This window comes from Methanosarcina sp., assembly GCF_028693135.1.
Lineage (GTDB): Archaea > Halobacteriota > Methanosarcinia > Methanosarcinales > Methanosarcinaceae > Methanosarcina.
In genome coordinates, this window is record NZ_JAQUVZ010000007.1 from 1 (window position 1) to 56843 (window position 56843).

Annotated in this window: 57 protein-coding genes and 2 tRNA genes; 31 read left to right on the forward strand and 28 right to left on the reverse strand. The window is 44.0% G+C overall.

What is annotated here, in order from left to right; genetic code table 11:
* The first annotated feature begins 334 nt into the window (after positions 1-334).
* Positions 335-583 (forward strand): MASE3 domain-containing protein, encoded by a 249-nt coding sequence (locus PHF18_RS04880; protein WP_300099129.1) that lies wholly within the window; start codon positions 335-337, stop codon positions 581-583.
* Between the two features lie 69 nt (positions 584-652).
* Positions 653-817, forward strand: coding sequence for a hypothetical protein (locus PHF18_RS04885; protein ID WP_300099131.1), 165 nt, complete (start codon positions 653-655; stop codon positions 815-817).
* 148 nt (positions 818-965) lie between these two features.
* Here the strand turns inward: PHF18_RS04885 and PHF18_RS04890 are convergent, their stop codons facing one another.
* Both PHF18_RS04890 and PHF18_RS04895 read right to left on the reverse strand, forming a co-directional pair.
* Positions 966-1109 carry a hypothetical protein gene (locus PHF18_RS04890; protein WP_300099134.1) on the reverse strand — a complete coding sequence of 48 codons (144 nt, stop codon included), beginning with the start codon at positions 1107-1109 and terminating at the stop codon, positions 966-968.
* On the reverse strand, positions 1093-2148 hold the full coding sequence (locus PHF18_RS04895; RefSeq protein ID WP_300099137.1) for a hypothetical protein: 1056 nt from the start codon (positions 2146-2148) through the stop codon (positions 1093-1095). Before PHF18_RS04895 ends, PHF18_RS04890 begins: the two co-directional genes overlap by 17 nt.
* A gap of 630 nt (positions 2149-2778) precedes the next feature.
* On the opposite strand from PHF18_RS04895, the gene PHF18_RS04900 reads away from it, so the two are divergent.
* Both PHF18_RS04900 and PHF18_RS04905 read left to right on the forward strand, forming a co-directional pair.
* Positions 2779-3588: a winged helix-turn-helix domain-containing protein gene (locus PHF18_RS04900; RefSeq protein ID WP_300099140.1), complete on the forward strand. Its 810-nt coding sequence runs from the start codon at positions 2779-2781 to the stop codon at positions 3586-3588.
* 157 nt (positions 3589-3745) lie between these two features.
* Positions 3746-4408 carry a hypothetical protein gene (locus PHF18_RS04905; protein WP_300099143.1) on the forward strand — a complete coding sequence of 221 codons (663 nt, stop codon included), beginning with the start codon at positions 3746-3748 and terminating at the stop codon, positions 4406-4408.
* Positions 4409-4505: 97 nt separating this feature from the next.
* Here the strand turns inward: PHF18_RS04905 and PHF18_RS04910 are convergent, their stop codons facing one another.
* The 3 genes from PHF18_RS04910 to PHF18_RS04920 all read right to left on the reverse strand — a co-directional run bounded on the left by PHF18_RS04910 (position 4506) and on the right by PHF18_RS04920 (position 6559).
* Positions 4506-4718, reverse strand: coding sequence for a transcriptional regulator (locus PHF18_RS04910; protein WP_300099146.1), 213 nt, complete (start codon positions 4716-4718; stop codon positions 4506-4508).
* A gap of 149 nt (positions 4719-4867) precedes the next feature.
* Complete coding sequence (locus tag PHF18_RS04915) at positions 4868-6007, reverse strand: DUF362 domain-containing protein (RefSeq protein ID WP_300099150.1); 1140 nt, start codon at positions 6005-6007, stop codon at positions 4868-4870.
* 144 nt (positions 6008-6151) lie between these two features.
* The gene (locus tag PHF18_RS04920; RefSeq protein WP_300099153.1) at positions 6152-6559 is read right to left on the reverse strand and encodes a helix-turn-helix domain-containing protein; all 408 of its coding nucleotides are present in this window, start codon (positions 6557-6559) and stop codon (positions 6152-6154) included.
* Between the two features lie 259 nt (positions 6560-6818).
* Here PHF18_RS04920 and groES point away from each other — a divergent pair, with 259 nt between their 5' ends.
* The 6 genes from groES (at position 6819) to PHF18_RS04950 (ending at position 13101) form a co-directional block, all read left to right on the forward strand.
* Positions 6819-7097, forward strand: a complete 279-nt coding sequence (gene groES, locus PHF18_RS04925) for a co-chaperone GroES (RefSeq protein ID WP_300099156.1) — start codon at positions 6819-6821, stop codon at positions 7095-7097.
* Between the two features lie 125 nt (positions 7098-7222).
* Positions 7223-8833 (forward strand): chaperonin GroEL, encoded by a 1611-nt coding sequence (gene groL, locus PHF18_RS04930; RefSeq protein WP_300099159.1) that lies wholly within the window; start codon positions 7223-7225, stop codon positions 8831-8833.
* 334 nt (positions 8834-9167) lie between these two features.
* A complete protein-coding gene (locus PHF18_RS04935) occupies positions 9168-9995 on the forward strand; it encodes a hypothetical protein (protein WP_300099162.1) in 828 nt (275 codons plus the stop codon).
* Between the two features lie 159 nt (positions 9996-10154).
* Positions 10155-10838 (forward strand): queuosine precursor transporter, encoded by a 684-nt coding sequence (locus tag PHF18_RS04940; RefSeq protein WP_300099165.1) that lies wholly within the window; start codon positions 10155-10157, stop codon positions 10836-10838.
* A gap of 138 nt (positions 10839-10976) precedes the next feature.
* Positions 10977-11621 carry a hypothetical protein gene (locus PHF18_RS04945; protein ID WP_300099168.1) on the forward strand — a complete coding sequence of 215 codons (645 nt, stop codon included), beginning with the start codon at positions 10977-10979 and terminating at the stop codon, positions 11619-11621.
* A 292-nt stretch (positions 11622-11913) separates the two neighbouring features.
* Positions 11914-13101 carry a pyridoxal phosphate-dependent aminotransferase gene (locus PHF18_RS04950; protein WP_300099171.1) on the forward strand — a complete coding sequence of 396 codons (1188 nt, stop codon included), beginning with the start codon at positions 11914-11916 and terminating at the stop codon, positions 13099-13101.
* Positions 13102-13624: 523 nt separating this feature from the next.
* Here the strand turns inward: PHF18_RS04950 and PHF18_RS04955 are convergent.
* The 12 genes from PHF18_RS04955 to priS all read right to left on the reverse strand — a co-directional run bounded on the left by PHF18_RS04955 (position 13625) and on the right by priS (position 21782).
* A tRNA-Trp gene (locus PHF18_RS04955) sits at positions 13625-13817 on the reverse strand.
* A 107-nt stretch (positions 13818-13924) separates the two neighbouring features.
* Positions 13925-14074 (reverse strand): hypothetical protein, encoded by a 150-nt coding sequence (locus PHF18_RS04960; protein ID WP_300099174.1) that lies wholly within the window; start codon positions 14072-14074, stop codon positions 13925-13927.
* Positions 14075-14396: 322 nt separating this feature from the next.
* Entirely contained in the window at positions 14397-14888 is a 492-nt protein-coding gene (locus PHF18_RS04965) for a rubrerythrin family protein (RefSeq protein ID WP_300099177.1), read from the reverse strand.
* A gap of 359 nt (positions 14889-15247) precedes the next feature.
* Positions 15248-15331 (reverse strand) — tRNA-Ser (locus PHF18_RS04970).
* Between the two features lie 243 nt (positions 15332-15574).
* Positions 15575-16978 (reverse strand): TIGR00375 family protein, encoded by a 1404-nt coding sequence (locus PHF18_RS04975; RefSeq protein ID WP_300099180.1) that lies wholly within the window; start codon positions 16976-16978, stop codon positions 15575-15577.
* A 148-nt stretch (positions 16979-17126) separates the two neighbouring features.
* A complete protein-coding gene (locus PHF18_RS04980; protein WP_300099183.1) occupies positions 17127-17897 on the reverse strand; it encodes a proteasome assembly chaperone family protein in 771 nt (256 codons plus the stop codon).
* 10 nt (positions 17898-17907) lie between these two features.
* Positions 17908-18063 (reverse strand): RNA-protein complex protein Nop10, encoded by a 156-nt coding sequence (locus tag PHF18_RS04985; protein ID WP_082098461.1) that lies wholly within the window; start codon positions 18061-18063, stop codon positions 17908-17910.
* Positions 18064-18069: 6 nt separating this feature from the next.
* Positions 18070-18882, reverse strand: a complete 813-nt coding sequence (locus tag PHF18_RS04990) for a translation initiation factor IF-2 subunit alpha (RefSeq protein WP_300099189.1) — start codon at positions 18880-18882, stop codon at positions 18070-18072.
* Between the two features lie 72 nt (positions 18883-18954).
* Positions 18955-19143 (reverse strand): 30S ribosomal protein S27e, encoded by a 189-nt coding sequence (locus PHF18_RS04995; RefSeq protein ID WP_048124561.1) that lies wholly within the window; start codon positions 19141-19143, stop codon positions 18955-18957.
* Positions 19144-19149: 6 nt separating this feature from the next.
* Complete coding sequence (locus tag PHF18_RS05000) at positions 19150-19428, reverse strand: 50S ribosomal protein L44e (RefSeq protein ID WP_229390108.1); 279 nt, start codon at positions 19426-19428, stop codon at positions 19150-19152.
* 418 nt (positions 19429-19846) lie between these two features.
* Positions 19847-20572, reverse strand: coding sequence for a DNA replication complex GINS family protein (locus PHF18_RS05005; RefSeq protein WP_300099203.1), 726 nt, complete (start codon positions 20570-20572; stop codon positions 19847-19849).
* On the reverse strand, positions 20538-21782 hold the full coding sequence (gene priS, locus PHF18_RS05010) for a DNA primase catalytic subunit PriS (RefSeq protein ID WP_300099206.1): 1245 nt from the start codon (positions 21780-21782) through the stop codon (positions 20538-20540). Before priS ends, PHF18_RS05005 begins: the two co-directional genes overlap by 35 nt.
* A gap of 404 nt (positions 21783-22186) precedes the next feature.
* On the opposite strand from priS, the gene PHF18_RS05015 reads away from it, so the two are divergent.
* Positions 22187-23002 (forward strand): formylglycine-generating enzyme family protein, encoded by an 816-nt coding sequence (locus PHF18_RS05015; protein WP_300099209.1) that lies wholly within the window; start codon positions 22187-22189, stop codon positions 23000-23002.
* Between the two features lie 102 nt (positions 23003-23104).
* Here the strand turns inward: PHF18_RS05015 and PHF18_RS05020 are convergent, their stop codons facing one another.
* Positions 23105-23389, reverse strand: coding sequence for a hypothetical protein (locus PHF18_RS05020; RefSeq protein WP_300099211.1), 285 nt, complete (start codon positions 23387-23389; stop codon positions 23105-23107).
* Positions 23390-23425: 36 nt separating this feature from the next.
* On the opposite strand from PHF18_RS05020, the gene rqcH reads away from it, so the two are divergent.
* The 3 genes from rqcH to PHF18_RS05035 all read left to right on the forward strand — a co-directional run bounded on the left by rqcH (position 23426) and on the right by PHF18_RS05035 (position 29573).
* Positions 23426-25945 carry a ribosome rescue protein RqcH gene (rqcH, locus tag PHF18_RS05025; RefSeq protein ID WP_300099214.1) on the forward strand — a complete coding sequence of 840 codons (2520 nt, stop codon included), beginning with the start codon at positions 23426-23428 and terminating at the stop codon, positions 25943-25945.
* Entirely contained in the window at positions 25942-26994 is a 1053-nt protein-coding gene (locus PHF18_RS05030) for an mRNA surveillance protein pelota (RefSeq protein ID WP_300099216.1), read from the forward strand. The genes rqcH and PHF18_RS05030 overlap by 4 nt, the downstream gene beginning before the upstream one ends.
* A gap of 338 nt (positions 26995-27332) precedes the next feature.
* On the forward strand, positions 27333-29573 hold the full coding sequence (locus PHF18_RS05035; protein WP_300099221.1) for an S-layer protein domain-containing protein: 2241 nt from the start codon (positions 27333-27335) through the stop codon (positions 29571-29573).
* A 378-nt stretch (positions 29574-29951) separates the two neighbouring features.
* Here the strand turns inward: PHF18_RS05035 and PHF18_RS05040 are convergent, their stop codons facing one another.
* On the reverse strand, positions 29952-30671 hold the full coding sequence (locus PHF18_RS05040) for a DUF1614 domain-containing protein (protein WP_300099224.1): 720 nt from the start codon (positions 30669-30671) through the stop codon (positions 29952-29954).
* Between the two features lie 149 nt (positions 30672-30820).
* Positions 30821-31696 carry a diadenylate cyclase gene (locus PHF18_RS05045; protein WP_300099482.1) on the reverse strand — a complete coding sequence of 292 codons (876 nt, stop codon included), beginning with the start codon at positions 31694-31696 and terminating at the stop codon, positions 30821-30823.
* Between the two features lie 435 nt (positions 31697-32131).
* Here PHF18_RS05045 and thpR point away from each other — a divergent pair, with 435 nt between their 5' ends.
* Entirely contained in the window at positions 32132-32677 is a 546-nt protein-coding gene (thpR, locus tag PHF18_RS05050; RefSeq protein WP_300099485.1) for an RNA 2',3'-cyclic phosphodiesterase, read from the forward strand.
* A 92-nt stretch (positions 32678-32769) separates the two neighbouring features.
* Here thpR and PHF18_RS05055 read toward each other — a convergent pair whose 3' ends face one another.
* Positions 32770-33795, reverse strand: coding sequence for an FAD:protein FMN transferase (locus PHF18_RS05055; protein WP_300099227.1), 1026 nt, complete (start codon positions 33793-33795; stop codon positions 32770-32772).
* Positions 33796-35149: 1354 nt separating this feature from the next.
* Here PHF18_RS05055 and mmcA point away from each other — a divergent pair.
* The 8 genes from mmcA to PHF18_RS05095 are packed head-to-tail and all read left to right on the forward strand — an operon-like array spanning position 35150 to position 41811.
* Positions 35150-36649: a methanogenesis multiheme c-type cytochrome gene (mmcA, locus tag PHF18_RS05060; RefSeq protein ID WP_300099230.1), complete on the forward strand. Its 1500-nt coding sequence runs from the start codon at positions 35150-35152 to the stop codon at positions 36647-36649.
* A gap of 14 nt (positions 36650-36663) precedes the next feature.
* Positions 36664-37977, forward strand: a complete 1314-nt coding sequence (rnfC, locus tag PHF18_RS05065; RefSeq protein ID WP_300099233.1) for an Rnf electron transport complex subunit RnfC — start codon at positions 36664-36666, stop codon at positions 37975-37977.
* Positions 37978-38835, forward strand: a complete 858-nt coding sequence (gene rnfD / locus PHF18_RS05070; protein WP_300099236.1) for an Rnf electron transport complex subunit RnfD — start codon at positions 37978-37980, stop codon at positions 38833-38835. It begins immediately after the preceding gene.
* Positions 38832-39392 (forward strand): Rnf electron transport complex subunit RnfG, encoded by a 561-nt coding sequence (gene rnfG, locus PHF18_RS05075; protein ID WP_300099239.1) that lies wholly within the window; start codon positions 38832-38834, stop codon positions 39390-39392. The genes rnfD and rnfG overlap by 4 nt, the downstream gene beginning before the upstream one ends.
* A 5-nt stretch (positions 39393-39397) precedes the next feature.
* Positions 39398-40033 carry an RnfABCDGE type electron transport complex subunit E gene (locus PHF18_RS05080; protein WP_300099242.1) on the forward strand — a complete coding sequence of 212 codons (636 nt, stop codon included), beginning with the start codon at positions 39398-39400 and terminating at the stop codon, positions 40031-40033.
* A gap of 1 nt (position 40034) precedes the next feature.
* On the forward strand, positions 40035-40625 hold the full coding sequence (gene rnfA, locus PHF18_RS05085; RefSeq protein WP_300099245.1) for an Rnf electron transport complex subunit RnfA: 591 nt from the start codon (positions 40035-40037) through the stop codon (positions 40623-40625).
* On the forward strand, positions 40622-41425 hold the full coding sequence (locus PHF18_RS05090) for a Fe-S cluster domain-containing protein (RefSeq protein WP_300099248.1): 804 nt from the start codon (positions 40622-40624) through the stop codon (positions 41423-41425). The genes rnfA and PHF18_RS05090 overlap by 4 nt, the downstream gene beginning before the upstream one ends.
* Before the next feature lie 50 nt (positions 41426-41475).
* Positions 41476-41811, forward strand: coding sequence for a DUF4870 domain-containing protein (locus PHF18_RS05095; protein WP_300099251.1), 336 nt, complete (start codon positions 41476-41478; stop codon positions 41809-41811).
* Positions 41812-42062: 251 nt separating this feature from the next.
* Here the strand turns inward: PHF18_RS05095 and PHF18_RS05100 are convergent, their stop codons facing one another.
* From PHF18_RS05100 to PHF18_RS05110, 3 genes are all read right to left on the reverse strand, one after another.
* Positions 42063-43115: an epoxyqueuosine reductase gene (locus PHF18_RS05100; protein WP_300099253.1), complete on the reverse strand. Its 1053-nt coding sequence runs from the start codon at positions 43113-43115 to the stop codon at positions 42063-42065.
* A gap of 230 nt (positions 43116-43345) precedes the next feature.
* A complete protein-coding gene (locus PHF18_RS05105; RefSeq protein WP_300099256.1) occupies positions 43346-44191 on the reverse strand; it encodes a hypothetical protein in 846 nt (281 codons plus the stop codon).
* Positions 44192-44198: 7 nt separating this feature from the next.
* A complete protein-coding gene (locus PHF18_RS05110) occupies positions 44199-44390 on the reverse strand; it encodes a hypothetical protein (RefSeq protein ID WP_300099259.1) in 192 nt (63 codons plus the stop codon).
* A gap of 65 nt (positions 44391-44455) precedes the next feature.
* Between PHF18_RS05110 and PHF18_RS05115 the strand changes: the two genes are divergently transcribed.
* The 3 genes from PHF18_RS05115 to PHF18_RS05125 all read left to right on the forward strand — a co-directional run bounded on the left by PHF18_RS05115 (position 44456) and on the right by PHF18_RS05125 (position 46540).
* Positions 44456-45460, forward strand: a complete 1005-nt coding sequence (locus PHF18_RS05115; RefSeq protein ID WP_300099262.1) for a replication factor C small subunit — start codon at positions 44456-44458, stop codon at positions 45458-45460.
* 131 nt (positions 45461-45591) lie between these two features.
* Positions 45592-46104, forward strand: a complete 513-nt coding sequence (locus PHF18_RS05120; RefSeq protein WP_300099265.1) for a small multi-drug export protein — start codon at positions 45592-45594, stop codon at positions 46102-46104.
* Between the two features lie 172 nt (positions 46105-46276).
* On the forward strand, positions 46277-46540 hold the full coding sequence (locus tag PHF18_RS05125; RefSeq protein WP_300099268.1) for a 4Fe-4S binding protein: 264 nt from the start codon (positions 46277-46279) through the stop codon (positions 46538-46540).
* A 263-nt stretch (positions 46541-46803) separates the two neighbouring features.
* Here the strand turns inward: PHF18_RS05125 and PHF18_RS05130 are convergent, their stop codons facing one another.
* Positions 46804-47013 carry a histone family protein gene (locus PHF18_RS05130; protein ID WP_300099270.1) on the reverse strand — a complete coding sequence of 70 codons (210 nt, stop codon included), beginning with the start codon at positions 47011-47013 and terminating at the stop codon, positions 46804-46806.
* A gap of 237 nt (positions 47014-47250) precedes the next feature.
* Between PHF18_RS05130 and PHF18_RS05135 the strand changes: the two genes are divergently transcribed.
* Positions 47251-48222 (forward strand): class I SAM-dependent methyltransferase, encoded by a 972-nt coding sequence (locus PHF18_RS05135; protein WP_300099271.1) that lies wholly within the window; start codon positions 47251-47253, stop codon positions 48220-48222.
* A gap of 98 nt (positions 48223-48320) precedes the next feature.
* On the opposite strand, the gene PHF18_RS05140 is transcribed toward PHF18_RS05135, so the two are convergent.
* Positions 48321-49556, reverse strand: coding sequence for a transposase (locus tag PHF18_RS05140; RefSeq protein ID WP_300099272.1), 1236 nt, complete (start codon positions 49554-49556; stop codon positions 48321-48323).
* A 498-nt stretch (positions 49557-50054) separates the two neighbouring features.
* Between PHF18_RS05140 and oadA the strand changes: the two genes are divergently transcribed.
* The 4 genes from oadA (at position 50055) to PHF18_RS05160 (ending at position 54984) form a co-directional block, all read left to right on the forward strand.
* Positions 50055-51767, forward strand: coding sequence for a sodium-extruding oxaloacetate decarboxylase subunit alpha (gene oadA / locus PHF18_RS05145; protein WP_300099273.1), 1713 nt, complete (start codon positions 50055-50057; stop codon positions 51765-51767).
* 22 nt (positions 51768-51789) lie between these two features.
* Positions 51790-53271, forward strand: a complete 1482-nt coding sequence (locus PHF18_RS05150; RefSeq protein WP_300099274.1) for an acetyl-CoA carboxylase biotin carboxylase subunit — start codon at positions 51790-51792, stop codon at positions 53269-53271.
* Positions 53272-53387: 116 nt separating this feature from the next.
* Complete coding sequence (locus tag PHF18_RS05155; RefSeq protein WP_300099276.1) at positions 53388-54365, forward strand: biotin--[acetyl-CoA-carboxylase] ligase; 978 nt, start codon at positions 53388-53390, stop codon at positions 54363-54365.
* Positions 54349-54984 (forward strand): S-layer protein domain-containing protein, encoded by a 636-nt coding sequence (locus PHF18_RS05160; protein WP_300099278.1) that lies wholly within the window; start codon positions 54349-54351, stop codon positions 54982-54984. The genes PHF18_RS05155 and PHF18_RS05160 overlap by 17 nt, the downstream gene beginning before the upstream one ends.
* Positions 54985-55203: 219 nt before the next feature.
* On the opposite strand, the gene PHF18_RS05165 is transcribed toward PHF18_RS05160, so the two are convergent.
* Positions 55204-56166: a coiled-coil protein gene (locus PHF18_RS05165; protein ID WP_300099280.1), complete on the reverse strand. Its 963-nt coding sequence runs from the start codon at positions 56164-56166 to the stop codon at positions 55204-55206.
* A gap of 31 nt (positions 56167-56197) precedes the next feature.
* Complete coding sequence (locus PHF18_RS05170; RefSeq protein ID WP_300099282.1) at positions 56198-56821, reverse strand: hypothetical protein; 624 nt, start codon at positions 56819-56821, stop codon at positions 56198-56200.
* Between the last annotated feature and the right edge of the window lie 22 nt (positions 56822-56843).

The following is a 56843-nucleotide window of genomic DNA, read 5'->3' on the forward strand; positions in this document are numbered from 1 at the left end:
GCATACTATTATTTAAAAGTTTCGATTTGTGCCAGATGTAGAGGCAAATTCATGCGCATGCACGCATGAAGTGAAAAGACTTAAGGAAAGGGAAAAGAGTTATGCGCTTAAAAATTGGGAAGTAAGGCTATAAAGCTTTTTATCTGTAAAGAAGAGGGGTTTTAAGTTAATTTTGCCTTAAAGGAATATTCAACATATTTTTATATGAAGCTAATATATTCTTTTAGATATAACTGTAACAGAGGCAGGATACATTACAACTTTTAAGGGGAAAAAGGTAGTAATCGAGCCCTATAATGTGATACTCTGGGCAGCTATAACTAGTGTTCTCTATTTGATTAGCCTCAGTAACCACCTGCTCTTCCAGACTCTGGTAGAACTTTTCAGTGTGTATGTTGCATACGTGATATTTCTTATAGTGTGGAAATCAAGAGATCATCTGGAAAACCAGTATCTTCTGTTTATAGGGGTTGCTTACTTTTTTATCGGGAGTCTGGATCTATTATATACACTTTCCTACGAAGGAATGGGTGTATTTCCTGATGAACAGATAGATGGCTGTATTGAACTTAACAGAGGCTAGGGGACAGAGTTTACGATCTGGTTTAACAATTCAGAAAACTGATTTTGAAGCCCGAATTGCGCCTTCCTCGTGGATAAAACCCTGCGGGGGCTTCGGAATGTCTGCCTTGCAGAAAACCTGTACTACCTTGAGAAAGTGGGCATGAACCTCAAAAAGGTAAAAATCACCCTCCTGCTCCAAAGACTTCAAGAAGCAGCAGCAGTGAGGGCTGACTTTCTTCCGGCATCGGGATAGTTTCATTTGCCTGAACATGGAAAGCACCTGGAAGGAAAAATGAAAGGTGCTTTTTTCTTATTTCTTTCCCTGAATCCCTTTGATATTTCCTTCCAGCTAAGTACTTTCCATCTAAGAGCTTTCCAGCTGTGGGCTTCTTTTTAAGGGCTTAATACTCTCCAATGTCTGTCCATCCCAGCTCTTTCATTTTCGAAGAATCGCTTTCTTTTACCTTCCCAACATAAAATTCCTCCCCACAGAGGTACCCAAGGTCGCAACTATCAACCCTCTGTATGTCAGAGATCTCCAACATAAAATTCCTCCCCACAGAGGTACCCAAGGTCGCAACTATCAACCCTCTGTATGTCAGAGATCTCTATGCTGTAAACGGTCCCATAGTAAGCGGTTATCAGTTCTGGCTGGGTCGGAGCTTTAATAAACTGGATGTTCCCTTCTTCATACCACTGGTCCCAGGGAGTCTTTTCTTCAGATATCCTGTATTTCATTTCTACAGTGTTTCCTTCTGCTCCTGAGGTTCCCGTAGCATTCTCAGTAATATCAGTCTCATCAGGCTCGATTTCAAGAGGCCCCTGGGTAATTTCGTTCCATTCTCCATCGATTACAGCAGACATTACTTTCCCCTCAGAAACAATGACTTCTATGCTGTGAGGGGTGAGAGCTTCGGTTACAATCCGGTCTGTCCGGTTTCCATAGCCACCGTGCCTGCTCGTAAATGTATAGTTCAGAAAATGCTGCTCCGGAAAGCTCTCAAGCACCTCATGGGCTTCCATTTCGAGGTCAAAGCCATCAAAACTATATGTGGGTGCAGCTTTTACCCAGGTTCTAGCTATCCTTTCCGCTTCTTCCGGAGAAGTGGACAGGGCGTAAGCCCGAAGTTCAACCAGTGCAGAATCGATTTTCTGGAGACCTTCAGGCATATATTCGGAAGAGTATGGGTCTACAATTACGGTTTTTTCACGGGCTTCCCCATTCAGGCTAATCTCGAGTGTTCCCACATCCGCGACTACAGGTTGCCCTTTCTGCGGGATATAGCGTTCTTCCATCTGAAGGAATCCGTTTTCTTCAAACAGGTTGGTAAGATCTCTGAAAGCACTTTCATTGAAGGGCTTTTCATATGTTTTCATGAATTTTCCTTCATTGTCCGAAGTTGTAAACACAACCGATGTGCTGTTTACGGTTAGCACCTGCAGCTGCATTTCCGGGAGTGTGAACGCTCCGTATGTTTTGTGGGTTATAGTCGCATTCTCTGAGATCTCTGTCTGTTTCTCGGTACATCCGGCTACAAAAGTCAACATTAATATCAGTAGTACAGGAATCGTTTTGTTAATCAAAATCCCCTCCTTACTTTATTCTCCTCAAAGCTCTACTTTCTGGGTTACTTTTTCACCTGAAATTATTTCTGTAAAAAATCATTTATGTAAAAAATCGTTTCTGTAAAATCGTTTCTGTAAAATCGTTTCTGTAAAATCGTTTCTGTAAAATCATTTATGTAAAAAATCGTTTCTGTAAAATCGTTTCTGTAATATAGTATTTTTTTCAAATATTTCTTTTTTGTTCCGGTCTCAGGTAATTAATGATCATTTACGAAAATTGTCTTCATGCGTCTTCGGTTAAGCGAGGAATCGTGATAAATGACCTCCATTCCCACAACAGTTATCAAATATTTTTAAAAATTGAGAGGTGGAACCGGTATCGATTTCATGTAATCAGGCCAAAATTTAAGGTAGACTTCTAATGCAAAATCGATACTTTCAGGCAAGAAAATTCCTTAACCGAAGACTAATGAAATTGTCTTCTATCTTTCTATCTTTTATTCCATCTTCTCTACTCTTCTGATTTTTCAGACTCGAGGTAACATTTATATCTATACATTAATGATTATATCTGTACTCTATTTTTTGATATCTTCACACTATCGTATTGCTAAAAATGCTAATTTACTTTAGAAGGCGCAAAACCATATGAAATTACAGCTTGTTAATCTCCTTTTTTTTTCCGATAAAAGGAAAAATTTACTGTTACTGCTGTACGAAGGACCCCGAAATATTGATGAAATTCTTGATCTTCTTCAGGGTTCCCGAATTTCCCTGCTTCCCCATCTCAAAAAATTAAAAGAAGAAGGTTTGATTGTTCAGAACGAAGATGTATATCAGCTTTCTATAATAGGTAATATACTAATTACGAAAGTCAGGCCTTTAATGGATGCGGCCAGTACACTTGAGGAAAATGATTCTTTCTGGAGCCACAGGAAACTGGATTCTATTCCTTTTCATCTGTTAAGACGTATAGGGGAGCTTAAAGGAATCCAGCTTGTCGAACCCGGGCTTACTCACGGATTTGATCTGTTCCCTAAGATGATTAATCATTTTACCGGGTCTTCAAAGGTTATGCTCCTTTTTTCTTATTTTCACCCTCAGATCCCTTCTTTCTCCCTGGAGTTCGCAAAAAAAGATGTAAAGGTACAGCTTATCCTTAGCAGAGATTCATTTGATAGGTTTTCAGGGGATTTCCGTGATACGGGGGAAGAAATCCTGGCGAAGAAAAACGCCACTATTTTTGTGCACGCAGGAAACCCGCTTGAAATTCCTTCATTGATTGCTATTTCGGAAACTGCAGTATTGCTCGGGTTTTTCAATAAGAAAGGAAAGTTTGAAGGGCAGTACCTTCTTAGTTTTGAACCCCGCGCCCTTGCCTGGGGTAGAGAACTCTTTGAATATTACATTGAGAGGTCCGAAAAAGTCTGTTCAATGAATTATTCGGACTGCAGTTGATAGCCAGAAAGCTCCTTAAGGCCTGTAATCTAACTGGAATAAGAACCAGAAAATATATTTAAGTCCGGAACATGAGGCATCCAGTATTAACTATCTTTTATTCAACTATCTTTTATTCAACTATCTTTTATTTCCAAGCGATTTTTCAGGTGTCTCAATGAAACGAACCTCTAAGGAATGGAAAGTAAAACGGGCTGAATTCATTACAGGCAAAGCCTGTGCCTGGTGCGGCTCTTCTGAGCGCCTTTGTGTCCACACTCCCGGAGCCTTTTCTCCGGCAGAGGTCCGTTCCGGGATTTACAGTCTTGCTTATACCAGATTCAGGGAAGTGTACAGACTAAAGTATCAGAAATTCGAACATGTACTGACCGGCAAACACCACCATAAAAGCCACCCTGCCTGGCACAAAGCCTCTACTGTACATAAAGCTGAGCCTGACCATACTGACCTTGAAGAGCAGTGTATCGAGGTGCTTGTTGAAGATACAGGAGAAGGAAACTTCAAACAGCTTTATCATGAATGGCTTGAAGAAAACGGGATTAAAGAGCTAATTGAAGACGAAACCCGAAAAGCTGAGGAAGAATACGCGTCTCTGGAACATGCAATCGTGCTCTGCAAACGCTGTCACTTTGCAAGCCTGAAGGGTATGGAGCTCTGCCCGGTATGCAGAAAAAAGTATAAGTCTTCAAGGTATGAGACCTGCTTTGACTGTTTGCCCGATGAAAAAAAGAACGACTTTCTGGAAAGTCAAAAGGAAAAAGAGGAGTTTCCGAATAATTCGGAGCGTTTTCCTGATAAATCATTTACTGAAGAGCCATAGTTTTACTTTATGGCTTGGGGGCATGAATCCGGAACTGTTAAGGTTTTTTTCATAACAAGGTTCAAGGACAGGAATTAGGGAATATTTTCTGATTTTTTCAGAAAAGAGCCCAGCCGCTTCCTCCACACGCCCTGCATGTTCCTGTGTCCAGGTTCCCTGACCCGCCGCAAAGTGGACATATTATTGCAGGCTGGGCAACTAGCACGTTCCCCTGTCCTCCGCAGGCTTCACAGATTCCACCTTCACTATTTCCGGTTCCGCCGCAAAGAGAGCATTTTTCCGGAGCATACTCTGTATCGATATAAAGCATCCCATCACCTTCTTTATTTACAAGCACAGGGGTATTTTCCCGAGCAAAAGATTCTTTTAATACATCTTTTAGGCGTTCTGGATTAAAAGATCTTGCAAAAAGATAAAACAGAAAGTATTATAACGTATTTGCCGGATTTCATTTTACATTTATGTTCTATGTATTAAATCTTCGGTTTCTGTTAAAATCTGTGCTAACAGGGACTTTTTTATCTCGACTGCATCGTTAGGGCAAAGTTCCCTGCAGCAGTAACACAGGATGCATTTTTCCGGATTGATCCTGAAAGTTCCGTTTTCCAGCTGTTCTACAGCCCCGGGAGAACAGTTCAGATAGCAGGTCCCGCATCGAGTGCATTTTCTCTGGTTGATTCTGGGGTTAATAGTGTAATATTTGCCGAGGCTGCGCTTAAGGAAAGCAGGGGCTGTGCTGACTCCCCCGCTTGAAGGCTTGAATTTCTTTTTGACTTCTTTTAATGGTGTTCCGACCACCACAGGGCACTGGTTTCCGAACCCTTTCTTCAGGGCACCTGCTGTAGTGGGGATTTTGATAGGATCAAAACCAATCAGTTCTGCTGCAACAATATCCAGGGAAACACAGTCCGGGCTTGCCAGAATTACACCTGAGTTTACAGGTTTTCCATGGGAAGGCCCATTTCCCTCCATGCCCCAAACTCCGTCCATGACCGCAAAACCAGGCATGACGACAGAGTACACATCGGCAACGGCTTCTCCAAAAAGGTTCCGGTTTCCAAGAAGGTGTGTTTCTTTTCGGCATTTCAGGGGGAGGGCTCCGAAGAAATTCTTGACCGCGCCTGTATAATATGTAAGCTCATGGGTTTTGAGTTTCGGGAGGGATATTACAACATCGGCTTCAAGGACAGGGTTTGCAATGTACAATTTCTGAAACTGAAGCGGCTCTGGAACTTCTACCAGAGTAAAACCCGCAGTTTCAAAGTTCACAACCCTGGCTCCGGCTTTTCGGGCAGCTTCTTCTATGCCTGAAGCCTTCAGGGCTTTTGCTGTAGCTCCTGGTCTTGAGATCCCGGCTCCGTCTCCGACGACTGGCTTTCCTCCGGCACCGAGCACAAATTCACACATTGCTGCTACCACAGTGGGATGGGTAGTTGTGGCAGCTTCCGGTGGGCTGGCCGAAAGGATGTTTGGCTTGAGAAGTACGTGGTCTCCAGGATCAATTATGTTTTCAATGCCGCCCAGCAGGTCAAGAGCCCAGGCTATTGCTTCTTTTGTATCCGAATAATCAGGGCAGGAAACTATGGAGACTCTGTTCATTGCTAAAAAGTAAATGGAAATAATTATTGAATTCTTTTCCGGTTTCAGTTTGTCATCTAGCTTTCAGTCTATAGTCCGTTTGTCATCTAGCTTTCAGTCTATAGTCCGTTTGTCATCTTAAATACTTTTTATATCTCCCGGTTTTTATCTATTTTTAAGGCCCATCATTGAATCTATTTCTTCAGCTATGCTTTCCAGTTCATCGAACATCCTTTCCGAGTCCTTTCGCATCTCCTTTACTGCAGCTTTCAGGCTGCCTCCCCTTAGATAAATCAGGCGTTTTTTCCTGTAAAGGAGTCCGGAGTCGTTGAGGTTCCTGAGATGGTGGTTGATTCTTGAGATTTTCATATCAAGGTCTTCAGCCAGGAATTCCGATGAACTGAGTTCTTCATTTGAAAGTTTTTCAAGCAGGCTGAAGATTATTTTGTTGGCTGTGTTTTCGGTATCCCTTCCTGAAGAAAAGCCAAAGCTATCACAGAACCATAAAAGGTCTTCTTCAAGGCTCTTTATCTGGGGTTTTTCAAGATTTCTGAGGATAATCTGCTGAACCATCTGTTTATTATTTTGGAGATTCCTGTATATATATTTTATTTTAATTTGTAGATATCATTTCGATTTTTTTGCAATTATATTTATTTTACTTACAAATTTTCTCTGATTTGCTGGTAATTTTTAAATAGAAGTTTTGCATTATATGCAGATAGTTGGGCGTTTTACAGCTCAATACATTCATCGATTCCATGCTGACTTATAGCAACCAGTGAATGTGCAGCTAATATCAGGTCACTTACATATCAAGGAGGACTAAAGAGTGATTGTCAGACCTATTGGCGAACGAGTATTACTCAAGCACCAGAAGACAGAAGAAGTTACTAAAGGTGGGATCTATATCCCGGAGCCTGCAAGGCAGGAGAAAAAAGAAGGAATCGTTCTGGCTGTAGGGACCTTTAAAGATGGGAAAGAGCTCCCCCTTAAAAAAGGAGACCACGTAATTTACGGGGGGTACCAGGCTGATGAGGTTGAAATAGATGATGAAAAATATATTTTTGTCGACTTCAAGGATATCATGGCAACAGTTGTTGAAGAATAATTCTTAATGAGGCCGTTTCTGAAAATATTGCATCAGGCACATCACAAATGTCAGGTAAATCACGACTTCGATAAATTATAGCTTAACTAAGTAAGAATATTCTATCCTAATCCAGGTGAATACAGATGGCTTCAAAGCAGATAATGTTTGATGAGGGTGCAAGAAAAGCCCTCTTAAATGGTGTAGATAAAGTCGCAAATACTGTTAAGATCACTCTGGGACCGAGGGGCCGTTATGTCGTGCTGGACAAAAGCACAAAACCCGTGGTCACAAATGATGGGGTTACCATTGCAAAAGAAATAGAGCTCCATGACAAGTTTGAAAATATGGGGGCCAAGCTTGTCAAGGAGGTCGCTTCCAGGACCCAGGACAACACAGGAGACGGGACGACTACCGCAACTCTTCTTGCCCAGAGCATGATCCGGGAAGGCCTGAAAAACATCAGTGCAGGGGCAAATCCTATAGAGGTCAAGAAAGGGATTGAGATTGCCACCGAAAAGGTTGTAGGGTATCTCAAGAGCAAGAGTGTGGAGGTAAAGGACAAGGATAAAGTCATACAAGTAGCCACCATTTCTGCAAACAATGATGAAGAAATAGGCAACTTGATCGCCGATGCTATGGAAAAGGTCGGCTACAACGGGGTAATCACCGTTGAAGACTCAAAGACAATGGAAACCAGCCTTGATGTGGTTGAAGGTATGCAGTTTGACCGCGGGTTTGTTTCCCCCTACATGGCACTTGATTCTGAAAAAATGATCTGTGAATTTGAAGATCCCTATATCCTTATTACGGACAAGAAGATCAACAGCATGAAACAGATCGTACCTGTGCTTGAGAAGGTCGCTTCTGAAGGCCGGTCCCTCCTGATTATTGCTGAAGACGTCGATGGGGATGCCCAGGCAGCCCTGATCCTGAACATTATCCGCGGAGCCCTGAGGGTCTGCGCTGTAAAGGCTCCTGGATTCGGAAATGAGAGAAAGGAGATGCTTGAAGATATTGCCATCCTGGTCGGTGGGCAGGTTATTAGCGAAGAGAAGGGCATGAAACTTGAGGAATTCAGTGACTACATGCTCGGAAGTGCCAGGAAAGTCACGGTTGACAACCATAAAACCATAATTGTAGAAGGCAGGGGTGACAAAGCAAAGATTGATGAACGGGTCAGAGTCATCGAAGCCCAGGTCAATATTGCTGAAGCTGACTACAGAAAAACTGAGCTTAAAAAGCGCCAGGCAAAGCTTGGGGGCGGTGTTGCGGTAATCAAAGTGGGAGCTGCAACCGAAACCGAGCTCAAGGAAAAGAAGATGAGAATCGATGATGCCCTGAATGCCACAAAAGCCGCAGTTGAGGAAGGTGTGGTCACAGGAGGAGGGGTATGTCTCTTCCGTGCAGCTGCAATTCTTGAATCCCTGAAACTTGACGGTGACAGGCAGGTGGGCGTGAAGATCGTTAAGAGGTCCATAGAAGATCCTATCCGTCAGATAGCCACAAATGCAGGCAGGGAAGGCGCTGAAGTGGTGGCAACCATCAGGGCAGAATCCAGCGAACTTTTCGGGTACAATGCAAAGAGTGATGTCTTTGAAGATCTCTTCGAAGCTGGTGTAATCGACCCGACAAAAGTGGTAAGAAGCGGGCTTCAGAACGCGGCCTCAATCGCAGGCATGGTGCTTACGACTGAAGCTCTTGTGACCGATTTCGATGAAGAAAAGGACGAAAGGACAGATACAATTATTATCTGATTGCCGCTTTTTTCTTTTCTTTTTCCCTTTTTTCTTTTCTTTTTCCCTTTTTTCTTTTCTTTTTCCCTTTTTTCTTTTTCCTGTTCTCATTATTACTTTTTCGAAATCACTTCAAAGCCCTTTTTCTTTTTCCTTTATTTTCAGTAAAGGTTGAAAACCTTTTTCTGTCATTAACACAATGTTTTTGGTAAAAGCGTAATTCTCAATATCCATAACTATTGATCTATAGTTAAACGGTTATGTGTCTCCCTGAATTATTCATAATCAATCATAATCCTCCTAATCATCCGGTTCGTTTACTACAACCCCCCTTACCAGAAAGGTGAAAGTAAAAATGCTTGAAGTTTACTGCGACTCTTCTTATAATGAAGGTGAAGACTCTTACATCGGCTGCGTGGTGCTACGGGAAGGTGGGCAGATCCACCAGTCAACAACTAAAGTCCCGGGGCATCCTCGCAATAATCTTGACTGTGAACTTGCAGCCCTCAATTTTGCCATATCCCTTGTCAGGATATTTTCTGAAGCCGATAGTGAAATAGTTGTTTATAACGATTCTACTGAAGCCGTAAAAGCTTTTCAGGGAAAGGCACAGGATGTTGAAAAGGAGTTTTCAGGGTCCAGAGTTAGCTTTGAATATATTCCCCGAGAGAAGATGAACCAGGCAGCTGCAGATAGCCTGTCTAAAAAGTTTCCTGTTTTCTTCTCGAGTACATCCACGTCTGATGTGGAATCTTTTTCGAGGCGGGAAGACGTTCTTTCAGATATCGCCCGGAATGGAAGAAATGTTTTTTATCTGGAGAAAGTTCCGGAAATGTCCACAAACAAAAAAACCTGCTACAGGTTGATAGTCCGCACAATGGAAAAGATCCTTTCCGATGACCTGATTTATCCGGTAAAAAAAGGAGGTCCGGGCACTCAGGTAAAGGCTGCGGAAGAGATTAGAAAGGACCTTTCAAACCCTGAGGTACTTTCTTCTCTGAAATCAAAGGGTGTCAGGCTCGAAAACTCCTACTTCTTGCTCACGGATGAGACCTGGGGACTTCGGGGGACGGACAGTCAGGCTTACTCCATTCTGCCTTCTTCCATTCCCCATAAGATCATATGTGACGAAGTAGACCGGTCACCTCAAAACCTTTTCAGAAGAGCAGAACGTTTCAGGTAATTTTTCCTGCATCCAACAGCCCATTACTTTACATTCGCAGCGTATTATTTTATATTCTATCTTCCCGAAACCCGCGGACCGGTGTTATATAAGTTAAAGTATTCTACTCATAATATTTTTGTATCCAACCCTTAAACCCAGCTTAAACCCTGAGAATTCATGAAACCCATAGATTACAAAACACAGATCTTGCTAACAGTTTTCGTCAGCTCTCTACTCCTCGGAAATCTCCTCGGGAGCAAGCTAATTGAGATCTTCGGAATCGTAACCTCGGTCGGCTTATTTGGATATCCGGTTACTTTTCTTATTACGGACATAGTAGAAGAGGTTAGGGGAAAAGAAGTCACAAAGATTTTCGTACACGCAGGTTTCCTTTCACTCTGTATTGCAGTCCTTTTCGTTTTTGTAAGTACAGGTCTGCCCCCCTCACCTTTGTATCCGCATAATGAAGCTTACAATTACGTTTTTTCAAATTCGCTGCGGCTCATTCTGGCAAGCATGATCGCTTTTGTTATAAGCCAGCACCATGACATCTGGGCCTTTAACTTCTGGAAGCAGAAGACAAATGGTAGACACCTCTGGCTCAGAAACAATCTTTCAACAATTGTTTCCCAGCTGCTCGACTCTATTATTTTCATGTTTATCGCTTTCTATCGCGCAACTCCCGAACTGGGAGCAGTCCAGATCTTTTATATGATCATGCCTCTCTGGATCCTTAAAGTGATTTTTGCTCTCCTTGATACTCCTTTTGTGTATCTTGGGGTCAGGTGGCTTGCTTCTGAAAACATAAACGATGCCTCCAGTCCTGGGGAACGCAAAGAGGCAGATCCGGTTAAAGTTTAAAAAAAGCGCGGCTCCTGAAATAAGGTTCGATTCAGGAATGGCTCTGAAATCTATTTCTGGGACTAAATACTAATGCTTATGGACTAAATACTAATGCTTATGGGCATCTCCGTCCTATACATTATGGGGATGCTAATTATGGTAGAACATTCTGAGCCCGAAATACGGAAGGTTAAGGCCGAAATCCAGGGTAATGCGGAAAATTCTGAAAAAGATTACGAAAGAAAGGCTGAAGAGCAGGGTAAATCAGGTAAAGAGATTGGTACTCAATACACAGGAGTTCCCTCCGAAGAATTCTGTATCTCCTGCCTTAATATGCCCGACGAACAGCGTAAGAACATGATTCTGGAGATCCAGCAGGTAGCTGAAAAGATTTTGAAATCCCATGGAGTTATTAAAGAACCTGATGACCTTTTAAAGGGGGAATGGTTTCTCAAACTTCAAAAACGGGGGTTTGAAAAGAAACTGGTTCTTGCAAAATCGGGAGAAGAGATCTTTATAGGTTTTTATATCTATCAGGAAGAGGCTCCTGTTCCTGATCCAAACCTTGTTTTGCTTTCTCAATACGGGCTATGGTACCCGCAAAGAATAGAGGAAAAATTTGAAGAAACCGTCGCTTCTTTCTTTACGGGGGCTTATGGGGATTACGATTTTCTCAATGTTGTCCCAGAAAACGTTGAAAAATTCCAGGCATGTCAGCGTGATTTTGTAAAAACGCTTGAAGACCAGGGCTGGGATGGGCCGGATGTGGAGGTAGTTGATAGAATTATGCCGAAAGATTAAGTTTCTGTGGACTGTCTCTCCCTAACCCCTTTCGCCTGCAGGCTCAGAGGGTTAAGGAAGGGTTTTTCTCGCCTTAGACAGATAATATCTATTCAATTCAGAGAGTTAACTTTTTTCTTGTTAAACTCATTCCAGGATTAATTTTTCTTTTATGTTCCTTTGTTTTGACTGTTTGTTTTTCCCACAGAATATTTAAATATTGAAAGCATACGCAGTTTCAGGTACATACCCATTGATATTTCTTACTTTTATCGAGTGGCTTTTATATTAATCACTTTTCAGAAGGTTCTTTATGTTTTCGATAAATTCCGATTGCATCCTATCAAAAAAATCTGAAGATATCCCCCCTTTCTATGTGATGGAAGTACTGGAAAGTGCCAAAGCTCTGGAAGCTCAGGGGATACATATAATCCACCTGGAGGTCGGAGAACCTGATTTTCCTACTGCTCCCCATATCTGTGAGGCCGCCTGTAATGCGATTGGTCTGGGACTTACAAAGTACACTCACAGCCAGGGACTCCCTGCTCTCAGAGAGGCAATAGTTGAGGCTTATCATCAGAAGTTTGGAGTTGACTTGGACCCTAATCAGATTATTATTACTTCCGGGACAAGCCCTGGTCTCCTGATTGTTTTTATGGCTTTGCTTGAAAAGAGGGATGAAGTAATTATGTCGAACCCTCACTACGCCTGCTATCCAAATTTCGTAAAGTATCTGGGCGGGACCCCTATTTTTGTCTATACGAGCGAGACAAACGGCTTTGTCCTTGAACCCGAAACAGTAAGGCAGTGCCTGAGTCCGAATACCAAAGCTATCCTCATTAATAGTCCCTCAAATCCCGGGGGGCATGTTATGTCTCCTGAAAGTTTGCAGGACCTTGCTGCAATAGCGGATGAAAAAGGAATTCCTATTGTTTCGGACGAAATCTACCAGGGCCTGATCTATAGCGGAGAAGAACACAGTATCCTGGAATATACTAAAAATGCCTTCGTCCTGAACGGTTTTTCCAAACTGTATGCAATGACCGGCTGGAGACTTGGCTATATTATCTGCCCTCCTGATTGTGTACGCGCGATTCAGAAAATTCACCAGAACTTCTTTATCTGCGCTAACTCCTTTGTCCAGGAAGCAGGCATTGCAGCCCTGAAAGGTTCCCAGGAACACGTTGCTGAGATGGTCCGGATTTATAATATGCGTCGCCAGTACATGCTTAAAAGGCTTCTTGGCATGGGGCTCGAAGTTCGTAGAGAGCCAATGGGGGCTTTTTATGTCCTTGCTGATGCCCGCAAGTTCTGCAGTGATTCTCTTAAACTGAGCCGCAGGATCCTCAATAAGGCAGGCGTGGCAGTAACTCCCGGCATAGACTTCGGAAACGGGGCAGAAGGTTACCTGCGTTTTTCCTACGCTAACAGCCTTGAAAACATTGCAGAAGGCATGGACCGTCTGGAGGCTTTTCTTGAAAAAGAATTTGAAGGTGAATGATGAGAACTTCCAGAGTCAGTTCGTTTCTGCCTATTAATTTTTCGAATTAATTTTTCAAATTAATTTTTGTATGAAAGTACTCTGATTTGAAAAGTACTTTCATTTCTTCGTGCCTGTTATTTGAAGAATTTCATTTACTGGACTACTGTTTTCTCTAAATCTGTAACAGGTTAGACTCGGAGGTCTCTATATATAAATATTATAAAAAAGGGTGGTCCCTGATTAATTGGTTGGTATTATTCCAAAATGACCTTAAATGACATCTCAAGTTCTTTCTTTCCACTCGACGCGCTCCGCTTGAACCCACCAGCGTACCGTAAATATAAACGAAATAAGTAGCTGTGCTGGGGCTCGCATTCCAAAATATCAACCCTGGAGCAGGGGACAACCAAAAAAAGGATATTATCAAAAAAGGATAGATCTCGAGAGCGTCGACGAGAATGTGGATGCTGGAATTAAAAAGTATTCATACAAAACTGAGACTGTTTTCCTGAAAAACAAAATTAAAGAAAAGAAATAAAGGTGGGGCTGGTGAGATTCGAACTCACGATCGACGGGTATCTCCGAACAACTGCTTTCACAGTTTTTCTGGTGAGCATCTATCAGTGCTCCAACGGTTCCTCATTGTCCTGCCCCGTCGGGAAAGACTCGGTAGACCCGTTGTTCATCATTTATCCGCTGGAGCCCATCGCCATGCCGGGCTAGGCCACAGCCCCTTAATGAAGGTTAACAAGGATACTGACATATCTTTTCTCTTTTAAATAGTTAACGGCAAGAAATAATGTTTTCGAGAAAATATTTCTAAAAGATTACTATTTCTTCCTCAGTACATAAACAGGAAATAGATTATTCCTGCAAGGACTGCGAGCACAAATATCGTAAATGATATGTAGCCAATCAGGCGAACTGCAAAGTCATATACACTTACTTCGCCTGTCCATTTGCCTGTTCTGCGACGGTCAAAGTATTTCATCCATTTCTTGTCTAATTTCAAAGGTTTCAGGGCTCCCTTTTCAATTTTGTTCTATATCAGGGGTTTCACAAATAAAGTTGTTTATCTTACTTCCTGAGGTTTTGGGAAGTACGATTGCATAAAAGCCATAGAATCAAAGGAACATGAAGATCGAATTCCTGATCTGCTTGATTTCCTTATGAATACGAAAGAGGGTTAATAATGGCTTCAATTTGTTTTTAAAGCCATGCTAACAAAAAAGTAAATTGAGAGCCTTTTTTATCGGTCGGCTCTCGCTGTGTGCCGATGCCTGTTAGAAAAGTTATTGTCTTAATAGCGATTTTTAGTCAATTTTATTGAACTTGGATGCAGGTGCCCCACAAATTGGACAGTTTCCTTCAGGTTCACCTTCCATAGTATGTCCGCAGACACTGCAAACGTAATAATCAACCTCTTTATTATTTCCAATTTCTGCCAGGGCTTTTTCATATAGGCTAGCATGGATCCTTTCTACTTTATTTGCCACTTCAAAGCTCCAGAGAGCCCTGTTGTCCCCCTCTTTCTTTGCCTCCTCTATAAACTCGGGATACATTGTCTCAAATTCGTATGTTTCGCCGTTAACTGCCTCTTTCAAGTTGTCCATTGTGGTTCCAATTCCACCCATACGCTGAAGGTGATTGAAAGCATGGACTGTTTCTGCAGCAGCAGCGGCTCTAAAGAGTTTAGCTATCTGATGATACCCTTCTTCATCTGCTTTTTTCGCAAAGGCTAGGTATGTCCTGTTTGCCATCGATTCGCCGGTAAATGCAGCTTTAAGATTATCCTTAGAACTCATGTATATCTCCCCTTAATTTGAAATCTTTTTTCACCCTATTTACTGTCATACATATTATTCTTAACGCCCATAATGTCTAACCTTAAAATAGGCTGCACTTTCTGGAACATCTTTACTTTAAAGGAGAGGAGCAGGCAGGTTTGTGGAAGCGCTTATTTTTTAATTCTTGAAACGGTTCCAGGTTAAGGAAAGTATTTATTCTGGCTGGCAGGCAAGGGCCCCGTGCAGCACAGGAAGAGAAAACTGAAAAATTTCCCAGGGGATTTCTGGATGGATTAACAAATAACAAATTAATCCGAAAACACCTGTTTTTCTAATTCTAAAAATAGGTTTTAATCGATTTTTTAATCCGAAATTTACGCCCAGGGCAGGATTCGAACCTGCGCTCTCCCAAAGAAGAAACGGTTTTCGAGACCGTCGCCCTACCGCTAGACTACCTGGGCATTTTGCCTTAAGAACGTTTTAGATTAGCCTTAAGTTAGCTTAAATGTTAGATTAATGTTAGCTTAAATGTTAGATTAATGTTAGATTAATGTTAGCTTAAATGTTAGATTAATGTTAGCTTAAAAGTTAAATGGATTTTAAGTAATGGGGAAGTTTCCGGGCTGTGCCCGACGTTTCTGGTGCAGAGTTAAGTGAATACACTTTCTATCTTATATATTTTCTTCTCCGCGGGCTCCAGAATTTTAAAAATCAAAAAGTGACCTCTGACCTGCAGGCTTTTCTGGATTTTCTTCCTCTGGTTCCTTTGTTCCTGTTCCTGCTGTTTTTTCTCTCTCAGTTTCTACTGTTTCGACCGATTTTTTTATTTCAAGGTCCGAAAAAGATATCTGAGTTCTGGGCTTCCCAGTCTCTCTTTTTGTTATTTTTGAGGATTTTTTCTTTTCTTCCACTCTTTTTTCTGCAGGTCCAGGCTTTTCTGCTTTCAGGGATCCGGGCAGTTCGAGCCAGCCGTACTGGCCGCCTCCGCCGGGGTGGATTATAACATCGCCTTTCCTGAAGGCAAGAATTGCGCTTACTACCCTGTCATCCACGATTTTCAGAGCTTCAGGTTCTGCATAGATAAGGGCTTCAACCTCGTTTCCGAAATGCTTGACAATGGTTTCCCAGGCAGTCTTTACTCCTTTTGTCTGGACGCTTGCGTGGCCGAGTGCCATCTGTATGATCTCTGCAAGAGGAATCAGGTGAAGATAAGGAGGGCGGTAGTCAGGATGTTCTGGCTCTTCAAAATCTGCAAGTTCATTGACCCGGTCAGCCACTCCTTTTTTAATAATGCCCCTGCATATAGGGCAGCGCCATCGGCTGGCTTCGGCTTCCGGCAGCGAATACTGAGTAAAGCATTTGATGCATGCAGATCGGTTGTACTTTCCTTCTTCAGGGAAAAAACCGACGTTCAGAGTAGCCCCGTATCCCTGCTCCCTGAGAATGGCTTTTTTGATGCCCTCAAAAGTGATGTCCGGAACATTGAATTGAGTAAATTCCCTTGCCAGTTTGTTGGTATAAGGGGAATGGGCATCAGAGTTTGTAAGAAAGGTTAGTCGGTGCAGTTCCTCAATCCTATCCGCGTAATTACTGTCTGCACTCAGGCCAAGTTCTACAAAAGAAATGTAATCTGTCATATCGCCATAGCAGCTTTCCAGGCTGTCGTGGTAGCCATAAAGAGCAGTCCACGGTGTGAAAGCATGACATGGGCCGATAAGAGCTCCAAGGTCTTTTGCAATCTCTGCAATTTCACAGCCATCCAGCTTAACTGATGGGCGCCCATCTGCTTCAAGGTTTCCGAAAGGGGCAATTCTTTCTGCCAGCTCTTCGGCTTTTGAAATAGAAGGTAAAATAAGAAGGTGGTGTACCCGGTCTATATCCTCAATCTCGGTAGTAGGGATAAAAATTGTATTTCCTATCCGGATTTCTTCGTCTGAAATAGCTATTTTTTTAATCTCTTCCAGCCACTTCGGATGAGTACAGTCCCCTGTACCGATAAGCTCCATCCCTTTTTTTGAGGCTTCACTCGCAATTGTGGGTAGTTCCATTTTCCTGGAACAAGCCATCGAATACTTCGAGTGGAGATGGAGGTCTGCATTGACTTTCATAATCCTTCAGCAGGAAACCCCTGAGTCTTTAGCTAAGGGGAGGAATGCGTCAACTTCCCTATCCTGCTCTATTGAATTCGTTTTTTTATCTATGTAATGAGGGCGAATAAACCACCCTCCTTCTACCTGGAATTTTTTTTCTGTGTATTTATCCTATGTAGCGCAGGTCTTCGTCCGTGGGTTTAACTTCAGGGAAGTTCTGCTGATCTTCTTTTTCTTTCAACTTTTCGAGGATATTCTCCATTTCCTCTGCTTTTTTCTTAAGGGAGTCTGTGTTTACCTCGATCCCGAATATATTGCACAGCACCTTCAAAAGAGACTGGGCACTTTTTGGATCCATCAGGTATCCTGGTGTCATTCCCATAAGGCAGGCGGCATCTATGCTCCTCATCCCGCTGAAAGCCACAAGCAGGCCGGATGCACCTACGATTCCTCCGCTTGGCTCCGATTCCCTGAACTCGATCCCGTATTTCTTAAGCTCTTCGATCAGTTCCGTGCTGTTGGCAACCCCAAGGACTGTCTCTTCATAGGTGAGTTTGCCTGTTGGGTAGCCTCCGAGGGTGTATATCCTGGATACTTTTAGTTCCTCTGCAATGTCCAGATAAAGAGAGCAGAGTTCGTAATGTCCCTGTGAAGTAGTGCTCTGGTGGTCCCCTACAAGAAAAAGAACATCATTTTCGTTTGCTTTCCCCTGGTATATGGTGTTGCTTACCGGACGAACCGTGCAATCTTTATTGATAAGGACCTGGGGTGGAAAATGTGGAGAATAAACCTCCATAATCTTCTCAGCCTCAAGTTCGTCTACCAGATGTTCTGCCACCAGCTTGCCAACAAGCCCCACACCAGGAAGTCCGACTATCAGTATGGGGTTTTTGAGCTCAAGGTTTTCTTTCAGGCGGACAAGTGTACTTTGCTGCATAAAAAATCCCTTATCCTTTCTTTGCGAGTCTTCGGTACTTACCGTAAGGGTCCTTAGGAGAAAAGCGAGCCGGGATAGCGGGTAAGACTTCTCCCCCACAAGCCGGGCATTTTTCCCTCAAAGTGTACCTGCCGCAATTTTTACATTTGCGGATCTTTTGTCCCAAAGGTTATCACGCCTTTGCCGATTCAATATGCCGTTTGAAAATCCCATGTCCGCCAAGTTTAGCAATGGTGTCCACTGCTGTCTGAGCGGATTTTTTAAGGACTGATTCGGCTTTCTTATAGTCAGGAGCTATTACCTTGATTCTATATCTCGGAGCCCCTGTGTAACTTACTTCGAGCTTGATATCTTCTCCATCAACATCACTGATGGAATTTGCAGCATGAAGGGATTGTTTTATGATCTCTATGCCGTTTGGAAGATCGCAGGTCAGATCCACATACCCTGCGATATCCACAAAGGGTAGTTTGATATTTTCTCCTGCGATTTTGATTATGCTCTGTAAGTATTTCTTGTTGACTTTGAGCCCTTTAAAGGCGTTTTCCCCTTCGACAGCTGCTTCTTCGAAGGCAGAGTATGCACTTCCAAACTCTTCTACAAGTTTCTCATGCAGAGCCTGCAGGCCACTTTCATCGCCCTCGCTCTCGGTCTCTTCGGCCACGAACTGGAGCCACTTGGTGGCTTTCTGCTCATTCTTCCAGTCCTGAATCTTGGCCCGACGCTGGTGCTCATTTACGTCTTTCAACGAAAGGTCAATGTGGCCGCGGGAAGGGTCCACGTTCAGAACCTTGCAGACAATCTTCTGTCCTTCCCTTACGTAGTCCCTGACGTACTTGACCCAGCCTGCTTTTATTTCGGAGATATGGATGAAGCCTTCCCTTCCTCCGAATTCCTCAAGCTCGACGTAGGCTCCGAAATCAGTTACATTCTTCACCGTACAGACAACAAATTCTCCGATTTCAGGCCAGTTATCGTTTCCCATTCGTACCACTTCTCAATTTTTGTTCTCTATTATTCTATACTCTATTTCTGTTCAGTGCTTTTCCTGATCCAGTTATTCAAGCACTTCCAGAATATGAGTGGTAATTGTCGATTTTCCACCGGTTGGTTCGGCAAGGGTCCTTCCACAGACTACGCAGGTAATTTTACGGCTTGCGCTTCCGAATATGATCTGTTCGTTCTCGCAGTCGTTGCACTTTACGCGCAGGAACCTGCTCTTTGGTCGCTGGGTGTAGTCTATCATTATATCTTACTCCTTGAACTCGAACTTCTTTGCCCTGAAACAGGGTCTCTGGTGTGCTTTCTTACATACGGTGCAGCGGTACCTGAGCCAGATGCGCTTTGTTGGCTTGTCGCCACCGGGCACCTTTGAGAACTTTCCGCTGTTTCCTATGCCTTGCTGTCTTTTCTTCTGCCTCGCAATGTGAGTCATTGATGAAGCTTGTCCCTTCTTGACCCTCTCTGCTACGTGTTCGCTGTGGGTCTTACAGAACGGGCAGTAAGTTCTGAACCGCTTTGGAATTTTCATTATTTACACCTTTTTTGATGATTATTGGTATTTCTGTTGTGTCCATTCCAGCTTTTGTGGAAAAGCACTGTTAAATATATTTATTGAATATACGTATGGCGTTACGTATGGCATTTTATTCCTGGGAATCTATTATTTGGGAAGCTTTAATTGATGAATTTGGGAAGCTTTAATTGATGAGTTTGAAATCGTCTGGCCTCTTTTATCTCTATTTCCGGAGTGACTGTCTCCTATTAATGGTGAGGTCAGAGCACGCTAACAAGGTTAAGCTACACAGATATAGCTACACATATATATACTAATACTATTACCTGAAGTGTTTTTCCTTCATAAGGCACGAATCTGTCGTTTACCGGGTCTCTGATGCGCCTGCCCACAACTGTTTTTCTGGCTAAAATAAGCTGCATGTCTCAAGGAGTCAATTCTTTTCGGAATTCTTTTCTCCGGAGTTTTTCTCTCCGACAGCAATCAGTTTTGCTGCTTTCCGCTTTATCAGCCCTGTTGCGTTCAGGTGCGGCAAAACAACCACATCTTCGGCATTGACCTTATAGTTCTGGCTGTCTGCTCCTGTGAAGGTAGGCAGGTCCTTCAGTATTCGGACAACAACGTATTTTTCGTTTATATCGTTTTTGCTCGACTCTGTCCCTGTGCCTTTCCTGTCTGCAGCCGCGGTTATTTCCCTGCCTGTCTTTGCTTCTGGATGAAGCACTTCAGGCGCTTGTTTTGTTGCCCAAACACAGGGCCAGACCGCAACCTTCCCGGAATCAGGATAAAGAATGGGACCCAAAAGCTCTACTTTTGCAGCTTCTATTCCCTGAAGCACAATGTCATACACCATTTTCTCCGCAGGAAGCAGCTTTTCGATATCCTTTGAAATAGGTTTATCAGTGTTAGATTGGATCGTTGCCCTGGTAATGACCTTTCCTATCCTTTTCATAAAGATAGTCTCAAGGTCCGAAAGCGCTCTTTCATGCTCGTCATTGAGCATCTTTGATTCCGGAGAACGGGGATTATTAATCTTCCCTATCTCTTTCTCAAGCTCTCGGATGTATTTTTCAGCTTCCTGGTAAAAATCAGCCTGAATCGTTTTCAATGTCTGGTTTTTTTCCTTATACAGTGTTTGGCTGATTTTTTCTATGTCCATACTCCGCAACACCTCTACAAATTAGATATACGGCTGCATACTCCGGAACTTCCTGTATGCCTTCTTCTATTCTTAAATCCTTGCCCTTCAGCTGTACTGAGAAAGGCTTTGAAACGGTTATCTTTGTTGGTTTGTCGCTGAAGATAACTGCGTCATTGAGCGGATCAAACCTTTCCAGTTCGGATAAAGCAAGCTTCTTAACCAGCATCCCGGACCCGCCGTGCAGGGACCCGGGTACGCGGATCAGGCGTTTGATGTCGGCAGTAACCGGTTCGTCAACACTGGCTCCGAACCTGTGCAGGAAATCTTCAACTGATTCCTGCATAAAATATGCGGCAATCTCCTTAAAATTTCTTACGTCGAAGTCCAGCCTTCCCCTCTCAAGAATGTCATTTAAGCCATTTTCGCTGTTCGTAATATTAATCAGCTTTTTTATTGTTGTTTCCCCAACTTTCTCATGCCTGCGGAGTTCGGGAAACATCTTTGTCCTGTGCTTCTTTTCACACTCAGTTTTCATGTAGTCCGTAAGATAAAGCGCAATCCTCTTTCCCCATCCGGAATCGTATCCAACAAGCGTGCACTTCACAGGTACGTTCTTTATCCCTTTGAAAGCCTTTGATCCTGTCCCGAAATCTCCATCCATTGCAACTTCCTTGAAAAAGTACTTGAAATCAACGTCCCTCCCGCTGATATAATTCACGATTTCTCTTCTCTCTGAACTCCCAAGCTTCAGGACTTTCGGATTCGTAACGTGTAAATGATATCCTCTTCCCCCGGAAAATACCAGCTCAATTTCCTGCTCTGAAAATCCAAAATCGTCTAAAAGAAAATCTACGAGCTTAAGAGTCTCTTTTTTCACAAGCTCAAGCATATCAGCATAATTATTCGGGGCATTTGGCAGGTGGTCTGCATCAAGGTCAAAGATCAGTTCTGCCCCGAGCCAGTTTTTCTCATTCATCTTCCGCGCATCAGGATATTCATAATATGCAGTCGAATAGTAAACATGCGCAGGAGCCATTCCGTAAAGGTAATCAAGAGCTTCCCCCGGTGAACCGAAAGACTTGTGCCGATGCATCATTTTTTCCGGCATATCATCGTAAAAGATGAAAGCCCATTCCCGGTTGAGCAGGTGGTCCGGAATACCTATTTCAGCGGTTTTATAATAATTCTGAAAACAGGATTTCAAATAACGGGTGGTTCGGTTGTCCATGGTTTTTGAGAATTTGGGTTTTTGAATCTTTTATTTAGAGTTTTGGGTTGGGATTTTCTATGATGGATTAACTCATATTTTACTTTTGTTTATATTATTTTTTTTAAATCAGTTTCTCCGCAAATTCAGATCTGAGTCAGAGGCTTCGAACCTGATGGAAAACCATTTGTTGTTATTGGGAAGGACTTGTTATAGTATATTATAAGGGGAAGGAATTTATTCCGTACGAAAAACAGTTCATAGACAATAATACTAAATTGGCTAAGACGCCTGGAATTAAATTTCCTGTTAATATATATAATATGTCTATAATTGTTTCTGTTAATGTCTGTAAAATATCAGAAGAACTGTTGAAACTGACCACGGAATAACAACGGAATAAGAACTTTTGGGGGGAAGATCTTATGGGAAGTAAAATTAGCCTTAAAAATCACATTAACTCAGTTATATGCCATCTGAAAAAGGATGAAATTGAAGACTCATATGTTATGGCAAAGCCTGGAAACTTCACAAATCTTGAAACTTTGGCCAGCTCTTATTCGGGTATGGAATTTGTACTTATCCCGTCCGGAGAATTTGATATGGGGGCATCTTCCGAAGAAAAGGGCAGATCAGATTCCGAATCTTCGCTTCATAAAGTAACAATTAAAAATCCTTTTTACATGGGTAAGTATCCGGTTACTCAAAAACAATGGGAGAAGATAATGGGAAATAATCCTTCCCACTTCAAGGGTGAAGCCCGACCTGTTGAGATGGTTTCCTGGAATGAGGTCCAGGAATTTGTTAACAAATTGAATGCAGCAGAGGAAACTGATAAATACCGTGTACCTTCAGAAGCCGAATGGGAATACGCCTGTAGAGCCGGCACACAAACAAGGTATTCATTTGGTGGCGATGAGTCAAAACTTAATGAGTATGCATGGTACGCTGAAAACTCAGGTAGTAAAACTCACTCGATTGGCCGGAAGAACCCGAATCTCTGGGGTCTTTACGACATGCATGGGAATGTCTGGGAATGGGTTCAGGATAAGTGGCAGGAAAACTACATCGTTTCTCCTCCAGATGGAAGCGTTTGGGAAGACGGGAACAGCTTCTATCGGGGTTCTCGTGGGGGCAGCTGGTACTGTGATACCAAATCCTGTCGTTCAGCTAGCCGTTTCGGGCGCGACCCTGAGAGCCTTTTCAGTAACCTGGGCTTTCGCCTGTTGAGGGAACTGTAACCTTACTTCCTCCTTTTTAGGCGCATATATGCTTTCCCACAAATCTGTGATGGCAGATGATTGCGGTTTAGAGATCCTACTTTGCATCTGATGTGCTTAAGTTTAGGTGCATGAGCCGGAATCAGGCGACATTAATGCGCTTAAAAATACAGAACTAAGGCTCCAATCCCTTTTTTTCTTCTCATCCGAACCACTTTCAGAATTTCTCCAATAACTGCCGCCAACAATAAGTCCTCTTGAGCGAAGCGAAAAGGACCGCGTACTCCCGAGGCGCAATTCGGGCAGCGAAAAGGACCGCGTACTCCCGAGGCGCAATTCGGGCAGCGAAAAGGACCGCGTACTCCCGAGGCGCAACTCGGGCGCCGAAGCTCTAATCGGTCTAGACAATAGACTTATACCTGAATCCTCTATTATATCCACTTCATGAAACAGGATATGTCAAGTGCCGACGTTGCTGCAGTTGTTGCCGAGCTGTCAGGGGGCTCGAAGTCCATTCTTGATTCGAAGATCGGGAAAATCTACCAGCCCGCAAGTGGGGAAATTCGCATCAACCTTTACGTTTTTCATAAGGGCAGGGATAACCTGTTCATTGAGGCCGGGAAGCGTATCCATTTAAGTAAACACTTCAAGGAAAGTCCCACGCTTCCTCAGGCTTTCCCCATGCTCCTCAGGAAATACCTGGCGGGGGGCAGGATCGTATCCGTGGAGCAGCACGACTTTGACAGGATCGTGAAGATCGGGATTGAGAGAGGGGGGATCAGAAACACCCTCATTGTGGAGCTGTTCGCTCGGGGAAACGTCCTGATTGTGGATTCTGAAAACAAAATTATCCTGCCAATGAACCCCGTGACTATGAAGGACCGCAGGTTGAGGAGCGGGGAGATTTATGAGCTTCCAGAGGCACAGTTGAGCCCTGTGGAGGCTAAGGTTTCGGACCTTCTTGATGCGTTTTCAAAATCAACGGCTGATATCGTCCGGACTATTGCCACGAGATTCAACCTTGGAGGGGTCCTGGCAGAAGAAGCCTGTGCACGTGCAGGGATTGATAAGTCTAAACCTGCAAAAGAAGCCACTGTAGAGGATGCGGAAGGGCTCCGGGAGGCGCTGCAAGATCTCTTTTCTCCGCTGTTCAGGGAAAGGGCTGCAGGCAAAGGTGAGATAAAGGCTGAATCAGAAACCGGTGCCGAAACTGAAGCTGGAATTGAAACTGAAGCTGGAATTGAAACTGAAGCCGAGGTTGGAACTGAAACTGGAATTGAATCTGAAGCCGAGGCTGAAATCGAAGCCGGCAATGAAATACAGGTTGAAGAAGTTATAACTCAAGCTGGAAGTGAAGGTCAGGTTCCGGGACTCCGACCTCAGCATATAAAGATGGAAATCAACGGGAAGATAGAACCCTTCGATGTGGTACCTTTTGACCTCTCCCGTTATTCTGAATACGAAAAAGAATATTTTGATTCATTTAATACGGCACTTGACGAGTTTTTCGGGAAAAAATCACTGGAACAGGTTGCAGAGGTAAAGGAAGCCGAAAAAAAGGAGAAAAACCTTGGCGTTTACGAAAGGCGGCTTCTCCAACAGGAAGGGAGCCTTGCAAAGTTCGAAAAAGAAATCGAGAAAAATAACATTCTTGCAGAGATAGTCTACGCCAATTACCAGATTATCGAAGAGCTCTTCTCCGTACTCAACGGCGCAAGGGCGAAAGGCTATTCCTGGGATGAAATCCGTTCTATCCTTAAGCAGGCTAAAAAGGCCGTGCCTGCTGCACAAATGATCACAAATATTGACCAGAAGACCGGGACTGTAACGGTTGAGCTTGATGGTAAAAGTGTCAACCTTGATATCCGGAAGACAGTGCCTCAGAACGCCCAGGAATATTACGAAAAGGTCAAAAAGTTTACTAAAAAGAGAGATGGGGCTATCAGGGCTATTGAGGACACCAGAAAGGCTATGGCAAAAAAGGCGGCTGCAAAGGTTGCAAAGGCAGGGAGGAAGCTGCTGGCGTCCCGGAAAAAACACTGGTACGACCGTTTCAGATGGTTTGTGTCCTCAGACGGTTTCCTGGTTGTAGGAGGCAGGGATGCCGACACTAACGAGGAAGTTTTTAAAAAATACATGGAAAAAAGAGATATCGTCTTCCATACACAGGCACCGGGCGCTCCTCTTACAGTTATTAAAACCGGAGGAGAGGAGGTCCCGGAGTCTACCCTTCGGGAAGTCGCACAGTTTGCAGTTTCGTATTCCAGCCTCTGGAAATCCGGACAGTTCAGTGGGGACTGCTACTGGATTAAAGCCGAACAGGTCACAAAGACTCCTGAGTCAGGAGAGTACATTAAAAAGGGGGCATTTATTATCCGCGGGGAGCGCAATTACTTCAAAGACGTACCTCTTGGGGTTGCAGTCGGGCTTGAGCTGAAAGGGGAGACGAGGGTCATAGGTGGGCCTGTTTCTGCAATCCGGAAGCATGGGGACTATATCCTTGAACTTACTCCGGGAAAATTCAATCAGAATGATATCTCGAAAAAAATCTACCGGACTTATGCGGATGAGCTTGGTGATCCTCGTTTTGTAAAACAGATCGCATCCCCTGACCTGGTAGCTATGATGATCCCTGCGGGGGAGTCAGACCTCAGGAACCAGAAACCCGGACGAAAAGGTCAGGGAACCGAGCCTGACGGGAAAGAATACGGAATTCGGGAAGTCGAAGACAGACCTGAGGGCAGTGGGGACGAATCTGAAGAGGAATTTGGAGAAGAATCCGAAGATGAATTCGGAGAAGAATTCGGAGAAGAAACCGGAGAAGAAACCGGAGAAGAAGTCGAAGAGGAATGCGGAGAAGAAGCCGAAGGTAGTATTGAAGTGGAAATTGAAAAGGAGACCCGAGAGGAAAGTGAAGAGGGAAGTGAAGAGAAAATTGAAATGCATGGAGTGAAAAAGGTATGAGGGTTACGCACCGCTTTCTGAAAGGCAGGGAAGGGGAAATTGCCGTAACAGCCGAAACCCTTGATGACCTCTGGCACCTGAAATACATAATTGAAAAAGGGGACATGGTCTTTGCCCTGACCAAACGGAAAGCCGATAGCGCAAGCGACAAACTCCGCCCGGAAAAAGTAGAGAAAGTAAAGGTCAGGCTTGGGATCAGGGTTGAGGAACTGGAGTTCCATAAATTCGCGAACAGGCTGCGAATACACGGGCCGATAGAGCAGGGGATGGACACCGGCTCCTATCACACTCTTAATGTTGAAATAGGGACTAACATTTCCATCGTCAAGGAGCACTGGAAAAATGACCAGTTTCAGCGCATCCAGGATGCCGAAGAGGCCGGAAAACGTCCCAAAGTTGTTCTTGTGGCAGTCGAAGAGGGTGACGCAGACATTGGTTTTGTGCGCCACTACGGAATTGAGATATATTCCCATATCCGGCAGTCTTCGGGGAAGCGAGAGACCGGGCTCAGGAATGTATTTTTCAGTGAAATTGTTGAACAGCTCAGGCATGCGGTTCCCGAGGACGCCTCTATAGTGATTGCAGGCCCCGGGTTTACCAAAGAAGATTTCCTGAAGTATTTCCATGACGTTGAGCCTGATATGGCTTCAAAGGCGCTGACTGAAGACACTTCCATGATAGGGATGTCCGGCTTTCAGGAAGTACTCCGCAGGGGAGCTGTGGACCGAATCATGCAGGAGTCCCGTATAGCTCGGGAATCCTCTCTCATGGAAGACCTCATTAAGGAGATCTCAATGGATGGGAAAGCCGCTTATGGTTTTGCGGATGTAAAAAATGCTCTTGGGTACGGGGCTGTCGAAACCCTGCTAATTGCTGATGAAACCCTGCGGGAAGGGCGGGAAAAAGGGGAAAATATCGATAAACTCCTTATGGAGGTTGAGAAGGCACAGGGAAAGGTCGTTGTATTCAGCACGACCTTTGAGCCCGGGGAAAAGCTTCACAAACTGGGAGGAATTGCAGCTCTGCTCCGCTTCAAAGTAAAGGGCTGAGCAGGTACAAGGTCTGCACTTTCAGCTTTTTAGTTTTTCTTATCTAACTATCTATTTGTTTTTACTTTTGTTTTTACTTTTGTTTGGTCCCGTTCTTTTTTATCTCTTATTTCCTTCTGCCCTCGTTTTTCCAGAAAACCGAAACTATTCATTTTATTTTATGTTTTTTATGTTTGGTTTATTATTATTTTTCTTTTTTTGGTTCAAATTAGTAAAATTTATTAACTACTATTCTTTATTTGTTGTTACTTTCTGCTGAATTTATAATAATATTTGCTTATAGTTTCCTTTTACGTATGGTTTGATTAACAAAATTCTATAAATTGGTGGTGATGTTTATGAATTTAGGTATCCAAAAAGCTTTGTCTTCACTTTTTGTTGCATTTGCAATCTTTTTGATGCTCCCGCCTTTAGGCCTTGCAGCTACGGCTATCAACGGGGCTCCTCTTGACACCAATGCAACCTCTTCCGATGGTTTTTGCTGGGATGCAACCACTTTTGGGGGCTTTTACTATTCAGCAAACAAACACAAGGATCTTGTGGCCTCTGAAAACTGGTTTGGAGAACGTCTTCAGTACATCGAAACCGATGACCAGTACGAACTTGGGAAAAACAACCCTGGAAACCATGTTATTGGTGAAGAGGAGCTTGTTTATTCTACAAGGCAGTTCCCCAACAAATACAAGGTTGTTTCTGAGCTTGGACTTGATGGCAGTACAACGCCTTCCGAACTTGGAGGGATGGTTTTCTACAAGATTCCCTGGTTTGGCAAACCTTATGTTGCTGTTGAAAACGATGCTACTCAGCTTGCAAACCTCGTAATCGACCAGGAAGGAAGCGATAAAAAAATACTTAAAGCCGGTGATGTCTGGGATCTCGGAAAAGGCTACTCTCTGACCGTGAACCAGGTTGATGTCGAAGGCAACAAGGTCTGGTTCTCCTTATCTAAAGACGGGGAAGAACTCGAATCCGGGATTGTTAATGCAGACGGGACTGTGGAAAGTCAGACCTTTACTGCAAAGGCAGATTTTGGGGACGGAAAAGATCAGCTCTACTTCATCACCTATGTTGACTCGGTTTTTGTGAGTGCTACCGATTCTTTTGCTGTCTTCAAATATACCTGGCTTATTGACAAAGATGACATCCTTATTATTAAAGAAGGGGATGAATACCAGGGCTTTGAGGTAAAGGAGGCTTCCGAAGATGAGCTTGTTCTCAAAAATACCGGTTCGATTACCTTGAATCTCGATAAGGATGTAAAGAATTACTTTACAGATTCCTGGTATTTCATGATTTCAGATGAAGGGAAGGGCAGTACTTCTCCTAACGGCTACGTTATTTGTCCTGTAAAAGAACTAAGCAAGCCTGGAAATTACACTTTGAGAGGTGTGCCTTTTGACACCGGTTTAACCTCCTCCGATGAGTTTTGCTGGGATCCGACCACTTTTGGAGGCCTTTATTATTCTATAAACAAACACAAGGATCTTGTGGCCTCTGAAAACTGGTTTGGAGAACGTCTTCAGTACATCGAAACCGATGGCCAGTGCGAACTTGGGAAAAACAACCCCGGAAACAATGTTATAGGTGAAGAGGAACTTGTTTATTCTACTAAGCAGTTCCCCAACAAATACAAGGTTGTTTCTGAGCTTGGACTTGATGGCAGTACAACGCCTTCCGAACTTGGAGGGATGGTTTTCTACAAGATTCCCTGGTTTGGCAAACCGTATGTTGCAGTTGAAAACGATGCTACCCAGCTTGCAAACCTCGTAATCGACCAGGACGGAAGCGATAAAAAAATACTTAAAGCCGGTGATGTCTGGGAACTCGGAAAAGGCTACTCTTTGACCGTGAACCAGGTTGATGTCGAGGGCAACAAGGTCTGGTTCTCCTTATCTAAAGAAGGGGAAGAACTCGAATCCGGAATTGTTAATGCAGACGGGACTGTGGAAAGTCAGACCTTTACTGCAAAGGCAGACTTTGGGGACGGAAAAGATCAGCTCTACTTCATCACCTATGTTGACTCCGTTTTCGTAAGTTCATTTTATTCTTTTGCAGTCTTCAAGTATACCTGGTTAATCGACAAAGATAACATCCTGATTATTGAAAATGGGGATGAATACCAGGGTTTTGAAGTAAAAGAAGCTTCTGAAAACGGTATTGTCCTCAAAAATTCCGATTCGATTACCCTGAACCTTGATAAGGATAAAAATAATTACTTTACCGACTCCTGGTACTTCCAGACTTCAGATGAGGGAAAAGGCAGTACCTCTCCGAGCGGATACGTTATTTATCCTGCAACGGATGTTGTTATTGAAGCTGAAAAAGCCTCTGAATCCGCAGATAATTCTACAGAAGAGGCTAACGTAGCAGATGCGGCTCCGGGTTCAAACGAGTCTAAAAACGTCTCCCCAGATTACAGGGCAGCTCCGTCATCCTCTTCCAAAATTGCGGGCTCTGAAGATAGCGAAAGTTACCCTGAGGGAGCCACCGAGGAAAGCTCCGTAAAACTTCCGGGCTTTGGAATAATTTCCGGGATTAGCGGGGTTATGATATGTCTGTTGCTTAGAAGAAAGAGGTAACCTGTTATTATTCTGTGAGAAATAGAGAGTTATTCTCCTGGAGTTTTGTTCTCTTTGAGAATTATCTCTCAATATCTTTTTTATTTGGTTCTTTTCTGTTTTTTCTGCTTTTTTTGGCTGATTGCCAGAAAGGCTGGCGTAGGAGTTTCTGCCTGCCTGTGGCTTGAAAACGGTTTAGGGGTGAAGGTAAGTATTCTATCATTCCCAGGGGCATTTTTTCAGTATAATTATCTTTCTTAATTGCGGCACTGGTTTACAGGTATTTTTTTTCTCACATCGCAGACTGGTCCAGTCCCTTTGCAGCCCAGGAAGAAATATCTGAAAAATTCTATCCTTGATTCCGGAATGATCAACCAATTAATCGGGAACTGCTTTTTTTCAGATAAGGAGAAGGGCAATAAATCCGCTTAAGAATATTCCATCAAAGGTCCCTGCCCCTCCGATGCTTGCAACAGGAGCTCCGAGATTCTTGATTTTTCCCAGATTAAACAGGTCAGCTCCTATAAGAGTCCCAAGCACTCCTCCTGTATAAGCAATAATAACACGGCACTGCTCAGCAGGGCAGCCAGGGATATGGATAACCGAAGTAAGCAGGATTGCAGTAAGGGCAGCTGTCAGGGGCGGGACCAGAGCCGGAGTTGCAATTCCTATTCCCCGAATTGGCTTCGCTACGGAATAGGTTATGGCTGCAACAACCGCTACACCAATTCCTGCAAAAAGGAGGGAAGAAGGGAATTGTGTCAGAAGATAGGTGGAAATAAGGACCGGAATAACTGCCCCTCCTACATTGATGGCAAGTACTGTTTCATTTCTAACCCTCTGCAGGATAGGAACCCTGTAGGAAATCCCAAAGACCTTTACATAATTTTCCTTGACAGCAGGAACCTCAGACCTCAGGGTTGTCAGTGGGATATTGATCCCGCTTCCAAGGAGGGACAGGAGCAGGATTAAAAGCGCGTCTTCTGCGGAAAATCCTATTTTCATGAATGTAGAAACAATAACTCCCAGAAACAGAGATCCAAGCCCGAAGACCATAATGAGAATCAAAAGGAAAAGGAATTTCAGGCTGAAAGGCATGTAGAAGATCTGTCTGCTCATGGAATCACTCGCTGTTCTCCGGGCTTCTGCATATTAAGAGGTATGTACATTCTCTTTATTAATGAGTATCCGTTTTCATTCGAATTTCCATATCTGCACCGGAGGACTCCAAAAACCGCGAAGAGCCAACATTTTCTCTGCATTCCTGGTCAGATGTATCTGGCAGCAGGCTGTAAGGATTCCATACAGATGGTCTCTTTTGCATCTTTATATACTCTGAGGACTCCGCCTGACTCTGATATTGTAACTGAGATTGCTACCGTATCCCTGCTGATGGCGGCTGCTGAGACATGCCGTCCTCCCAGCCCTTTATCAATATCAATATTTTTCCCGTCCACGTCAAGGTATCGTCCTGCTGCATGGATAAAGCCTGTCTCATCTATCACAAAAACTCCGTCAAGCTGGGAAAATTCCTTTATGGATTCCCAGTTTTTCTTGTCAAGGATGTTTCTGTGAGCTTCTTCATGGCCTGCATAAGGGTTAAGAATTATCTGATGAGAGCGTTTCAGGACTTCTTCGGAATCGCCTACAATAAAAGCAGCTCCTATTTTTTTCCCTTCCCTGCCTGTAAGGGCGATATCAAAAGCAATTTTCAGAACTGCATTCATGACTTCAGGCTTGACCCTCTCTTCACATTCTTTCATTGCTTTTATCAGAGGGTTTTCATCGAGGCTGTGGACTATAATAGAACTGGAACCGCGAGTTTCGACAACACCAACGACAGTCCCGCATTTGGGCCCCCCAAGCACGTACTCTATGGCTGTGGCATGTTGCAGGTGGTCGTAGTTTCCCGAAGCTTCCCGGTTGAGCTGGTCGCTGAGTTCTTTTGCAGGACTTTTTCCTTCTTTGCCGGTTGCTACGAGGTGATCTATTATGCTTTTCGGGCGCATGGCTATATAATAAACCGGGACTTCTCCGGTCTCGATCCCCTCAAAGCTAAGGTCTCCTGAGACCATAATTGCGGCAGCACCAAGTTTCTGGGCAATATCGGCTGCCGCTTCTGCAATTATACGTGCTCTGTCTATGTCGTTCACCCCTTTTTATTTTTATACAAATATTGTCAGTCCTGCTTTTTTGTTATAAGGTTAGTTTATATTTTTGCTGTTTGATCTTGAAGTTAATTATTATTTCTTTTAGTTGATGTTATTCTCCATAGGTTAACATTAGTTCTCAGAGTTAACATTAACGGTTATTGCATGCGTAACAGGCCTGTTTACTATGTGGTGTAATATTTGATATATTATAATTGTTCTGTGCTTGCTCCTATTTTTTCTCGTTTCTCTGTTATTTTTCTCCTCAATTCCAGTTATTCATTTCGCTCACCTTTTTTAAATGTATTTCGGGTAATGCGGGTTTACAATTTTTTTCTGAAAACGGCATCCTGAATTAGATTTTCCTTAATGGTAAAGTGATAGAAACATTTTTCTGGTTATTTCTTCTAATTTATACTGGTGAAAGCTTTGATCAGGACATTTATAGCAGTGGAACTGGACCCGAGTTTCAGGGAAAAAATCCGCCAAATCCAGGAGAAATTTGCCGATTTTGAACTTAAGTTTGTTAACCCTGAAATCGTTCACATAACTCTGAAGTTTCTTGGTGATGTTGAGGAATCAATGGCTATCCCCCTGGCAGAAGCTCTTGATTCTCTTATTTGTGAATCTTTCGAAGCAAAAATTGAAGGCATCGGGGTTTTCCCAAAGTTGTCGAATCCTAAAGTGCTGTGGCTGGGGGCAAGAGGAAACTTCGAGACTCTTCATGATGATGTGGAAAACGTACTGAAACCTTTTAAATTCAAAGAGGATGAGAGGGCATTTACTGCTCATGCCACCCTTGCCAGGGTAAAATCCCTGAATAAAAATCAAAAAAATGCTTTTGCAGATGTTCTGAAAGAGTTAAAAGATACAAAAATTGGCAGCATGCAGGTAAATAAAGTGCTTCTGAAGAAAAGCACTCTAACCCCCGACGGTCCTATTTATGAAACCCTGCATACGGCATACCTGGACTGACAGGTCTTCTTGCGCTGGACTGTATACGTCCTCAACCCCCTGATCAGTTCCTTTTGTGTATCTTAACTACAACATCTCACACTGGTCTGTCCTCAGCTATAGCCTTCTGCTTCATATTCTCTGAATCCGCTTGAATACACAAGCCTGTGGTCTTCGGTTATTATAAGGCATTCAACACCTTCGAGATTTTCTATCATTTCAAGCCCTTCTTCTTCTCCCATCACGAAGACTGCAGTTGCAAAAGCATCGGCATCAATAGCGTTTCTGGCAATTACCGTGCCGCTAATAATGCCTTCTGAAGGATATCCTGTTCTCGGGTCCGAGATGTGGGACACTCTTGCCGACTCGTTAAAGTAACGTTCGTAGTTTCCACTTGTTGCTACTGCAACATCATGAGCTTCAATTGAAGTAACATATTGTTCGCTTCTGTCAGGGTTCTGAAGGCCTACCATCCAGGATGTGCCATCGGGCTTCTGACCTATGTATCTCCCGTCTCCTCCCGCATTTACAAAAGCGTTTTCAATCCCATTCTCCTGCAAAGACTCGATTGCTTTATCAACTGCGTAGCCCTTTGCAATTCCTCCCAGGGCTACTTTCATCCCGGGTTTCAGGCTTACATCCCCATCTTCGGTGCTTATTTCCGAGTAGTTTACGAGTTTGAGAGTTTCATTCAGTTCATCTGCAGTTGGAGGTTTCTGCGATCCTTCAGGGAGGAATTTACTCTTCCAGAGGTCAAGTACTGGCTGGATGGTGATATCAAAGGCTCCTCCGCTTTTCTCTGAATAGTACTTTGACTGCTCCAGCACGTGGACAAAGGAAGGGTCAGCATTTTCAACTTCTCCTTTTGTATTCAGGATATTAAGCTGACTGTCTTCTTTTGAAGGGCTCATAAGAGCGTCAATTTTGTATATTTCACTAAATGCATCATCTATTGCCTTCAAAGCCTCACTTTCATTCGAAGCGTATACAGCTATCGTAACTGTAGTATCCATAGTGCTTCTTGTTTCTTGAAACTCCTGAAGTTCTCTATCCTCTTCAGGCTCAGGCTGTACACAGCCTGATACTAATATAGATATAATCAGTAAAAACGAAAATAGTATTTTGTATTTTGAATCCATGCTCTATCAATTTTTCCTTCTTGTTTTTTAATTTTGGGTTATTTTTATTATTCGATCCAGATGTTTCTTTTACGAAAGTCGAAGGCAGAAGGCCTGTTACTTTAGTGGCGGGATGAATGCCGTCAACGTCCCATATTTTCGCTATCTTCTAACCTCTAAATACTATTCTGTCCTATACTATGTACTGAATTCCTAAGCGATAACCAAGCCAGGGAAACCAGAACCAATTTGATCTTTCTTCACCTCTGGAACAGAGGGTAGAGCCTGTGGACTTATGAACGGTAGTTTGAGGTATGAAGCAGGAAGCCCGTTACTTCAGTGATGGGTAGTTCACTGGATCGGGGTAAAAATGAAATTGAAGGTGAAATTTGATTTTTATTCACTTCTTTGAGTACTTTTTTATTTTCAATGTTTTTTCATCTATTTTTTAACTCTGTCTTCTTATGTTCTATTTTTTGGTTTTTCTTTGTTGCCTCTTTTTATTGATATAAGACCTTTTATGTTCTTCCGATATTTCTTTCATTCTTTTTTTCTTTATCTTTTTAGTTGCTGCATTTATTCCTTGCTCTATGCGGAGCGTTCTATATTTATTCACTTTGATTTTCTGCTAGATTCATGATTAATGGTTAATAAATAATTAATTGTTAATTACTCTTATACGTTTATTAAATTTAATATATTTTATATGTTATACTATTTTTAAGGGGTTTATTCCTTTTCTTTGAAGGTTTTAATCGGATTCTTTTGCCAGGTTGGTTGAGATCTTCTGCAGGATTTTTAATGTATAATCATGTATATTTTCTCTGGAAAAATATATATATTAAGAATGTGTAAGTTTTTCCTTATATTTCAAATATTTTATATATTTGACCAATATATACAACCTACTATATATAAAGTATATATTTTTATTACTTTATACAATTTGGGTCAATTCCCTCAAACTTATTTCGAAAGAAATAAGTATTACCTCACGCAAACATTTTTCGTTGAAGTGAAATTTAGCTTTGTTTTTCGGAGTAAAATGGCTATCTAAAGCAAGGACAGGAAAAAGCCGGTGATCAAAAAGCCTTCAGGGGAATCAATTATGCCAAAAAGAGCTAGGCTAGCCGTTCATGTCAGTTCCTTCTCGCTTCAGTTTTCCGTTTATTGATTTTCTTTCGATCTCTAGACGATGCCACTGGAGGTCTGGAAGGGGCGGCAGTGTATCCCCTGGATGTGTACGATTCAGCCGTAAATATCCTTCAATCTCATTCATTACTCAATAATAAGCTTCAAGTTGTTGAAATTTGAACTTTGTTTCTTTCCAAGCATGAACATAACAACGTGAACAAAAAAAGAGAATGTGGTCGTTATGAATAGGTTAAATCTGTTGGTGTCGGGAGTCGCTGTGCTGCTTCTCGTGGCTGCTGGTGCCTATTCTTCTCTTGGCTATGCAGGGAATGATCAAATTGCATCCCACTACATGACCAAGGGAGAATGGTCCGATACGGTCTGCGGAGGCTGTCACTTCGATGTCTACGAAAATGTCAATCATTCTTATCATGTACAGGTAGATATGGATCGATGGTCTCCCCTCACAAATTTTGATATTGAAACATCCGGAGAAGAGGAATGGGTCAAAGAATTCGGGAAGTACCATCCTGGTGGAGGTCCGCTTGCAGAATATGGTGTTGGCGTTGACTGTATGATGTGCCATGAGCAGCATGGTCTCTACGATTTCGAAGCCCGTGCCGAGAAAATTGAAAAGGGAGAATACAATGATGCAAACAGTGCAGCCATGGTAAAGTCCAGCCTTGCTGCAAGAACCAGTCCTATACAGTTTTTTGTCTACAATGCTAACCTGCTTACCCCCTATCCCTTGCTGATCGTTTTCCACGATGATGTAAATGGGGCTCCTATGGAATCTTCCTGTGCCGAGAAATGTCACATCACCGATGTGGAAACGAGGGCTGTAGCCTGGGGCAGTGAGGAAACCTATGCAGAGTCAGATGCTCATGCCGCAAATGGCGTTGAATGTACGGAATGCCACCACACTGAAGGTTTCATCATAACCTCGGATCACCAGATAGGACGTGGAAACACTTCTGATTCCCCCGACCTTCCGGAGAGCCACTACGATGATACCATGCGCAGTTGTGATGACGCTGCGTGCCATGCAGGTATCTCTCACGGTCCATTTGCTGACTCTCACATGGAATTCCTTGCCTGTGAAGCCTGTCACATCCCTGAGCTTCCGGGAGGAGACCTACCGGGCGGCAAGCCACTTGAATCTTTCAGCTGGCAGAATGGAGAACGTGAAGATGTTTACCGGGAAGCAGACTTCCAGCCTGCCCTTGCCTGGTACAACGGAACCTTCGGCGATGTCCTGCCAAGCGTGGATACAAGGAATGACACAGGTGTAATGCTTACCCCGTTCAACAATATTACTGGAACCTGGTGGGACGCAGGTACTGACTCTGAAGTGCTTGCAAATCCGGACACAAGCATCTCCACTGGAGACCCGATCCCTGAACAGTATGTGAAGGCAGCGGATTCCAACGGTGATGGTGAAGTAACAGTGAACGAAATGCAGGCTTACGATGCCAACGGAGACGGAAAGCCCGATTATCCGAATGCGGTCCTGAGGACAGTGGAACTTTATTATCAGGTCGCTCATAGCATTGTCAGCAAAGATGTGGGAATTTCTTCTCCTCTGACCTGCAGGGACTGCCATGGAAGCAAAGCCGTTATTGACTGGACATCTATAGGTTATGTAGAGGATCCGGGAGGAGACTCAGCAGCCGCAAAAAGCATCGCTGTTACCTATCCCAGGCCGAAACCTGTAGAGGTTGAAACGAAACCTGCACTGTAAGGAGGCAGCAAACCTTGAGTGACGTTAGTAGACTTGATAAACTGCCTGAAAAGGTGATTATACCCATGAGGCAGCACGACGGAATTGCTTGTGCTCCTCTGGTAAAGAAAGGTGAAGAGGTTCTCGTCGGCCAGAAGCTGGGGGAATGCGAGGGCAGTGACCTCGCTTATGTCCATTCCCCCTTCTGTGGGACCGTGGAATCAATTGGGTTGATGCCAAATCCCACCGGAAAGAGAATCCTCAGTGTTGTGCTCACACCTTCAGAGTGTACACAATCGGTTGAGTTCGTTCCTGAAAAGAATGCATCTCCGTCAAGGTTAATTCAGATAATCAAGGAAGCGGGAATTGTTGAGTATTACGAAAAGCCCACATACCTTGCCCTGAAGCCTGGAAAGAGGATCGATACTCTGCTCATGAATGCAACCTTCCCCCTGATTACCCGTGCTTACCTGAATTCCCTTGACAAGGTCCTCAAAGGGTTCAGTCTTATGCTTGACGCAAGTGGGATATCGAGGGGAGTAATTGTTGTCCGGGCAGATGACAAGGAGTCCATAAAAGCCTTCAAAGGTGCTGTAGTTGATGGAAAACCCCTCACTATTGCCCCGATCATCGGGAAGAGGCATGCTGATTACTACCTTGAAGATCTTGATGACCGGATCATCGTGGTTGCAGCAGGCAAAATAACCTATACCCCAACGATGATGAACCTGCTCTCAGCTGATGTGATGGGCAGGAAGATCTCCCTGGGACGCGAACCCTCAGATGTGCATGTGGTAGTATGCGGAGTAAAATCTGCCAAAGCAGTATACGATGCCATTTATGAAGGTAAGCCTTACCTTGAAAACGCAGTAACGGTTACAGGAGCTGTCAACAAGCCCGGGACCGTATTTGTCAGGTTCGGAACTCCTATAAAGGACGTAATTGATGCCTGCGGAGGTTACAAGGGTGAACCTGGAAAGGTTATTGTTAACGGATCCAGGGTTGGAGTAGCCATTTATACGGATGAGGCGCCGGTGGTTAAGAACACCACTGGAATTGTTGTCCAGACCAAAGCAGAAGTCCTGCAGGATGATACGACTGCCTGTATCCACTGCGCCCGCTGTGTTGACGTCTGTCCTATGAACCTGCTCCCGACCAGGATTGCATCCTATTCGGACATAGGAAATTACGAGGAATGTGGGCAGCTGTACGCTATGAACTGCATTGAGTGCGGGGCATGTGCGGTAGTCTGTCCCTCAAAGAGACATCTTGTGCAATTGATCAAATACTCAAAACTTCAGATCCACAACATATATGCCGCTGAAGCTATGGGGGAGGCGACTAAATAAATGGCCTTTATGGTATCCCCACCTCCTCATATAAAGGAAGGTGTATCGATTAAGAAATTAATGTGGAGCAGATTCATTGTTCTTCTCCCGTTATGTTTAGCTTCGATTTACTTATTTGGATTCCCTGCTCTCGGTAATCTTGTTGCCGGAGTGCTGGGTGCAGTTTTTATCGAACTGGCAATCCAAAAGGCTTTCAAACAGAAAGTCACAATCGGTGACGGAAATGCAGCCTATATGGGACTGCTGATCGCACTGATGGTCCCACCCTCAGTCCCCTTCTGGCTGCCCTTTATCGGAGCAGTCTTCGGGATAGGGGTTGTAAAGCATGCTTTTGGGGGGCTCGGCTCTTATATGTTCCACCCCGCACTGGCTACCTGGGTCTTTTTGAAGCTTTCCTGGGCTTCACTGATGGTTCCGACCTCAGTTCCCCAGCTTGGTTCTCTCTCAGACCTTATCCTCGAGACCGGAGCCGGGTTCATAGCAGATGCATCCCCCATAGCTATGATCGGTGTGCTGTACCTCATTGCCAGAAGGTACATTGAGTGGAGAATTCCTCTCATGTATTTACTGACAACTATGGTGCTTGTCGTTTTACTCGGAGATCCCCTTTCTTACGTCTTTACAGGGTCTTTCCTGCTTGGAGTGTTTTTCATTGCAACGGAAACCTCCACCTCTCCAATAACTAAGAATGGAAGACTTGTTTACGGGATTGCTTGTGGGCTCCTTACAGTAATTTACGGGTATTTCACTGGAAATTATATTGAGGGGACCTTCTATGGACTGCTGCTTGCAAACGCCATAGCTCCGATGATCGAACGCTCTACCGTTCCAAAGCCTTTTGGAGGTGTTGAAGCGTGAAAAATACCCCGGCAAACATTATCATAAAAATGATTGTACTTTCAGCGCTTGCGGCTATACTTCTGGCAGCGACCTTTGTCCCTACCCAGGTGCAGTTGAAAGTGCTGCAGGAGGAACAGCAGAAACAGGCATTAAAAGCGGTTCTGCCTCAAGCTGCAGATTTCGAGCCGGTGACCGGAGATAAGGTAGATGCTGACGGAAATCCTGTGGTTCTGTATTTCCGTGGAGTCGACTCTTCCGGAAATATCGTAGGTTATGCCTTCCGGAATACTCAACCCGGTGCACAGGGCCTTGTTGAGGTTCTCGGTGGAGTAAGCTCGGACTTCAGCACCATAACAGGAATGGAAGTTATGTCCCACGCCGAAACTCCGGGGCTTGGAGCAAAAATTATTGAGCCTGGGTTTAAGTCCCAATTCTTAAACCTGCCTGTTGCAGATCTGAGCCTGTCCAGTGCTGGTGGAAAAGTTGATGCCATTTCCGGTGCGACCATTTCCTCTACAACGGTGGTGAATGCTCTACACATTGGTATCGATGGTGTGAGAGCTAAGGAAGGGTGATTCATATGGGTGATAATAGGAGTGTAGCAAGTGAATTTATGCGAGGAATTACCAAGGACAACCCCACATTTGGCCTCGTGTTAGGGCTCTGCCCTACGCTGGCTGTCACCACTTCCGTTGAAAACGGGATTGGTATGGCTGCGGGGACCTTATTCGTCCTGGTCGGTTCAAATATGCTGGTATCATTACTTAGAAAAGAAATTCCTGATTCAGTGAGAATTCCAATAGAACTAATTGTCATAGCGACTTTCGTTTCGATAGTGGATATGGGAATGGAAGCGTTTACACCTGATATATACGCAGCTTTAGGTGTATACATTCCCCTGATCGTGGTGAACTGTATTGTGATCGGACGTGCTGAAGCCTATGCCTTGAAGAATGGAGTCTTTTACTCGATAGTTGATGCATTCGGTATAGGCACAGGGTTCCTGCTAGTACTAATGCTTCTTGGAGGTATCAGGGAGCTGCTGGGTACAGGCGGGATCAAGCTCTTTGGAGTTCAGTTAGTTGACTTTGTCTCCATGCTGGGGTACAACCCCATAGGTGTTATGACTCTGTCATCGGGAGCTTTCCTTACCATTGCGGTTCTGATGACTATAGTCAATTACCGCAAGATTTTAAAGGCTATGAAAGGTGGTTAAAATGGCAGACGCATCTTTATTTGCAATCTTTATGGATGGCGTGTTCCTGAAGAACTTCCTGGTGGTCCAGTTCCTGGGGCTCTGTTCCTTCGTGGGTGTCACAAAGGACGTAAAAAGTGCATCCGGGATGTCAGGGGCAGTTATCTTCGTTATAACGCTGTCAGCTTTCGTGTCCTACCTTCTGTACACGTTCATTCTGTTACCCTTGAGGCTTGAGTACCTGAACACTATTGCATTCATAATAGTGATTGCAGCGCTTGTGCAGCTGGTAGAGTTTATTGTCCGGAAGTTTATGCCACCACTGTACAGGTCACTTGGTATTTACCTGCCTCTGATCTCTACGAACTGTGCAGTGCTCGGCGCTGTGCTGCTTAATGTGATGAACGAATACACCTTCATCCAGAGTATTGTTTTCGGGATTGCTGCAGGGGTAGGATATACTGTTGCAATGCTCATTATGGCTTCCATACGTGAGAGGAGTAACGTGCTCTATGTCCCAAAAGCAGTTGGTAGAGGGGTCACATACGCGTTCTTCATTGCACTGATCATGTCAATGTCCTTTGCTAACTACTTCAAGGTGATTCCACTATGAGTGACCTTACAACAGTCCTCATAAATACCGTTTCGGTACTTGTGGGACTTTGTATTGCTGTAGGCGCAATGCTGGTATTTGCCTCCAAGGTCTTTAAAGTGGAAACCAACCCTCTGGTCGATGAGGTTGCTTCCCTTCTCCCGGGAGCCAACTGTGGTGGATGCGGATTTGCCGGATGTGCTTCCTGTGCTGAAGCTATTGTCTTAAGTGGCGCACCCATCAACAGTTGCCCTGTTGGAGGATATGACGTTGCAAAACAGATCGGCGTAGTTATGGGACAGGAAATTTCAGAGTCCGAAAAAGCTTTTCCCTTTGTCCGCTGTCAGGGTGGACAGGCTCATTGTACGACCCTTTATGACTATCATGGAGTGGAAAGCTGCAAAGCTGCCCTCATGCTCTGCGATTCCACGAAAGGTTGTACCTACGGTTGTATTGGCCTTGGGACCTGTGTCAAAGCCTGCCAGTTTGATGCCCTCTCCATGGGAGAAGACGGCTTCCCGGTTGTGAACAAGAACCTCTGTACAAGCTGTGGGAACTGCATTGCAGCCTGCCCTAACGGTATACTCACCTTTGCCAGGGACTCAGAGAAAGTTCATGTGCTCTGCCGCTCTCATGACAAGGGTAAGGACGTTAAGGCGGTCTGTGAAGTCGGCTGTATCGGCTGTAAGAAATGTGAAAAAGCATGTCCCGCAGAAGCTATAAAGGTCACCGACTTCCTGGCTGAAATCGACCAGGAAAAGTGTACCGGATGCGGGGCCTGTGTCGAAATCTGCCCGCAGAAGTCAATCGAGCTCCGGTAATCCGGGCTCTTTTTTTCTGACAGCCTTTAAAGACTAAAGAGGTGAAAACTATGCCGTACAAAACTTTCCTTGGCTTGCCTGAAAATATCGTGGCAGCTCTTTGTTATCCTGTAGGCTGGCTCTCAGGCCTGTTCTTCCTGCTCCTTGAGCGCAAGAACAAGTTTGTCCGCTTCCACGCTATGCAGTCGATCCTGCTCTTCATGCCGTTTGCTCTCTTCATCTTCCTGGTGGCATGGATCCCAACGATCGGCTGGATCATTGCAGATGGCGTTGGAATGCCTGGACTGCTTCTCATCGTAATCCCGATGTACATGGCCTTCAGGGGCTCAAAGTTCAAAATCCCCATCATAGGAAAGATTGCCTACGATTTTGCCTATGGCGAGTAAACAAACAGATTTACCTGAAAAACCGAATTGCTCCCCCAAAAGAGCAATTCAACCTTTTCTTTTTTGACTGTTTTCTTGTTTCAGTCCTGAATTTTTTAGTTTTTTATTCCACCAGGAAAATTTCCCCACACAATGTGTCAATTATCGGACAATTAAATCCCTCTTATCTCCAATGAATTCCTCTGTCCTCTTATCTCTAATTTAATAACAGTCGTTTTGCACAAAAAATACATTCTCAACTTTCCGCTAAGTTATTCCTCTGAAACCGATTCGTACAGTTTTCTTCTCTCCGGAGGCATGGCTTCAAGATATTCTTTTGCTTCTTCGGGAGAGACTGCCCTGCGGGTCCCATCGGGTTCCTGTATGACCACACCGCTCTCTATGAGCATTCTGTACCTTGCTTTTCTTACTTCCTTATTCGGGTGGCAGACGAAATGGCAGTTGGAACAAGTATATTCCATTCTATTTCCTGGAATCAGGCAAATAAAAAACCCACCCTTTATCTTCGGCCTTTCGCGGTAAGCTTCTATGGTACCGGGCAGAGCAGCAATGAACTCTTCATCCTTTGCAGGGATTTTAAAGCGCGCAGGAGACCAGGTGGACCACTTTCCGGAGGCGTTCAGACCTGTAAGTCCCCCGCAGACAAGGAAACAGCGGCTATTGCTTCTTCGCTTCCCGTAACTAAACTCCTTTCCTCCAAGGGTTACAGTGACTTTCTCAACCGGGTCCACGTATCCGGAGGAACAGACTGAAAGGCAGAGCTTGCATTCGTCACAGTAGTTTTCTTCCTCTGGCAGGGGGTCTGTCGGAACTAATTCCGCGTCAGTAACGACCGAGGCTAGGACAATCGCTGATCCGTATTCCTCTGTGATAATATTTCCTGAGTATCCCAAATACCCTATCCCGGAGCGGACCGCCAGATACCTGTGGGATATAGGTGGGTGCATGTCCAGTTGCCAGTTTTCAGTATCCATCCGGTAAACGAAATTTGCTCCCTGAGGGACAGCTTTGTACCCCATCTGCTGCAGGAACCCTGTCATTTCAAGGGCGATCCCGTTGGCAAGGGTGGTGGTTCGCACTTTATTAGTTTCAAGGGATTCATGGTCCTCTTTTTTAAAGTACGGGTCGATAAGACTCTGGTCAAAAGCCAGGGCAAAACAGATTGCCGATTTTGCTTCAGGCAGCACATAGGTCAGGTCGGCAGAAGGGGGGCCGCCTGCAAGGGTTTCCGTGGTTACTATTCCCACTTTGAAGGCTCCAAGAGTCAGAGCCATCTCTTTGAGAGATTCGGTTAGTTCGTTCATTTTCCTATTCCTCTTCACACCAAAAAAGCTTAATTTCCAGAATAGTTTATGCAAGGTAATTCATATATACTTGATCGGCACTGGAGTGTACTTCCAAGACTCAGGTATAGTCCAATGACTTTGTTTCAGTTGTTTGGTTCAGTTATATGCTCTAACGGAACAGAGCGGAAAATGGGAATAAAATGGAGAAAAAAGGAAACGAAACTGAAAAAAGTGAATGCTGGGGTTTTTTACGCAATCACTACCCCATATTTCGCAAACACCTGTGCAAATGCCTGCCTTAGCTCTTCTGCCACCTTTCTGGTTTTCTCCTCATCTTTAAGGCTTGCGGCGTTTCCAAGTTCTGTGATTTTTAGCTCTACAGCCTGCAGGCTGGCTTCGTAGTTTTCGTCCGCACTTTCTGGAGGTTCGGCATTACTTACGCCTTCCCACTTTGCTTCAAGTTCGGGAATGAGAGCCACAACTGCAGCAGTATCGTTTTTATCTGCGTCCTCAATTGCAATTTCCATCAGGGTGTGGAAGTCTGTCATGCGGTCTCCTACCAGGTCGACCCCGTTTCTCCTGTGCAGTTCGAGGAAAAGGTCTCGCATGGGTTCGAGGGCTGTGTGTGAAGCATCGATGTTATTTTCCAGCAATTTTTCCTGTGAATCTACTGAAATTGCCAGGGCTCCATCAACGGTTTCAGGCCATTTTTCATCAGCTGCATAAATCGCAGGTGGGTTTTCCGTATAGCCTTCACTTACTGCGGTAAGGTCTTCGACAAGCCCGGAAAGAGCAGCTGAGGATGCGTTATAGTCCTTTTTGCTGGTTGAAACCAGAGCTTTAACATAATTTGAATTTGCTTTCTGCATCAAGGAGTTGAATTCAGCATCTCCGACATTTCCGGTTTCGATCTCGGTTTCAACCTCTCCTCCAGTTCCTTCTCCGGCGGTCCCTGCCTCAATTCCTGCTTCGGCTCCTTCTTCTTCTGCGGTGACGTTTTCTTTTCCGGAATCCGATGCACATCCGGCTCCGAAGATTACCAGGGCAAATGCAAGTAAAATTGATATCAATACTTTTACTTTCGTTTCTCTCACCTCATTATCAATTTAACATATTTCTTCCAGTTTCGTTTTCTTTTGTTTCTTTTTCTTTTGTTTCTTTTTCTTTTGTTTCTTTTATATTCAGGGCTTTTTGTTCTAAATCCTGAGCTCTTTTTATGCTTCCCTTCTTATTTATCTCCGGTCCCGGGGTTTGACTTCTCAGGGTTCCCCTGTTTCGAAATGCGGTCGGCATGCCTTATATATCGCAAACATTCGAAAGTTTAAATATTATCTTCTCTAATTAAGGTGCAAATATTAATGGAGGACTCTAAGATTAAAGACGAGATCTGGATTGAAAAATACAGGCCAGTCAGGCTGAATCAGGTAGCAGGGCAGAAGGAAACAATCGAGCGCCTGATGTCTTATGTGGCAACTAAAAACCTTCCCCACCTCCTCTTTTCCGGGCCTCCGGGTGTCGGGAAAACAGCTTCTGCAGTTTCAATTGCAAGGGAGCTTTTCGGGGAAGATTTATGGCGAGAAAATTTTACCGAACTCAATGCTTCCGATGAAAGGGGCATTGATGTAGTTAGAAATAAGATTAAAAACTTTGCAAAAACCGCCCCTATAGGCGGAGCTTCGTTCAAGATCATTTTCCTTGATGAAGCCGATGCCCTCACCTCGGATGCGCAGTCTGCACTCCGCAGGACCATGGAAAAATTCAGCAGCAATTGCCGTTTTATCCTCTCATGTAATTATTCCTCCAAAATCATTGAGCCTATTCAGTCCAGGTGTGCAGTTTACAGGTTCAGGCGGCTTTCCGATGAAGCCATTAAAGAACGGCTTGAATACATTGCTAAAGACCAGGGTTTGTCCATTACCGAAGGCGGGTATGAAGCTCTGATTTATGTAGCTCAGGGAGATATGCGAAAAGCTGTCAATTCTCTTCAAGCTGCTGCCTTTATTGATACGGAAAACTCCATTTCCCGGGAAACCATTTACAGGACTACTGCAACCGCAAACCCTGACGAGATTAAGAACCTGATCGAGACCGCCCTGCGCGGAAACTTCAGGATTGCCAGAAAAGAGCTTAACAGGTTACTCTATGAAGAAGGGCTTTCCGGAGAGGATATTGTGGGCCAGATCTACAGGGTGGTTTCTGAAATGGATAACCTTATGGTTCTGGATCTCGGGCTTTCGGAAAGGGATATTGTCGCCCTTGTGGATGTCATCGGAGAGACCGATTTCAGGCTAACTGAAGGAGCCAGCGAAAAAATCCAGCTGGAAGCCTTACTTGCACATTTCGCTCTTTCAAGAGAAGACTGAGGCTTCATAATTCCTTACAAACAGGTTTTGCCGCATGCTCTACATCCGGATCTCTGAAAGGCAGATGAAAAAGGCCTTAATGAAGCGAGCCTTTTTCTCTCAAAAGATTATAGTTATCACTCCTGATCATCATGTCTGTTGAAAATTTATTGGTAGAAATGCTGGGGTCTGTGCCCCACTGGCTTGCAGTAATGGTTATAGGGGCTCTTCCGATCTCTGAACTGAGGGGTGCAATCCCTGTAGCCATGGGCATCTATGGAATGGGACCTTTTGAGGCTTATTTCCTTTCGGTGCTTGGAAACATTATTCCTGTGGTTCCCCTTTTGCTTTTCCTTGAGCCAGTCTCCGGGTACCTGAGGCGCTACCATATCTTCGATGTCTTTTTCACGTGGCTCTTTTCAAGGACCCGGCGCAACCACACAAAAAACTTTGAAAAATATGGACTTCTTGCCCTGACCCTCTTCGTTGCCGTGCCTCTGCCAGTTACCGGTGCCTGGACAGGCTGTGCAGCTGCATTTGTATTCGGGATCAAGTTCAAGCATTCACTGCCAGCAATCGTTGCAGGGGTAATGATAGCAGGAGTCATTGTAACTGTAGTCACAATGACGGGCATGGGCCTGGTTGACCTTATTTTCGGAGTTTGACCTGAGGTCAGGCTCTTCGAAATCTTCATATACCTTAAAAATATCAAATATATCATATACAGAACAAATATAAATTTCTCTTTATATTTGCAGCCAGTCCTGTTTCTACAGTTTCTTACGCGGTCTATTCCCGTTGTCTGGCAATTATCTAGAATTTTTGAGGTGATTTTTAATGGCAAAGGCAGATAAGAAAAACAAAAAAATAGTTCAGTCCGAAAAGTGTATTGGGTGCGGCATCTGTTATTCCGTTTGCCCTGTGAACGCAAAACTAATGAAAAAGGATGATTTTGATCCTGAGACTGCTGAACTTGCAATCCGGATCATCGATGGGATGGCAATTATCAGTGACGAAGTCTGCATCCGCTGCGGAGCCTGCTCAAAGATCTGCCCTGTGGAATCTCTCACTATAGTTGAGCTTGAAGCCGCAACAGCATAATCAGGATACGGTAAAAATAGGAAAAATGCTGTTTTTCAGCATTTTGTCTTTTTTAGTTATTTTTACCCATTACTGCAGGGTTCTTATTATTGAACTGGTATTTCAGAAAGCTGGAAATCCAGTTTCTTATAACCAGTTTCGATAACCAGTTTCTTACACTATTTTTCTCTCATTGCCCATTTAAGCTGATTCTAAATGGGTTAAAGGCTGCGTACTTATGCCCTTGGAATCTGCATTTGCTTTTCAGGCAGATCTCTTTTTGTTTAAAGCATTTCTTTTGCCAGTTTTATATCTTCAGCTTTTACGGTTTTTCTGCCAGCGTGTTCTGCAAGTTTTATGGCTTCTTTTGAAATCTGAAGGCCATATTCTTCCAGGATTTCCGTAAGTGCCATTCCTGCACTTTCGCTCACTCTGTGAGCACCTGCTGTCCTTACTAAACGCTCAATTGGTGCGAACGGTATCACTTTTGCCATATATATTCTCCAAGATTCTTTTTATTAGTATAAATTCCTTCTAATCTCTGATTTTGTAATCAGATTCTATAAATACCTTTGCTTATATCGGAGTTTTCTTCACTTCTTATTTAGCCTTTAATGCTCTTTTTCCCCTTTATTTACTTTGTAAAGCCCATTTACATCTTTTCTTATTTTAAATTATTCTGAATCTCTTTTTCGAAATCTTGATATTATATTATTAGAATCTAGTCAAACATGCTATTACAGGAACTCCTTGGCATCGATGAAGAGCTCTACCTTGTAGAAGAAAATTATACTACTCAGAGGACTCCTGAGCGTACGCTCAAGTATCTTGATGGAGTTCAAAATTTTCCGGGCACGGGAAGCATTCGGCTTATAAGGGTCAGGGAGGGGGAACACACGTTAGGATTGCTGTTTTTCAATTCTGCAGATGAAAACGTTCCCATAGATTTCTGGTCAGTATTTACCGGAGCCATTGCGTCAGCTTCCTTTAAAGCCAGATTTGAAGCCCTTGCAGACTCCATTCTTGCCCTCAACCCTCCTGAAAAGGATATTGAGCTCCCTTCCGAAACCTGGCGGAACGCAATAAATGAATATTACTCCCTTATGCTTGTTAGCCGGAACTTCTGTCCGGGCTGCTCTGTGAAACCTGAGTCCTACAAAAATGTTTTTTCGGAAAATCGTGTAAAGAGGGTCACAGAAATTTTTGAGCTTCTCCGAAAAAAAGGCTATTACCCTGAAGGCAGGCTCCTTGAGGTTTGCTGTGGAAACGGGATGTCAACGCTTGCACTCTACAGGCTAGGGCTGGACCCTCTGGCAATAGAAATCAATAAGTGTACTGTCTGTCAGGGGCTTGAGCAGCAGGTGTTGAACCCCCAAAGGGCTGTGGTAATGGATGCAACAGCTATTTCAAAATACTTTGATCCCGGCAGTTTTGATGCCGTAATGGGCTTTATGCTGGGGCTTGTCTATGAATTTAACAAGGAGCTCTGGACCGGCATTATGAGAGAGGCGGTCTCGGTTGCAGCTGATGGGGCTGTCCTGCTCTTTACCGTAAGCAGCAAACCCGAAATTGAAATTCTCGCCGACACTCTCCTTAAGGCAGGGGCCGAGGGAGAAATTGTGGATAACACGGATTCAGAAGGCACCTATGACCAGTGGCTCTTTGTTGGCCGAAAGCAAAAAAGTGTCTTTTCCGGACAATGAGCTTTCTTTTGTTTTACTCTTTTTCTTTCTTTTTTCCATCAGATTAAGAAGCTTCCTATTATTGTATTATCAGGTTATCAAAAATGATCAAAATGTGATCAAATATCTTCAAAAGATGTTATCAAACATCTCTTTGGGTGTAACCCTACACCCTCCACTCCGTCTGCAAATGCTTTTGGAGTTGCTTTCCTGATTATATTCAGAGCTCCATTGACGTCGGCGTTGATGATTATCCCAGTTGCAGATTTGAATAAACCCCGTTTGATTCGTCTGCCGACATATTTAGCTCTGTGTTCTACAGGTTCGTTATCAAGGAAACTACATTTTGATGTATGGCTCTCTTCTTGAAGAACAACTTCTATGTTGACTTCCTGAGCTTTGTACTGGATCATCTCAATTAACCTGGCCAGGGGAAGCTGAACAAATTTCTGGTTGGTTTTTCGTCCCATGTTAATTTCTTGCTTCCAGTTTTCGTTTTTGCCAATTATGATTGATTTGACATCGTTCTGGATAGCGTAGTTAACGATTCTACGACTAAGTTTGTGGAAATAATCCTTTATCATGTTATTTCGTTTGAAGTCGAGTTTTGCTAATTTGCTACCCCATTTAATTTTAGCCAGATTGTATACATGTTGAATCCTGGCCTTTTCCATGTTATAAAACTGATTAATGTTGTTTGCAGTATTACCCTTAACAACAATTGGTTTTGCACCAAAGTTATTTGCGATAGTTGCAATATTGCAAACGCCAGGATCAATTCCTAAAACTCGACTTGAGTTAATTTCATTCTCAGAAACGATTTTGTTGTATACAATCTCACACGTATACTTATTTGCATTTGGGATTACCCGTACTTCTCTCAAGTCCACGTCTACAAGTCTTGTTTTAAGCTCAAGATTTGCAGCTTTTGGGAATTTGAGTAATCCATCTACGATTTTACACTGCTGGTTTGTGAATACCAGGATGTGTTCTCCATCTTTGTGTTTGTATTTGGGCGGTTTAGGTCGTCCCAGAAATAATTCAGGGGATTTTGCGTATACTTTTAATGCTTTGAAGAATGATTTCCAGCTATTATCCAGTAGTTTAAGCACCTGTTGAGCAGTCTGTGCTGGCAATGCTCTGTATTGTTCTGTGTTTTTTAGCATTGAGTAAAGCTGTTTATACCAGATACCTTCACCTTTTTCACCAGTTTCCTGGTAAAGCTTATCATTTTCAAAGAATCTTTGTCGTATTATGTAGTTTGCACTATTAAACAGGTTTTTGGATGCGTGAGCTAGACCTGAGATTGTTTCGGATTTAAATTGTATTTGCTCGGTTCTAGTCACTAATGCCATTTTAGTCAATCTCCAGCTTTTATAGGAATATATTAATTGATACTATCAGATGATTATATTAGTTACTGTTGTTACCATTTTTCATCACCATATTTTTCTGATCCGGGTGCTTCTTTTTGAGAAGAGTGTTCTCTAATGTTAACGGCAGCGAAAAGTATTTACTTGTTAACAATGGTATTATTAAAAATATTCTTCTCAACGCAAGACGTGTTGAGTTTTGCGGGTATATCTTTACTATTAATTTTTTCCTGCTAAATTAATGCGGTACCGGACATTCGGTTAATATTCGGTTATAATGTACCGAATTAACCCCTCTCCAGGCAAATTGCAGGCTACTTCAATCAACGATCAGAATATTAATATTCTTTGACCGAACCGAATCAAAAAACAAGCTCCTATTTATACTCAGGAAATTCCAGCTCAATCTCTCTGGAAAAGTCACGGATGAGTATATCTCAATAAATTCTGTTTTTTTGATTCGATTTAAGAGGCTCATCCATGCGTGTAAAAATTACTGAAACCGTCCTCCGGGATGCACACCAGTCCCTCCTGGCAACCAGGATGCGGACAAGGGACATGCTCGAAGTGGTTGAACAACTGGACCAGATTGGGTATCATTCCCTTGAGATGTGGGGAGGTGCCACCTTCGACACCTGTATTCGCTACCTTAATGAAGATCCCTGGCAGCGCCTCAGGGACCTCAAGAAAAAGATGGTCAACACAGATGCTCAGATGCTGCTCCGCGGCCAGAACCTTGTAGGGTACAGGCACTATTCGGACGACGTTGTTGAAAAGTTCGTCACCAAAGCCTATGATAACGGCATTGACATTTTTCGGGTTTTTGACGCGGTCAATGATGTCCGGAACATGGAACTTTCTGTTAAAGTGGCAAAAGGCCTGGGGGCCCATGTACAGGGTACGGTCTGCTACACCATAAGCCCTGTACATACAGTAGAAAAGTATGTGGAGCTTGCAAAACAGCTTGAAGAGCTGGAATGTGACTCCCTCTGCATCAAGGATATGGCAGGGCTTCTCTCTCCCCATGAGGCTACCAGTATAATCAGTGCCATGAAAAAAGAGATCTCAATTCCCATTTCTCTACACTGCCACTGCACTTCGGGAATGGCTCCGATGAGCTATATGGCAGCCTGTACTGTTGGGGTGGATGTTCTGGATACCGCACTCTCTCCTCTGGCCTGGGGGACATCCCAGCCTCCTACCGAGACCGTTGTTGCAGCTCTTAAGGGAACTCCCTATGATACAGGTCTTGACCTCGGAGCCTTTGAAGAGGTTGTCAGGTATTTCAAGGACCTGAAGGACAAGTACCGTGGGATTCTTGACCCAATTTCCGAACAAATCGACACCAATGTCCTTATCTACCAAATTCCCGGAGGCATGCTCTCTAACCTGGTTTCCCAGTTAAAAGAGCAGAATGCCCTTGACAAGTATGCAGCTGTGCTTGAAGAGATGCCAAGAGTCCGAAAAGAGCTCGGGTATCCTCCTCTTGTAACTCCTACAAGCCAGATCGTAGGCACGCAGGCTGTGCTTAATGTGCTCATGGGAGAACGTTACAAGGTCATTCCAAAAGAGGTAAAGGATTATGTGCGCGGGCTCTACGGGCGCTCTCCTGCCCCAATCAGCCCTGAGATTATCGGAAAGATTATAGGCGACGAAGAGCCGATCCATTGTCGCCCTGCAGATCTTCTCAAGCCTGAGTATGAGAAGAGGAAAAAAGAAGCTGAGGAAATGGGCATTGCAAAATCCGAAGAAGACATCCTTACATACATCCTTTACCCGGCAATTGCTCCGAAGTTCCTTAAAGGGGAAATGGAAGAAGAATCCCTGGCAGTTATTACTCCTGCCCCTGCAGCTCCTCAGGAGTACACAATGCCTACTCATTTCAGAGTTGAGGTAGATGATGAGGTTTTCGAGGTCAAGATCGAGCCTCTTGGCGGGGTTTCCATCTCTGAGGCGTCCCCTAAAAAGCCCGAATCCATTAAAGGCGGAGTTACCTGCTCAATGCAGGGTATGGTGCTTTCCATAAAGGTCAAGGTCGAAGATGCCGTGAAGGAAGGAGATGTGGTTGCTGTCATCGAAGCCATGAAGATGGAAAATGCTGTCCATGCTCCACATTCGGGAACCGTTAAGGAAATTTTTGTTTCCGAAGGAGATACGGTTACTCCCGGTAACATAATACTGTCAATCGAGTGAATTGAGCAAGGTGGAATGTATTATGTTCAAAAAAGTACTCGTTGCAAACCGTGGTGAAATAGCCATCAGAGTCATGCGTGCCTGCCGGGAGCTCGGTATTTCCACTGTAGCTGTCTGTTCGGAGGCTGACAAAAATGCCCTCTTTGCCAAGTATGCCGATGAGGCCTATCTGATAGGTCCTGCCCCTGCCAGCCAGAGTTACCTGAACATGGAAGCCATCATCGCAGTTGCAAAAAATACCGGAGCCAATGCAATCCATCCTGGCTACGGTTTTCTTTCTGAAAACCCTGTCTTTGCAAAACGCTGTGAAGAAGAGGGTATTATCTTCATAGGTCCTCCGAGCCATGTGATTGCCGAAATGGGGAGCAAAATAAGGGCAAGAAATCTGATGATGAAAGCCGGGGTCCCTGTAGTTCCGGGAACAAAAGATGCAGTTGAGGACGTTAACGAAGCCCTTGAGATGGCTGAAAAGATCGGTTATCCCGTCCTTATCAAGGCGTCTGCAGGAGGCGGCGGAATAGGGATGAAAGTCGTTCATTCCAGGGATGAGTTTGCCACAGCCCTGAATTCCACGCAGAAGATGGCAGGTTCGGCTTTCGGGGATTCGTCGGTATTTATTGAAAAGTACGTAGAAGAGCCCAGGCACATAGAGATACAGATTCTTGCCGACTCTTATGGTAATACGATTTATCTTTCGGACAGGGAATGTTCCATCCAGAGAAGGCACCAGAAGCTGATTGAAGAGGCTCCTTCCCCTATCATGACTCCCGAACTCAGGGCGCAGATGGGGGGGGCTGCCGTGAAGGTCGCAAAAGCGATTGGTTACGTAAACGCAGGCACTGTCGAGTTCCTTTACTCTAAAGGGAACTTCTATTTCCTTGAAGTCAATACCCGCCTGCAGGTGGAACATGGAATCACCGAAATGGTCACAGGGGTCGACATTGTGAGGGAACAGCTCAAGATTGCCTGGGGTGAAAAGCTCGAGCTTGAGCAGGAAGATATCGTTATTGACGGCCATGCAATCGAATGCAGGATAAATGCTGAAGACCCCTTAAACGACTTTGCCCCGTCTCCAGGAAAGATCCGGAGATACCGTTCTGCCGGAGGCCCTGGGGTAAGGGTAGATAGCGGTGTGCACACGGGGTATACAATCTCCCCTTATTACGACTCCATGATTTCCAAGCTCTGCGTCTGGTCAAGAAAAAGAGAAGATGCCATTGCCAGGATGGAAAGGGCTCTTTACGAATACGTTGTCGTGGGAGTAAAAACCAACATTCCTTTCCATAAAGCTGTCATGAGGAATCCGGCATTTCGCAGAGGTGATATGACAACCGGTTTTATCGAAGAGCAGAATATCCTTGAAGCTGTGGAAGAGGTCGTTAAGGCTGATAGTGAAAAAGGGGCTACTCTGGCTTCGGCTCTGGAGGCAAAGGATAAAAAGGTCGCAGCGATCACGGCTGCTGTACATGCCTATGTTAATATGGCCCAGAAAACACAGCGTTGACTCGTTTACTCTCCGGAAAACCGTAAAGAGAAATTCCGGTCTGTTTAATATGAAACATATGTTTGGACTAAGACAATATATACGGTGGAACGTATACATTTGTATGGGGTGCGCGGATGGGAGATAAACGATCTCGAATTATTAAGGCACTTAAAGATGCACAGAAAACCCCCGTTTCCGGAGAGGAACTGGGGGCCAAGCTTGGAATTTCCAGGACGATGGTATGGAAATACATCAAATCCCTCCAGGCTGACGGATATGAAATAGAATCGGCCCCGAAGAGGGGTTATGTTCTGAAATCAGTGCCTCAACTCCTGTACCCTGATGAGATCCAGATGGGGCTCAAAACAACTCTTCTGGGACAGAAGATTCATTATTTCGAGGAAGTTAGCTCCACTAATAGTATTGCTAAAGAAATTGCAGCTTCCGAGGAAGAAGGATCTCTTGTTATCGCTGAGATACAGAAGGGAGGAAGGGGCCGCATGGGCAGGGAATGGGTCTCACCCCACGGCGGAATATGGATGTCTGTGATCCTGAAGCCCGGGATTCCTCTCAGGCACGCCTCAAGGCTGACCCTTGTTGCCGGGCTTGCAGTTGCAAATGTAATTCGCGATATGGGGCTTGATGCCCGCATCAAGTGGCCAAACGATGTCCGTATCAATGGGAAGAAAGTCTGTGGGATCCTTACCGAAGCAAAAGCTGAAGTGGATAGGGTGGATTATGTCGTTCTCGGGATCGGAATTAATGTAAATATGGATTTAAAGGATATTCCGGAGTCTTTCCGTGCTGGTTCGACCACTCTGAAAGTCGAGCTTGGAAGACATCTAAGAAGAGTTTCGTTCCTGCAGGATTTCCTCTTTGAGCTTGAGCAGCAGTATATAAGTTTCAAGACCCAGCCCTTTTCCCATATTCTCAATGAGTGGCTTGCTCTATCGGATACGATTGGTAGGGAGGTAAAGGTCACCACACCTTCCAGAATAATAGAAGGCAAGGCTGTTGGAGTAACTCCGGACGGAGCGCTTATAATCAGAAAGGCAGATGATACCAAAGAAGAAATTATTGCAGGTAGATGCATTTATGCACGTCCCAAATAAACACGGAAGAAAATGCAGGACAGAAACAACTCTCCGACCTGCACTTTTTTTCACCCTTCTGGTCTTTTTTTTCTGTTCAGTTCTCTTCTGTTCAGTTCTCTTCTGTTCAGTCCTTCCTGTCTCTGCCAGTGCAGATGAGGGTCAACTTCCCATTATTTTAATTGACGGGGACGAGATTTATGTGCAGTCAGGCGACTACTACACTTTCTTACAGGATTATCAGATTTACGTAAAGGGTGCTGATCCTGAGGGGAGCAGGGTATGGATCGAACTTCGTAGTGACGGGGTTTTCCTTGAAGATGCTATTGTCAGTGAGGGCGGCACTTTTGTATATTCTAATAACTCTACTGAGATTTTGAACCTCACAGTGGACACTATCTACGGTGGGGCAAATGGAGTACTTGTAAGGTTCTCTCCAGTGTATCAATATCTTAATCCCAGGCTTCCCATGCCTCAGAAACCCGTGCCTACTCTTGCCAATAACTCTGATGACAACTCTTCTACCCCTACTGTGTTTGAAAACCAGGCAGAAGGTTTTGATATGCCTCTATTTCTTTTGAGCATTGGAGCCGTTTTTTTGGTAACTGGCTTTTTTGCAGGAGTATATAAAAAAAAGTGATTTAAGAAAAGTGATTTGTTGAATAGTTTTCAAACCTGTTTTAAATGTAAAAGTCAGACTCAAAAGTAAAAACTATGTATTTAAAGCAGAACCAGATTTCAAAATTGGGAACTGAAGTTTAAACTAGAGTTCCCGATGAAAAGATAAGTCTGAAATGTCTGAAACAGACTTTTTACAATCGGTTTTCAACCCTGATTTTTTGCTTTTATTTCTACCTTCTCAGTCTTTTGTAGAGAACTTTACATCTCCCTTTTCTATAAGGAGTTTAAGGTCTTCCAGGCTGAGGCGAGCATTTTTCTGCAATTTTTCGCGGGCATCACTGTGCTTCTGGCTGACTTTATGCTCATCTTTCGTCAGTTGGAGGTCTTTTAGCCTGTCAAGGTCTAAAGAGAGTTCCTTTCGGCTGCCGGAGATGCTGTTCTTTAGGGGGTCTATTTTTTCTTTAATGGCATTTATGTTTGCAATTTTATCCGTAAGCTGGGCATGGTACATATTTGCTTCTTTTCGGATTTCGTCTGCTGCCTTGAAGTTTTCGAGCATTTCCAGGTGGCATGCCTGAGATTCGTCCGAAAGTTCCTGAATTTTTTCGTGGAACTCGTCCCCTTCTTTATGAATTCCTTTGGATTCTCTATAACTCTCCTGGATCTGTGCATGCAGCTCATTTGCCTTATTTGCAGCTTCAAGGCGTTTACTCAGGTCGCTTAACTTCTGGAGTATCTTGATTTCTACTTCAAGGGGGAGTTCTTTATTATAAAAAGCATCCAGTTCAGCCTCATACGCCCTTGAGAGGGATTCTACGCTTCCATGAGAGAGTTTGTTGCATTCATCACGCTGTTCTTTGAGGTTCGCAATTCCTGAAAAAAGCTCCTGTGTTTTGGAATTTACGTCGCTCCTTTTCTCTTTATACTCTCCAATTTGCTTATTTATCTTGTCACGTTGGTCTCTAAGTGACTGTGCTTTTGCAACCCTTTCCTTAACCTGCTTGTTCAGAGAGTCTCTTTTTTCTTTCAATTCGTCTATATCGGTCCTGTTTATTTTCAGTTCCTTAAAAATCGATGCCAATTGCCTTTCACTTTTCTCTATCCTGCTCCTGAGCTCGTTTACCTTGCCCTTAAGCTCTCGTTCGTTAAGGTTTGAAAGGTCGGCCGTTGCAGTTTCTGCTGTTGAAACGTCGTTGTTCATGTCTTACCACCCAAGTGTTTTCCGAAAACTGTTATACTTTTTGTTTTTCCCAGTAACTCAGGGCTTCTTCGTGACTTTTTATTTTGCTGCTGAGCCATTTGTGCTGGGGTTTATCTTTGGAAATTTCACTGTTCTTGTTTCCATCATCCTCTTCAAGTTGTTTTTCAGACTCTGTTATCTTTTTTAATTCCAGGTTTGAGTTTCTAGCGTCCTCCAATCTGGCTCTGATTTGCAGGAGAATGCTTTCTTCAGCTCCCTTTTCCCTGATGAGTTCTTGCAGGTTTTCCATAAAAGAGTCTTCAAATGTCTGTTCCTCTTCGGGTTCGATCTGTCCTTTGAGTTTTTTAATATCTTCCTTTATTTTATCCGCAGTTACAGTATCCAGCTTTGGAAATAGCTCATTTTCGAGCAATCCCTCTGCCTGATGGTAATATTGCTGGCGTTTTTCCTTCAGGACTTCTTTTCGCTCCGCCATACGGGTTCTGGAAATTTTGGTAGTTTTTGCATCTTCTTCTAACTGGTTCAGCCTGATGTCCAGTTCTTTAAACTCCTTTCGGTATTCTTCCAGAAACCTGTTGTGTTTTTCCACAACCCCGGAAATCAGTTCCCCTTCGGTCAGCATTTTGATCCCGGCTTCTTCAATATTTCCGCTCACAGTATCACGATTTTGTAATTTT

Coding starts and splice junctions, on each gene's coding strand:
- PHF18_RS05090 (WP_300099248.1), top strand. CDS start 40,622: ATGAGTGACCTTACAACAGTCCTCATAAATACCGTTTCGGTACTTGTG.
- PHF18_RS05140 (WP_300099272.1), bottom strand. CDS start 49,556: ATGGCATTAGTGACTAGAACCGAGCAAATACAATTTAAATCCGAAACA.
- PHF18_RS05125 (WP_300099268.1), top strand. CDS start 46,277: ATGGCAAAGGCAGATAAGAAAAACAAAAAAATAGTTCAGTCCGAAAAG.
- PHF18_RS05100 (WP_300099253.1), bottom strand. CDS start 43,115: ATGAACGAACTAACCGAATCTCTCAAAGAGATGGCTCTGACTCTTGGA.
- PHF18_RS04910 (WP_300099146.1), bottom strand. CDS start 4,718: ATGCTTTATATCGATACAGAGTATGCTCCGGAAAAATGCTCTCTTTGC.
- PHF18_RS05155 (WP_300099276.1), top strand. CDS start 53,388: ATGGGAGATAAACGATCTCGAATTATTAAGGCACTTAAAGATGCACAG.
- PHF18_RS05165 (WP_300099280.1), bottom strand. CDS start 56,166: ATGAACAACGACGTTTCAACAGCAGAAACTGCAACGGCCGACCTTTCA.
- PHF18_RS05110 (WP_300099259.1), bottom strand. CDS start 44,390: ATGCCGACCGCATTTCGAAACAGGGGAACCCTGAGAAGTCAAACCCCG.
- groL (WP_300099159.1), top strand. CDS start 7,223: ATGGCTTCAAAGCAGATAATGTTTGATGAGGGTGCAAGAAAAGCCCTC.
- PHF18_RS05115 (WP_300099262.1), top strand. CDS start 44,456: ATGGAGGACTCTAAGATTAAAGACGAGATCTGGATTGAAAAATACAGG.
- rnfD (WP_300099236.1), top strand. CDS start 37,978: ATGGCCTTTATGGTATCCCCACCTCCTCATATAAAGGAAGGTGTATCG.
- PHF18_RS04945 (WP_300099168.1), top strand. CDS start 10,977: ATGGTAGAACATTCTGAGCCCGAAATACGGAAGGTTAAGGCCGAAATC.
- PHF18_RS05000 (WP_229390108.1), bottom strand. CDS start 19,428: ATGAAAATTCCAAAGCGGTTCAGAACTTACTGCCCGTTCTGTAAGACC.
- PHF18_RS05150 (WP_300099274.1), top strand. CDS start 51,790: ATGTTCAAAAAAGTACTCGTTGCAAACCGTGGTGAAATAGCCATCAGA.
- PHF18_RS05055 (WP_300099227.1), bottom strand. CDS start 33,795: ATGGATTCAAAATACAAAATACTATTTTCGTTTTTACTGATTATATCT.
- PHF18_RS05095 (WP_300099251.1), top strand. CDS start 41,476: ATGCCGTACAAAACTTTCCTTGGCTTGCCTGAAAATATCGTGGCAGCT.
- PHF18_RS04950 (WP_300099171.1), top strand. CDS start 11,914: ATGTTTTCGATAAATTCCGATTGCATCCTATCAAAAAAATCTGAAGAT.
- PHF18_RS05015 (WP_300099209.1), top strand. CDS start 22,187: ATGGGAAGTAAAATTAGCCTTAAAAATCACATTAACTCAGTTATATGC.
- oadA (WP_300099273.1), top strand. CDS start 50,055: ATGCGTGTAAAAATTACTGAAACCGTCCTCCGGGATGCACACCAGTCC.
- PHF18_RS04980 (WP_300099183.1), bottom strand. CDS start 17,897: ATGCAGCAAAGTACACTTGTCCGCCTGAAAGAAAACCTTGAGCTCAAA.
- PHF18_RS04920 (WP_300099153.1), bottom strand. CDS start 6,559: ATGGTTCAGCAGATTATCCTCAGAAATCTTGAAAAACCCCAGATAAAG.
- mmcA (WP_300099230.1), top strand. CDS start 35,150: ATGAATAGGTTAAATCTGTTGGTGTCGGGAGTCGCTGTGCTGCTTCTC.
- PHF18_RS05135 (WP_300099271.1), top strand. CDS start 47,251: ATGCTATTACAGGAACTCCTTGGCATCGATGAAGAGCTCTACCTTGTA.
- PHF18_RS05160 (WP_300099278.1), top strand. CDS start 54,349: ATGCACGTCCCAAATAAACACGGAAGAAAATGCAGGACAGAAACAACT.
- PHF18_RS05130 (WP_300099270.1), bottom strand. CDS start 47,013: ATGGCAAAAGTGATACCGTTCGCACCAATTGAGCGTTTAGTAAGGACA.
- PHF18_RS05005 (WP_300099203.1), bottom strand. CDS start 20,572: ATGGACATAGAAAAAATCAGCCAAACACTGTATAAGGAAAAAAACCAG.
- PHF18_RS04905 (WP_300099143.1), top strand. CDS start 3,746: ATGAAACGAACCTCTAAGGAATGGAAAGTAAAACGGGCTGAATTCATT.
- PHF18_RS04995 (WP_048124561.1), bottom strand. CDS start 19,143: ATGATAGACTACACCCAGCGACCAAAGAGCAGGTTCCTGCGCGTAAAG.
- PHF18_RS05035 (WP_300099221.1), top strand. CDS start 27,333: ATGAATTTAGGTATCCAAAAAGCTTTGTCTTCACTTTTTGTTGCATTT.
- PHF18_RS04935 (WP_300099162.1), top strand. CDS start 9,168: ATGCTTGAAGTTTACTGCGACTCTTCTTATAATGAAGGTGAAGACTCT.
- PHF18_RS04940 (WP_300099165.1), top strand. CDS start 10,155: ATGAAACCCATAGATTACAAAACACAGATCTTGCTAACAGTTTTCGTC.
- rnfA (WP_300099245.1), top strand. CDS start 40,035: ATGGCAGACGCATCTTTATTTGCAATCTTTATGGATGGCGTGTTCCTG.
- PHF18_RS05030 (WP_300099216.1), top strand. CDS start 25,942: ATGAGGGTTACGCACCGCTTTCTGAAAGGCAGGGAAGGGGAAATTGCC.
- PHF18_RS04960 (WP_300099174.1), bottom strand. CDS start 14,074: ATGAAATACTTTGACCGTCGCAGAACAGGCAAATGGACAGGCGAAGTA.
- PHF18_RS05120 (WP_300099265.1), top strand. CDS start 45,592: ATGTCTGTTGAAAATTTATTGGTAGAAATGCTGGGGTCTGTGCCCCAC.
- rqcH (WP_300099214.1), top strand. CDS start 23,426: ATGAAACAGGATATGTCAAGTGCCGACGTTGCTGCAGTTGTTGCCGAG.
- priS (WP_300099206.1), bottom strand. CDS start 21,782: ATGGACAACCGAACCACCCGTTATTTGAAATCCTGTTTTCAGAATTAT.
- PHF18_RS04965 (WP_300099177.1), bottom strand. CDS start 14,888: ATGAGTTCTAAGGATAATCTTAAAGCTGCATTTACCGGCGAATCGATG.
- PHF18_RS04890 (WP_300099134.1), bottom strand. CDS start 1,109: ATGTTGGAGATCTCTGACATACAGAGGGTTGATAGTTGCGACCTTGGG.
- PHF18_RS04915 (WP_300099150.1), bottom strand. CDS start 6,007: ATGAACAGAGTCTCCATAGTTTCCTGCCCTGATTATTCGGATACAAAA.
- PHF18_RS05080 (WP_300099242.1), top strand. CDS start 39,398: ATGGGTGATAATAGGAGTGTAGCAAGTGAATTTATGCGAGGAATTACC.
- PHF18_RS05040 (WP_300099224.1), bottom strand. CDS start 30,671: ATGAGCAGACAGATCTTCTACATGCCTTTCAGCCTGAAATTCCTTTTC.
- PHF18_RS04975 (WP_300099180.1), bottom strand. CDS start 16,978: ATGAAAGTCAATGCAGACCTCCATCTCCACTCGAAGTATTCGATGGCT.
- PHF18_RS04900 (WP_300099140.1), top strand. CDS start 2,779: ATGAAATTACAGCTTGTTAATCTCCTTTTTTTTTCCGATAAAAGGAAA.
- PHF18_RS04990 (WP_300099189.1), bottom strand. CDS start 18,882: ATGGGAAACGATAACTGGCCTGAAATCGGAGAATTTGTTGTCTGTACG.